This is a genomic window from Rhodoferax sp. GW822-FHT02D07 (genome assembly GCF_058802405.1).
The window spans coordinates 221546-276195 of the sequence record NZ_JBXAOD010000006.1; the positions used below are offsets into that span (position 1 = coordinate 221546).

53 protein-coding genes (2 of these 53 running past the window's edge) are annotated in these 54650 nt (G+C 64.2%); 26 read left to right on the top strand and 27 right to left on the bottom strand.

Annotated elements, in window-relative coordinates:
- Positions 1–378: the 3' portion of a class I fructose-bisphosphate aldolase gene (locus AC1RNN_RS15050; protein ID WP_493089841.1), read on the top strand. 456 nt of this gene lie to the left of the window's left edge; the window shows 378 of its 834 coding nt (coding positions 457–834); the start codon falls outside the window, past its left edge; its stop codon occupies positions 376–378.
- Between the two features lie 163 nt (positions 379–541).
- Here AC1RNN_RS15050 and AC1RNN_RS15055 read toward each other — a convergent pair whose 3' ends face one another.
- Both AC1RNN_RS15055 and uraD read right to left on the bottom strand, forming a co-directional pair.
- Entirely contained in the window at positions 542–1519 is a 978-nt protein-coding gene (locus AC1RNN_RS15055; RefSeq protein WP_493089840.1) for a Bug family tripartite tricarboxylate transporter substrate binding protein, read from the bottom strand.
- 27 nt (positions 1520–1546) lie between these two features.
- Positions 1547–2104, bottom strand: coding sequence for a 2-oxo-4-hydroxy-4-carboxy-5-ureidoimidazoline decarboxylase (uraD, locus tag AC1RNN_RS15060; RefSeq protein ID WP_493089839.1), 558 nt, complete (start codon positions 2102–2104; stop codon positions 1547–1549).
- Between the two features lie 103 nt (positions 2105–2207).
- Here uraD and AC1RNN_RS15065 point away from each other — a divergent pair, with 103 nt between their 5' ends.
- A complete protein-coding gene (locus tag AC1RNN_RS15065) occupies positions 2208–3161 on the top strand; it encodes a LysR family transcriptional regulator (RefSeq protein WP_493089838.1) in 954 nt (317 codons plus the stop codon).
- Between the two features lie 28 nt (positions 3162–3189).
- Here the strand turns inward: AC1RNN_RS15065 and AC1RNN_RS15070 are convergent, their stop codons facing one another.
- Positions 3190–4122: a LysR family transcriptional regulator gene (locus AC1RNN_RS15070; protein WP_493089837.1), complete on the bottom strand. Its 933-nt coding sequence runs from the start codon at positions 4120–4122 to the stop codon at positions 3190–3192.
- Between the two features lie 134 nt (positions 4123–4256).
- Here AC1RNN_RS15070 and AC1RNN_RS15075 point away from each other — a divergent pair, with 134 nt between their 5' ends.
- Together AC1RNN_RS15075 and AC1RNN_RS15080 are read left to right on the top strand one after the other, a co-directional pair.
- Positions 4257–5234, top strand: a complete 978-nt coding sequence (locus tag AC1RNN_RS15075) for a hypothetical protein (RefSeq protein ID WP_493089836.1) — start codon at positions 4257–4259, stop codon at positions 5232–5234.
- Between the two features lie 21 nt (positions 5235–5255).
- On the top strand, positions 5256–5945 hold the full coding sequence (locus tag AC1RNN_RS15080; RefSeq protein WP_493089835.1) for a glutathione S-transferase family protein: 690 nt from the start codon (positions 5256–5258) through the stop codon (positions 5943–5945).
- Between the two features lie 74 nt (positions 5946–6019).
- On the opposite strand, the gene AC1RNN_RS15085 is transcribed toward AC1RNN_RS15080, so the two are convergent.
- Entirely contained in the window at positions 6020–6871 is an 852-nt protein-coding gene (locus AC1RNN_RS15085) for a DUF1444 family protein (protein WP_493089834.1), read from the bottom strand.
- Between the two features lie 145 nt (positions 6872–7016).
- Here AC1RNN_RS15085 and AC1RNN_RS15090 point away from each other — a divergent pair, with 145 nt between their 5' ends.
- The gene (locus AC1RNN_RS15090; protein ID WP_493089833.1) at positions 7017–7427 is read left to right on the top strand and encodes a DUF4259 domain-containing protein; all 411 of its coding nucleotides are present in this window, start codon (positions 7017–7019) and stop codon (positions 7425–7427) included.
- Between the two features lie 6 nt (positions 7428–7433).
- Positions 7434–7874, top strand: coding sequence for a tetratricopeptide repeat protein (locus tag AC1RNN_RS15095; RefSeq protein ID WP_493089832.1), 441 nt, complete (start codon positions 7434–7436; stop codon positions 7872–7874).
- Between the two features lie 148 nt (positions 7875–8022).
- Here the strand turns inward: AC1RNN_RS15095 and AC1RNN_RS15100 are convergent, their stop codons facing one another.
- From AC1RNN_RS15100 to AC1RNN_RS15110, 3 genes are read right to left on the bottom strand one after another with little or no spacing between them, the layout of a single operon-like run.
- The gene (locus tag AC1RNN_RS15100; RefSeq protein ID WP_493089831.1) at positions 8023–9462 is read right to left on the bottom strand and encodes an efflux transporter outer membrane subunit; all 1440 of its coding nucleotides are present in this window, start codon (positions 9460–9462) and stop codon (positions 8023–8025) included.
- On the bottom strand, positions 9455–12610 hold the full coding sequence (locus AC1RNN_RS15105) for an efflux RND transporter permease subunit (protein ID WP_493089830.1): 3156 nt from the start codon (positions 12608–12610) through the stop codon (positions 9455–9457). The genes AC1RNN_RS15100 and AC1RNN_RS15105 overlap by 8 nt, the downstream gene beginning before the upstream one ends.
- Before the next feature lie 18 nt (positions 12611–12628).
- Positions 12629–13888, bottom strand: a complete 1260-nt coding sequence (locus AC1RNN_RS15110; RefSeq protein WP_493089829.1) for an efflux RND transporter periplasmic adaptor subunit — start codon at positions 13886–13888, stop codon at positions 12629–12631.
- A 190-nt stretch (positions 13889–14078) separates the two neighbouring features.
- On the opposite strand from AC1RNN_RS15110, the gene AC1RNN_RS15115 reads away from it, so the two are divergent.
- On the top strand, positions 14079–14696 hold the full coding sequence (locus AC1RNN_RS15115) for a TetR family transcriptional regulator (protein WP_493089828.1): 618 nt from the start codon (positions 14079–14081) through the stop codon (positions 14694–14696).
- 51 nt (positions 14697–14747) lie between these two features.
- On the opposite strand, the gene AC1RNN_RS15120 is transcribed toward AC1RNN_RS15115, so the two are convergent.
- The gene (locus AC1RNN_RS15120) at positions 14748–15572 is read right to left on the bottom strand and encodes a helix-turn-helix domain-containing protein (protein WP_493089827.1); all 825 of its coding nucleotides are present in this window, start codon (positions 15570–15572) and stop codon (positions 14748–14750) included.
- A 119-nt stretch (positions 15573–15691) separates the two neighbouring features.
- Between AC1RNN_RS15120 and AC1RNN_RS15125 the strand changes: the two genes are divergently transcribed.
- Positions 15692–16081: a hypothetical protein gene (locus tag AC1RNN_RS15125; protein WP_493089826.1), complete on the top strand. Its 390-nt coding sequence runs from the start codon at positions 15692–15694 to the stop codon at positions 16079–16081.
- A 69-nt stretch (positions 16082–16150) separates the two neighbouring features.
- Here the strand turns inward: AC1RNN_RS15125 and AC1RNN_RS15130 are convergent, their stop codons facing one another.
- Positions 16151–16855, bottom strand: coding sequence for a hypothetical protein (locus tag AC1RNN_RS15130; RefSeq protein WP_493089825.1), 705 nt, complete (start codon positions 16853–16855; stop codon positions 16151–16153).
- Between the two features lie 46 nt (positions 16856–16901).
- Entirely contained in the window at positions 16902–19118 is a 2217-nt protein-coding gene (locus AC1RNN_RS15135; protein ID WP_493089824.1) for a molybdopterin-dependent oxidoreductase, read from the bottom strand.
- Between the two features lie 104 nt (positions 19119–19222).
- Between AC1RNN_RS15135 and AC1RNN_RS15140 the strand changes: the two genes are divergently transcribed.
- The 4 genes from AC1RNN_RS15140 (at position 19223) to AC1RNN_RS15155 (ending at position 26834) form a co-directional block, all read left to right on the top strand.
- The gene (locus AC1RNN_RS15140) at positions 19223–20551 is read left to right on the top strand and encodes an NAD(P)/FAD-dependent oxidoreductase (protein WP_493089823.1); all 1329 of its coding nucleotides are present in this window, start codon (positions 19223–19225) and stop codon (positions 20549–20551) included.
- Between the two features lie 493 nt (positions 20552–21044).
- A complete protein-coding gene (locus AC1RNN_RS15145) occupies positions 21045–23948 on the top strand; it encodes an aconitate hydratase (RefSeq protein WP_493089822.1) in 2904 nt (967 codons plus the stop codon).
- Between the two features lie 14 nt (positions 23949–23962).
- Positions 23963–24238 carry a DUF2277 domain-containing protein gene (locus tag AC1RNN_RS15150; RefSeq protein WP_493089821.1) on the top strand — a complete coding sequence of 92 codons (276 nt, stop codon included), beginning with the start codon at positions 23963–23965 and terminating at the stop codon, positions 24236–24238.
- A 106-nt stretch (positions 24239–24344) separates the two neighbouring features.
- Complete coding sequence (locus AC1RNN_RS15155; RefSeq protein ID WP_493089820.1) at positions 24345–26834, top strand: glycoside hydrolase family 3 C-terminal domain-containing protein; 2490 nt, start codon at positions 24345–24347, stop codon at positions 26832–26834.
- Positions 26835–26838: 4 nt separating this feature from the next.
- Here AC1RNN_RS15155 and AC1RNN_RS15160 read toward each other — a convergent pair whose 3' ends face one another.
- Entirely contained in the window at positions 26839–27738 is a 900-nt protein-coding gene (locus AC1RNN_RS15160) for a LysR family transcriptional regulator (protein WP_493089819.1), read from the bottom strand.
- Positions 27739–27852: 114 nt separating this feature from the next.
- Here AC1RNN_RS15160 and AC1RNN_RS15165 point away from each other — a divergent pair, with 114 nt between their 5' ends.
- Positions 27853–28497: an NAD(P)-dependent oxidoreductase gene (locus AC1RNN_RS15165; protein ID WP_493089818.1), complete on the top strand. Its 645-nt coding sequence runs from the start codon at positions 27853–27855 to the stop codon at positions 28495–28497.
- Positions 28498–28505: 8 nt separating this feature from the next.
- Here AC1RNN_RS15165 and AC1RNN_RS15170 read toward each other — a convergent pair whose 3' ends face one another.
- Positions 28506–29171: a cation efflux transmembrane domain-containing protein gene (locus AC1RNN_RS15170; RefSeq protein ID WP_493089817.1), complete on the bottom strand. Its 666-nt coding sequence runs from the start codon at positions 29169–29171 to the stop codon at positions 28506–28508.
- A 112-nt stretch (positions 29172–29283) separates the two neighbouring features.
- Between AC1RNN_RS15170 and cadR the strand changes: the two genes are divergently transcribed.
- Positions 29284–29745 (top strand): Cd(II)/Pb(II)-responsive transcriptional regulator, encoded by a 462-nt coding sequence (gene cadR / locus AC1RNN_RS15175; RefSeq protein WP_493089816.1) that lies wholly within the window; start codon positions 29284–29286, stop codon positions 29743–29745.
- Here the strand turns inward: cadR and AC1RNN_RS15180 are convergent.
- The gene (locus tag AC1RNN_RS15180; protein WP_493089815.1) at positions 29742–31199 is read right to left on the bottom strand and encodes a sensor domain-containing diguanylate cyclase; all 1458 of its coding nucleotides are present in this window, start codon (positions 31197–31199) and stop codon (positions 29742–29744) included. The two genes, cadR and AC1RNN_RS15180, sit on opposite strands and share 4 nt — an antisense overlap.
- 94 nt (positions 31200–31293) lie before the next feature.
- On the opposite strand from AC1RNN_RS15180, the gene AC1RNN_RS15185 reads away from it, so the two are divergent.
- Entirely contained in the window at positions 31294–32469 is a 1176-nt protein-coding gene (locus tag AC1RNN_RS15185; RefSeq protein ID WP_493089814.1) for an FAD-dependent monooxygenase, read from the top strand.
- Between the two features lie 62 nt (positions 32470–32531).
- The gene (locus AC1RNN_RS15190) at positions 32532–32846 is read left to right on the top strand and encodes a 4Fe-4S dicluster domain-containing protein (protein ID WP_493089813.1); all 315 of its coding nucleotides are present in this window, start codon (positions 32532–32534) and stop codon (positions 32844–32846) included.
- Here the strand turns inward: AC1RNN_RS15190 and AC1RNN_RS15195 are convergent.
- The gene (locus AC1RNN_RS15195) at positions 32824–33840 is read right to left on the bottom strand and encodes an alpha/beta hydrolase family protein (RefSeq protein ID WP_493089812.1); all 1017 of its coding nucleotides are present in this window, start codon (positions 33838–33840) and stop codon (positions 32824–32826) included. The two genes, AC1RNN_RS15190 and AC1RNN_RS15195, sit on opposite strands and share 23 nt — an antisense overlap.
- Before the next feature lie 66 nt (positions 33841–33906).
- On the opposite strand from AC1RNN_RS15195, the gene AC1RNN_RS15200 reads away from it, so the two are divergent.
- Positions 33907–34851, top strand: coding sequence for a LysR family transcriptional regulator (locus tag AC1RNN_RS15200; protein WP_493089811.1), 945 nt, complete (start codon positions 33907–33909; stop codon positions 34849–34851).
- Positions 34852–34911: 60 nt separating this feature from the next.
- On the opposite strand, the gene AC1RNN_RS15205 is transcribed toward AC1RNN_RS15200, so the two are convergent.
- The 5 genes from AC1RNN_RS15205 to hutC are packed head-to-tail and all read right to left on the bottom strand — an operon-like array spanning position 34912 to position 39593.
- Complete coding sequence (locus AC1RNN_RS15205; RefSeq protein WP_493089810.1) at positions 34912–36291, bottom strand: formimidoylglutamate deiminase; 1380 nt, start codon at positions 36289–36291, stop codon at positions 34912–34914.
- Positions 36288–37085, bottom strand: a complete 798-nt coding sequence (hutG, locus tag AC1RNN_RS15210) for an N-formylglutamate deformylase (protein WP_493089809.1) — start codon at positions 37083–37085, stop codon at positions 36288–36290. The genes AC1RNN_RS15205 and hutG overlap by 4 nt, the downstream gene beginning before the upstream one ends.
- The gene (hutI, locus tag AC1RNN_RS15215) at positions 37082–38299 is read right to left on the bottom strand and encodes an imidazolonepropionase (RefSeq protein ID WP_493089808.1); all 1218 of its coding nucleotides are present in this window, start codon (positions 38297–38299) and stop codon (positions 37082–37084) included. The genes hutG and hutI overlap by 4 nt, the downstream gene beginning before the upstream one ends.
- Positions 38296–38895 carry a HutD/Ves family protein gene (locus AC1RNN_RS15220; RefSeq protein WP_493089807.1) on the bottom strand — a complete coding sequence of 200 codons (600 nt, stop codon included), beginning with the start codon at positions 38893–38895 and terminating at the stop codon, positions 38296–38298. Before AC1RNN_RS15220 ends, hutI begins: the two co-directional genes overlap by 4 nt.
- Entirely contained in the window at positions 38892–39593 is a 702-nt protein-coding gene (gene hutC / locus AC1RNN_RS15225) for a histidine utilization transcriptional repressor HutC (RefSeq protein WP_493089806.1), read from the bottom strand. Before hutC ends, AC1RNN_RS15220 begins: the two co-directional genes overlap by 4 nt.
- Positions 39594–39671: 78 nt before the next feature.
- Between hutC and hutU the strand changes: the two genes are divergently transcribed.
- Positions 39672–41366, top strand: a complete 1695-nt coding sequence (hutU, locus tag AC1RNN_RS15230) for a urocanate hydratase (RefSeq protein ID WP_493089805.1) — start codon at positions 39672–39674, stop codon at positions 41364–41366.
- A 25-nt stretch (positions 41367–41391) separates the two neighbouring features.
- The gene (gene hutH, locus AC1RNN_RS15235; RefSeq protein ID WP_493089804.1) at positions 41392–42939 is read left to right on the top strand and encodes a histidine ammonia-lyase; all 1548 of its coding nucleotides are present in this window, start codon (positions 41392–41394) and stop codon (positions 42937–42939) included.
- A 15-nt stretch (positions 42940–42954) separates the two neighbouring features.
- Here hutH and AC1RNN_RS15240 read toward each other — a convergent pair whose 3' ends face one another.
- Both AC1RNN_RS15240 and AC1RNN_RS15245 read right to left on the bottom strand, forming a co-directional pair.
- Positions 42955–43485: a GNAT family N-acetyltransferase gene (locus tag AC1RNN_RS15240; protein ID WP_493089803.1), complete on the bottom strand. Its 531-nt coding sequence runs from the start codon at positions 43483–43485 to the stop codon at positions 42955–42957.
- Complete coding sequence (locus AC1RNN_RS15245; RefSeq protein WP_493089802.1) at positions 43482–44063, bottom strand: helix-turn-helix domain-containing protein; 582 nt, start codon at positions 44061–44063, stop codon at positions 43482–43484. Before AC1RNN_RS15245 ends, AC1RNN_RS15240 begins: the two co-directional genes overlap by 4 nt.
- Positions 44064–44174: 111 nt before the next feature.
- Here AC1RNN_RS15245 and AC1RNN_RS15250 point away from each other — a divergent pair, with 111 nt between their 5' ends.
- Complete coding sequence (locus AC1RNN_RS15250; RefSeq protein ID WP_493089801.1) at positions 44175–44450, top strand: ParD-like family protein; 276 nt, start codon at positions 44175–44177, stop codon at positions 44448–44450.
- Positions 44450–45241, top strand: a complete 792-nt coding sequence (gene map / locus AC1RNN_RS15255; RefSeq protein WP_493089800.1) for a type I methionyl aminopeptidase — start codon at positions 44450–44452, stop codon at positions 45239–45241. Before AC1RNN_RS15250 ends, map begins: the two co-directional genes overlap by 1 nt.
- A 158-nt stretch (positions 45242–45399) precedes the next feature.
- Here the strand turns inward: map and AC1RNN_RS15260 are convergent, their stop codons facing one another.
- From AC1RNN_RS15260 to AC1RNN_RS15270, 3 genes are all read right to left on the bottom strand, one after another.
- Positions 45400–47727: a tetratricopeptide repeat protein gene (locus AC1RNN_RS15260; protein WP_493089799.1), complete on the bottom strand. Its 2328-nt coding sequence runs from the start codon at positions 47725–47727 to the stop codon at positions 45400–45402.
- A gap of 4 nt (positions 47728–47731) precedes the next feature.
- Positions 47732–48028 (bottom strand): hypothetical protein, encoded by a 297-nt coding sequence (locus AC1RNN_RS15265; protein ID WP_493089798.1) that lies wholly within the window; start codon positions 48026–48028, stop codon positions 47732–47734.
- A gap of 808 nt (positions 48029–48836) precedes the next feature.
- Positions 48837–49685, bottom strand: coding sequence for an RNA polymerase sigma factor (locus tag AC1RNN_RS15270; RefSeq protein WP_493089797.1), 849 nt, complete (start codon positions 49683–49685; stop codon positions 48837–48839).
- Positions 49686–49786: 101 nt separating this feature from the next.
- Between AC1RNN_RS15270 and AC1RNN_RS15275 the strand changes: the two genes are divergently transcribed.
- From AC1RNN_RS15275 to AC1RNN_RS15285, 3 genes are read left to right on the top strand one after another with little or no spacing between them, the layout of a single operon-like run.
- The gene (locus tag AC1RNN_RS15275; protein WP_493089796.1) at positions 49787–50395 is read left to right on the top strand and encodes an ATP-dependent Clp protease proteolytic subunit; all 609 of its coding nucleotides are present in this window, start codon (positions 49787–49789) and stop codon (positions 50393–50395) included.
- A gap of 50 nt (positions 50396–50445) precedes the next feature.
- On the top strand, positions 50446–50916 hold the full coding sequence (locus AC1RNN_RS15280) for a MarR family winged helix-turn-helix transcriptional regulator (protein ID WP_493089795.1): 471 nt from the start codon (positions 50446–50448) through the stop codon (positions 50914–50916).
- 34 nt (positions 50917–50950) lie between these two features.
- Positions 50951–51346, top strand: a complete 396-nt coding sequence (locus AC1RNN_RS15285; protein WP_493089794.1) for a DUF1398 domain-containing protein — start codon at positions 50951–50953, stop codon at positions 51344–51346.
- Between the two features lie 43 nt (positions 51347–51389).
- Here the strand turns inward: AC1RNN_RS15285 and AC1RNN_RS15290 are convergent, their stop codons facing one another.
- Both AC1RNN_RS15290 and AC1RNN_RS15295 read right to left on the bottom strand, forming a co-directional pair.
- Positions 51390–51887: a hypothetical protein gene (locus AC1RNN_RS15290; RefSeq protein ID WP_493089793.1), complete on the bottom strand. Its 498-nt coding sequence runs from the start codon at positions 51885–51887 to the stop codon at positions 51390–51392.
- Between the two features lie 69 nt (positions 51888–51956).
- Positions 51957–52541, bottom strand: coding sequence for a TetR/AcrR family transcriptional regulator (locus AC1RNN_RS15295; RefSeq protein ID WP_493089792.1), 585 nt, complete (start codon positions 52539–52541; stop codon positions 51957–51959).
- An 86-nt stretch (positions 52542–52627) separates the two neighbouring features.
- Here AC1RNN_RS15295 and AC1RNN_RS15300 point away from each other — a divergent pair, with 86 nt between their 5' ends.
- Both AC1RNN_RS15300 and AC1RNN_RS15305 read left to right on the top strand, forming a co-directional pair.
- On the top strand, positions 52628–53380 hold the full coding sequence (locus tag AC1RNN_RS15300; RefSeq protein ID WP_493089791.1) for an SDR family oxidoreductase: 753 nt from the start codon (positions 52628–52630) through the stop codon (positions 53378–53380).
- Positions 53381–53465: 85 nt separating this feature from the next.
- Positions 53466–54389: a DMT family transporter gene (locus AC1RNN_RS15305; protein WP_493089790.1), complete on the top strand. Its 924-nt coding sequence runs from the start codon at positions 53466–53468 to the stop codon at positions 54387–54389.
- On the opposite strand, the gene AC1RNN_RS15310 is transcribed toward AC1RNN_RS15305, so the two are convergent.
- Positions 54390–54650, bottom strand: the 3' portion of a protein-coding gene (locus tag AC1RNN_RS15310; RefSeq protein WP_493089789.1) for a RidA family protein. The gene runs 135 nt beyond the window's last position; the window shows 261 of its 396 coding nt (coding positions 136–396); its start codon lies beyond the right edge, outside the window; its stop codon occupies positions 54390–54392.

Genomic DNA, 54650 nt, shown 5'->3' on the forward strand with positions numbered 1-54650 from the left:
CTGGTGATGCGTCCGCACAGCGAGAAGGGCGGCTATATGGTGGACGGCGACGCCGAGAAGATCGTTGCCCTGGTGCGCCTGGCGCGCGAGATGGGCGCCGACATCATCAAGGCTGACCCTACCGCAGAACCGACCGAGTTTCACCGCGTGGTCGAGGCCGCGCGCTGCCCAGTGCTGGTGCGCGGCGGCGGGCGCGAAGACCTGCGCCAGGTCTTTGCCCGCTCACGCATCCTGCTGGATCAGGGCGCGGTGGGCATGGTCTATGGCCGCAATGTGTACCAGCATCCAAGCCCGCAGGCGGTTGTGAAGGCTCTGATAGCCATGATCCATGACCGGGCCAGCGCCGAGCAGGCCTGGGCCCTGTACGAAGGAAAGTAGGCCAAGCCCGTGTCGCAGGCGCTCCTGAATCAGGAGCTGCTCGCGCATATTCCACGAGGGCTAGAGCCAATATTCTCTATGTTCTCCCGAGGGTTGCATTGAAAAATGCCTGCTGCCACAGCGTGCCGGGGCAACGCTGTGGCGCGGTTGGATGCTTTCGCCTTTATTGAGGCTGAAGGCCCGACGCCTTGACCAACTCGGCATGGAGTGCGATTTCCTGGGCAATGACTTGCTGGAACTGCTCGGGGGTGGTGGGCGCGGCATCCATGCCGATTTCGTGCAGTTGTTTGGACACTTCATCGCTTTGCAGGATGGTGCGCACCTGGCGGTTGAGCTGGTCCACCAGGGCACGCGGCGTGCCTGCCGGCGCCAGCAGGCCAATCCAGGTTTGCATGACCATGTTGGGGATGCCGGCTTCGCGCATGGTCGGTACGTCCGCAATGAGTTCCGAGCGCTTGTCGCTCATCAAGGCCAGGGCCGTCAGCTTGCCGGACTTGAGGTAGGGCAGGGCTTCGGGCAGGGGCGCAAACAGCAGGTCCACGCTGCCCGCCAGCAGGTCGGTGATGGCGAGCGCGCCGCCCTTGTAGGGCACATGGGTCATCTTGACCTGTGCGCGGGTTTCAAACACCAGCGCGGCCAAGTGCTGCGGGCTGCCGTCACCCGAGGTGGCGTAGTTCAGCGCACCGGGCTTGGCCTTGGCAGCGGCCAACACGGCGGCAGCGCTGGAGAACTTCTGCTTGTCCTTGACCACCAGCACCATGGACTGGTTGGCCAGCTTGGTGATGGGGGCAAAGTCGGCCTGCGGGTCGTAGGGCAGCTCTTTGAAGATGCTCTTGTTGGTCGTCAGAAAGGAAGCGGGCGACGCCATCAGCGTGTAGCCGTCGGGTGCGGCCTTGGCGACCACGGGCAGACCAATGCGGCCTGAGGCGCCTGCCCGGTTGTCCACCACAAAGGGCTGGCCGGTAACCGCTGCGAGTTTCTGGCCGACCATGCGCGCGATGATGTCCACGCCACCCCCAGCGGGCAGGGCCACCAGCAGTTTGACGGGGTGGTCGGGGTAGCTGCCCTGGGCGCTGGCCGGAAAGGCTGCCAGCAGGCCCAGTGCGCTGGCCAAGAGGGAGAGTTTGCGTCGAGTGTTCATGAAGAGCTCCGGTAGTAAATCAAAAAGTCAGTAAGGAATGGATGCGTTGTGCTCGGGCGCGCAAGCAGCATCGGACACCAGACGGTCCAGACGCAGGCGCGTAATGGCGGCAATTTCGTCGAGCGCAATGGCAAGCTCGGTGGCGCGGTCATGCGCAAGGCGGTGCGTGAAGGCTTGCAGTGCGGACGCACGCGTATGGCGGCGGATACACAGGATGAAGGGGAACTCAAAGCGCTCGCGGTAGGCGCGGTTGAGCGCGCTCCAGTGTTCGGCTTCGTCGGTGTCCAAGTGGGCCAGCGACAGCGTGCCCTGCTCGGCCACAGAGGCATCGGTCATGGTGCCGCGGCGGGCGTCTTCGCCGGCCAGCTCAGGGTGGCCGGCGTAAAAGGCCACGCGCGCGGATTCGTCCAGTTTCGCCACCACCGCGACCATGGCCGCATGCAAGGCGTCCACCGTGGCAAAGGGGCGCTGGGCGATCACACCTTGGGCCACCCACGGGGCGTGTTCCCAGATATCGGCCAGGGCCGCGCAGAAGTGCTCGGGGGCGCAGGTGTTGAGCTGTTCAAGGCTGGAGGGGCGTGTCATGAAAACGGATCGTACGGAGGCAATTCATTGCCGTCCATCACCGTTTTTGCTGTGCTGCATGCGCAAAATTAGTACACTGGGCGCCACACTTTTTCCTTTCCCCATGCGCCATTCGCTTGTTCCCGCCGGACTGCGCTACGCTGACCAGGTGGCGCGTTCGGGCTCCATCCAGAAGGCTGCACGCGAACTTCATGTTGCAGCCTCAGCCATCAACCGGCAGATCCTGCAACTCGAGGATGAGCTGGGCATTCCCCTGTTCGAGCGCCTGCCGCGTGGCATGCGGCTGACTCCCTCGGGCGACGCGCTGATCACACTGGCACGCCATTGGCGCCAGGATGAACGCGGTCTGGTCGCCGAGCTGCGGCGGATTCAGGGTGTCCACCAGGGCCATGTGTCGCTGGCGGCGATGGACAGCCATGCCACCAGCGTGATGCCCGCATTGGTGCGGGATATGGCGGCCCAGCATCCGCTGGTCAGCCTGTCCATCGCGCTGGCAACTCCCGATGATGCCGAGACCGCATTGCTGACCGGCCAGGCCGATCTGGCGGCCATCTTCAACCTGAAACCACGCCGGGAACTGCTGGTGCTTTGGAAGAGCGCACTGCCGCTGGGCTGCGTGGTGGCGCCTGCGCATCCGCTGGCGCAACGCGCTACGGTGAGTTTTCAGGAGGCAATGGCCCACCCCTTGGCGCTGCAGAGCAAGGCCTTGACGATCCGGCGCTATCTGGAAGCCCAGTACAACTGGTTGTTCAAGGAGCCGCGCCGCTATACCGAGACCAACTCCCTGCAATTGGCCAAGCAACTGGCCTTGGGTGGCAGCCATGTGGTCTTCACGTCCGAGCTGGATGTGGCGACGGAGCTGGCCACGGGGCAGTTGGTCTTCATCCCGATTCGCGATCGCGGAGCCGAACCTCAGGAAATCGCCGTGGCGGTCGATGCAACCAAGCCCCCGGGCCCTATCGTCAAGCTGGTGTCCGAGCGGCTTGTCGCAGCGCTGCAAAGCTGTCTGGAGGCTGCGCGCGGTTCACCCGTCACTTCTGGCGGTGCTCCTGAATAGATAGCTGCTCGCGCATATTCCATGAGGGCTAGACCCTGAAACCCTTCACAGCCTCATCCCACACCGCCGGCTCCCCAAAATCCCTTTTCAGGTGTGCAATGAACAGCTGCGCCTTGGTCGCGTGCGATCGGCCGGGCAGGCGAACGGCGTGGATGGCGGAGGGTGAGGGCACCGGGGGAGCCACGGCGTCGGGGAATAGCTGCACCAGCCTGCCGGCCACCAGCATGTCGCAGACCAGCCAGCTGGCCAGGTGGACGATGCCCAGTCCGTCCAGGGCGGCGCGTTGCAGGGCCTCGATGTCGTTGGTGCGCAGCGGGCCGCGCACCGCCAGCGGGCGGCCGCCCTGTATGCCGGCAAAGCTCCACATGCCCACGGGCGCGGGCGTGGTGGCCACGGTGAGGCAGCGGTGGTTTAGCAGGTCTAGCAGCTGAGCGGGCGTGCCGTGGCGTTTCAGGTAGTCGGGGCTGGCGCACACCAGCCGGTTCATGGGGGCCAGGCGCGTGGCCACCAGGTCGCTATCGGGCAGGGCGCCCACGCGCACTGCCACATCCACGCGCTGCGCGGCCAGGTCAATCTGTTGGTCGCTCAGGTGCAGCTCCAGCTCAATCTCGGGGTATTGGCGCAGAAAGCGCGTGGCCGCGGGTGTCACATAGCGTTGGCCGAACGCCGTGGGCGCGGTCACGGTCAGCAGGCCGCGCGGGCTGGCCTGGCCCTCCGCCAGGGCCTCTTTGGCGTCGTCCAGCTCGGCCACGATGCGGCGCGCGCTGATAGCGAACTGCTCGCCCGCATCGGTGAGCTGCAGCAGGCGTGAGCTGCGACGCAGCAGCTTCACGCCCAGTTCCGCCTCCAGCGCGTCGATCTTGCGCGTGACGGAGGAGACGGCCACCTCCTGCTTGCGGGCGACCTGGGAGAAATTGCCGGCCGCAGCGACGGCCAGAAAGGTGCGGAGTTCTTCAATCACGGGGCATTGGGCTTGGGTTGATTTTGCAAATATCAGAAAGATTGTTTGCGTTGATGCTGATTGTTGCGATTAGCGCAAATTTCCACAATACCTCCACCCCAACCAAGGGCCTACGGGCCAGAAAGCGAAACCCCATGACTTCCCTCTTCAACACAGTCTCCAAACCCTTCTCCATCCGCCGCGCCGCTTGGATGGTGGCCACGCCCCTGGCCCTAGCTGCCCAGATGGTGCTGGCCGCTGGCGACGTCAACTTCAGCGCCGACACGGTCTACCCCGAAGGCGTGGCCTGGTCCGCACAGCAGCAGGCCTTCCTGGTCAGCTCCGTGCGCCACGGCACCATCGGCAAGGTCAACCTGCGTGGCGAATACAGCCCCTTCATCACCGACAGCGCATTGGTCACCACCGCCGGCCTGGCGCTGGACGCCAAGCGCAACCTGCTGTGGGTGGCGATTGGCGACCTGGGTGCGGCCGAGCGCAGCGGCCCCACTACGCAGGGCAAGCTCGCCGCGGTGGCGGCCTTCAACGCCAAGACCGGCCAGCGCGTGGCCTACCACGACCTAGGCAGCCTGTTCGCCGGCGGCCACTTTGCCAACGACCTCGCGGTGGACGCCAAGGGCAATGTCTATGTGACCGACAGCTTCTCGCCCGTCATCTACCGCGTGGACACGGCCGGCAAGGCCACCGTGTTTGCGCAGAGCAATCTCTTCACGGGCGAGAACTTCAACCTCAACGGCATCGTGGCCCACCCGGGCGGTTACCTGCTGGTCAACAAGCACAACAGTGGCGAGCTGTTCCGTGTGAGCCTCAAGGACCCGACGCAGATCGACCGCGTGCAACTGCCTGAAGCGTTGAAGGGCGCGGACGGCATGGTGCTGCGTGACGCCGGCCGCCTGACCCTGGTGCAGAACAGCGGCGCCGACCGCACGCTGGATCTGGTGTCTACCGATGGCTGGAAGACCGCCACCGTCGCCCGCGTGCAAAAGAGTCTGCAGACCTTCCCGACCACCGCCGCCAAGTTGGGCAAGGACGTGTACGTCATGAACTCCCGTCTGGACACGCTGCTGACGCCGGACGCCCCCAAGGTCAGCGACTTCATCCTGCAAAAGTACTAAGCCAGAGACAAGGAGAACCCCATGCTCAAGTTCTATTACCACCCGTCCCCCAACCCCGCCAAGGTGGCGCTTTTTCTGGAAGAGTCCGGCCTGCCCTATGAGCTGGTACCGGTGGACACCGCGCGCGGCGAACAGCACAGCGCGGCCTACCGCGCCATCAACCCCAACGGCAAGACCCCCGCGCTGGTGGATGGTGATGCCACCGTGTTCGACAGCAACGCCATCCTGCTGTATCTGGCCGTGCGCCACGGCAAGTTCCTGCCCGAGAACCGACCCGAGGTGCGCAGCCAGATGTACTCGTGGCTCATGTTCATCGCCACCGGCATCGGCCCCTTCTCGGGCCAGGCGGTGCACTTCCGCCACTTCGCACCCGAGCCTCAGGCCTATGCGCTGAACCGCTACACCTTCGAGGCCCGACGCCACTGGCAGATCATCGACAACCATCTGGCCACACGCACCTTCATGGTCAACGAGGAATACACCATCGTCGACATGGCGCTATGGGGCTGGGTACGCGCCTTCCCCTATGTGTTTGGTGACGCGGGCTGGACGGACTACCCTAACGTCAAACACTTCTTCGACCGCATCAACGCCAGGCCCGCTGCGCAGCGCGCAGAGGCGCTGAAGGATGCGCATGCGTTCAAGACGGAGTACGACAAGGAAACGCTGGTCGCGCTGTATCCGCAGAATGTGGGGTTGACGGCGGAGTAGGGTAAAACGCAAGCCGATCCTGATGTGGGGGCGGCTTGCTGGGAGTCAAAGTGCGCCAAAGAAGAGCTTGGGGACTACTGGATGATTTCCCAACCAGTCTCAGTCCATTGCAGCATCAGGGATGACAAGGGGCGGCCGGATTTTCTTGCGACATCTGCGGCGAGCATGCGTAATGCATCTATGCCCGCAGATGTCGATCCATCACCAAAGAGCAAGATGTCTGGTGCTGGCAGTATGACCATGAGCTTGTTGTTGAGTTTTGTGTTCAAGGGGCGCCATTCCTCATGGAAAAGAATGCGGCTGGATGCATAGTCTTCGCCAGAGATATAGCCCAGTGAGTTTTGCTGGGGGACTTTGGCGACTTCATGAAACGGTTTTGTGCTGGCGCGCAGGTTCTGCTCGCCGAGCTTGAACAACTCTTCCTCTGTCAGGCTGAGCTTCGCTGCATCACTGTCAGTGACGAAGCGAACGGTTCGCGTAAAGTCCAATACCGGCAGTGCAACCAAGCCGGGAGCGATCAGCTTCGAGTACACCGTACCTCCATTTGAACCAAACTGGGCGCGGATCTGATCGGCGTACGCAGCCGGGCGAATCGCGATGCGAACCATGTTGCGTTCCAGGGGGCGATCCCGTTCTTTGATCGATTCGGCTATGCCCTTCGCGAACTGGTCCAGCGCCATACTGCAGTTTTGTGCGTTGCGAATGCAAAAAGCGTGTACGCGATTCAGGCCAATCTGGCCCGTTGACTCCCCATCCGAGCGCTTGCCTTCCAGCGCCAGTTTTCCGATGGATTGGATGTTGTAGCCTGGTAATTCCTTGTTGACGCGCTCGGCCGCGATCTTGCTGAAGTCTTCTTCGTTGGTAGGAATGTCTTGGGCCAAACATGCCTGGCTGGTCAAAGCTATGGCAATCAGTAAATAGCGCATGAACCCCTCCCTTTCTTTGTAATGCAGTTTTGGCCTGAGTTTAGCGGCGCAGCGGTGGTCGTATTGGCTCGGGCTATAGTGCAAATGCTAGGTAGGCAGTCTCACGAAGATTTGCATTTCTGGAAATTCACCGCAGGGAGTAGATATGGGAGCTTGGTCACACGAGCCATTTGGAAATGACACCGCCAACGATTGGGCATATGGTCTGGACGACGTGTCTGATCTTTCCTACATCGAGGAAACACTGAATCGCGTATTAGAGGAGGGTGCTGAGTACCTTGACGCATCAGATGCGGAAGAGGCCATTGCCGCGATCGAGGTTCTGGCGCATCTGTTGGGCAATGGGACGCAGAGCGATGCCTATACCGAGAAGGTGGAGCAATGGGCAAAGCGCGTCCATGTCACCCTGAGTCCAGGACTGCGGAACAAAGCCCGTCAGGTGTTGCAGCGTGTGGTTTCCGAGAACTCGGAGATCCAAGAGCTTTGGGCAGAAAGCGATGATGCTGAGGCGTGGATTGCAGGCATTCAAAAGTTGGATTTGGCACTTCGGACCTAGCCTTGTATGACAGTCGCAGAGGATGTTTTCTACGACGCTGAGCCCAGTGTGGCGCGCCATTTGTTACTTGAACTCGCTGCTCAGGGTGATCATGAGGCCGAGTTCTACCTCGGTCATCTTGCAGAGGAAGCTTCGCCGCCCGACGCTGTGAGTGCTTTGAATTGGTACAGAAAGGCGGCGGAGGGCGGTTTTCTCGAGGCGAAACACTGGGTTGCCAGTTTTCTGTATCACGGGATGGGTACGGAGCAGGACATCACTACTGCCATTTCGCTGTTTCGCCAGTGCGCAGATGAGGGACTGGACGCCTCGCGGTGGAAGCTTGGGCAGCATCTTTTGCAATTCACAGAGAGCCGTGCGGAGGGCTTGCTGTGGTTAAGACTTGCGGCATCTCAAGGGCATACAGGTGCCGTGGAATTGTTGGCTGAGGCGGGAGAGGGCGACGCCTAACCGATTCCACGATACAGGCAGTGCGCAGCGTTCTAGTCGCTCTCCTGCAGTTCTGCAGTGTGTGACTGTCCTTCCTCTCAAACGAAAACAGCTCCTAAATTAGGAGCTGTTCGCGCAATATCCACGGGGGCTAGGCCCCGATTTTCTATTACTTCTGCTCTGCAGCAGGCTCCGTCCAACCGCCACCCAGCACTTTGTACAGGTTCACCAGGTTTTGCAGTTGCTGGGTCTGTACCTGCACCACCGCCTGTTGGGCGGTGAACAGGGCGCGCTGGGCTTCCAGTACATCGAACGAGCTGGCCGCGCCGGCCTTGAAGCGCAGGTCGGTCAGTTGCATGGTGGTCTGGGTCGCGGCCAACTGGGCGGTCTGGGCTTGCAGCTGCTCGCCCAAGGTGGCGCGTCCGGCCAGTGCATCGGCCACTTCCTTGAAGCCGGTTTGAATGGCTTTTTCGTACTGCGCGATGGCGATGTCCTTGTTCACCTTGGCTGCTTCAAGGTTGGCCTTATTGCGGCCTGCATCGAAGATGGGCATCAGGATCTGCGGCACAAAGGTCCATGCCGTGGGCGTGCCGGGGTTGAACAGCGTGTCCAGGTCGCTGCTGGCCACACCGGCACTGGCGGTGAGCGTGATGCGCGGGAAGAAGGCGGCGCGGGCTGCACCGATGTTCGCGTTCAGGGCGAGCAGGTTTTGCTCGGCCTGGCGCACATCGGGGCGACGCACCAGCAGCTCGGACGGCACACCAGCCGGCAGGTCACTCAAAAAGCCTTGCTCGGTCAGACCCAGGCCCTGGGGCAGGTCCGCCGGCAGGGTTTGGCCCACCAGCAGCACCAGGGCGCTCTCGTCTGTGGCACGTTGGCGCGTCAGTTGGGCGAGAGACACCTTGGCGGCTTCGAGTTGGCTCTGGGCGGTGCTCAGGTCCAGTTTGGAGGCGGCGTCGTTGTCGTACTTGAGCTGCGTGAGGCGCAGGCTCTCTTGCCGGGTCTTGAGCGTTTCGCGGGTGACACGCAGCAGCTCATCGTCCGCCAGCAGCGTGAGGTAGGTGTTGGCGACCGATGCAATCAGGCTGATCTGGACGGTCTTGCGGGCCTCCTCGGTCGCCAGCACTTGGGCCTGGGCCGCTTGGCTCAGGGCGCGCACGCGGCCAAAGAAGTCCAGCTCATACGCTGTCACGCTCAGGCCAGCGCTGTAGCTGCTGGTGATGGCGCCGCTGGCAGCCGGGCCGCGGCTGCCGTTGAAGCCGGCGTTCACGGTGGGCAGTTGGTCGGCACGCGCGACTTGCAGCTTGGCGCGGGTGGCCTCGATGTTGAGCGCGGCCACGCGCAGGTCACGGTTGTTTTCCAAGGACATCTCAATCAGGCGCTTGAGGCGTGCGTCCTTGAAGAAGGCTTGCCACTCGGTCTCGGCCGCGGTGCGGGCGTTGGCTTCGGCCGTGGGCAGCGCAGGGGCGGCGGCCACGGTGGGGAAGCTGTCGGCCACCGGCGCCGCAGGGCGGCTGAAGGTGGGGATGAAGCTGCAACCGGCCAGCCACAGCGCTGCGGACAGCGTGGCCAGGCGCAGGGCAGGGCGCGTATAGGAATGCTTACTCATGGGATTCGGCTCCGATGTGGTGTCCGTGTTCAACGTCAAATTGGTGTTGGCGCTCGCTGCCCTTGAAGATGCTGCGCACCACGACAAAGAAGATGGGCACAAAGAACACCGCCAGGAAGGTACCCGCCACCATGCCGCCGATCACACCGGTGCCGATGGCGCGTTGGCTGGCCGAACCCGCACCGCTGGCAATGGCCAGGGGCAGCACACCCAGCATGAAAGCCAGCGAGGTCATCACGATGGGGCGGAAGCGCAGGTGCGCAGCGGCCAGGGCGGACTCGATCACGCTCTTGCCCTGGGCATGCAGGTCCTTGGCAAATTCGATGATCAGAATCGCGTTCTTGGCCGACAGGCCGATGATAGTGATGAGGCCCACCTGGAAGTACACATCGTTGGCGTAGCCGCGCAACAGCGTGGCCAACACCACACCGAACACACCCAAGGGCACCACCAGAATCACCGCCAGGGGGATGGACCAGCTTTCGTACAAAGCAGCCAGGCACAGGAACACGGCCAGGATCGCAAAAGCGTACAGCACGGTCGCTTGCGAGCCGGCCTTCTTCTCTTCGCGGGACTGGCCCGTCCATTCAAAGCCGAAGCCTTCGGGCAGCTTGGCCGCCAGTTGCTCCATCTCGGCCATGGCATCGCCGGTGCTGAAGCCTGGAGCGGCTGCACCGCTGATACGCACGGCGGAGTAGCCGTTGTAGCGCACGGTTTGCATGGCACCGGTCACCCACTGGGTCGTTGCAAACGCCGACAGGGGCACGGCCTTGCCGCTGCTGTTGATGGCGTTGAACTTCAGGATGTCATCAGGTTGCATGCGCGCCGTACCTTCAGCTTGCACCACCACCCGTTGCAGGCGACCTGCGTTCGGGAAGTCGTTCACATAGCTCGACCCCAGCGCCGTGGAGATGGTGCTGTTGATCGCGCTGAAGCTCACGCCCAGGGCGGCCGCCTTGTCGCGGTCGATGTCGATCTGCAGCTGCGGCGCATCTTCCAGGCCGTCGGGGCGCACTTGGGTGAGTACCTTGCTCTGGGACGCCATGCCCAGCAGCTGGTTGCGTGCACCGATGAGTGCCGCATGGCCCTTGCCGCCACGGTCTTGCAAGCGGAATGTAAAGCCGGTGGCGTTGCCCAGTTCCGGGATGGGGGGCGGTGCGAGCGGGAAGATGAACGCATCACGAATGCCCATCAATGCGCCGAAAGAGCGACCCGCCAAGGCCTGTGCCGAGTGCTCGGGACCATGGCGTTCCGACCAGTCTTTCAGTGTCACGAATGCCAGTGCAGCATTCTGGCCTTGACCCGAGAAGCTGAAGCCCAACACGCCGACCATGCTTTCCACTTCAGGCTGTTTGAGGATGAAGCCTTCGACTTGCTCCATCACCTTTTGCGTGCGTTCCTGGGTAGCACCCGGGGGCAACTGCACGTTCACGATGATGTTGCCCTGGTCTTCACCCGGCAAAAAGGACGTGGGCAAGCGCAGGTACACCACGGCCACACCAGCAATGATGGCCGCGTAAATGATGAGGTAGCGCCCGGCTTTTTTCAGCAAGCGGGCGACCACGCCTTCGTAGCCTTTGGCCGTGGCGTCAAAGCGGCGGTTGAACCAGCCGAAGAAGCCGGTCTTGGCATGCGCGTGGCCGGCCTCCACGGGCTTGAGCAGCGTGGCGCACAGCGCAGGGGTCAGCGACAGGGCCAGGAAAGCGGAGAACGCAATCGAGCTCACCATCACTGCGGAGAACTGGCGGTAGATATTGCCCACCGAACCGGCAAAGAAGGCCAGCGGCACGAACACGGCGATCAGCACCACGGTCACGCCGATGATGGCGCCCGAGATCTGGCCCATGGCCTTCTTGGTGGCTTGCAGCGGCGGCAAGCCCTCTTCGCTCATGATGCGTTCGACGTTTTCCACCACCACGATGGCGTCGTCCACCACGATACCGATCACCAGCACCATGCCGAACATGGTCAGCACGTTGATCGAGAAGCCCAGCGCCAGTAGCGTGGCAAAGGTACCCAGCAGTGCCACTGGCACCACGATGGTCGGGATGATGGTGTAGCGCCAGTTCTGCAGGAACAGGAACATCACCAGGAACACCAGCACCACGGCTTCGACCAGGGTCTCGGCTACTTGCTTGATGGAGATGTTCACGAAGCGCGAGCTGTCGTAAGGAATGCTCCAGCTCATGCCTTTGGGGAAGTAGGTCTGCAGCTCAGTCATGCGGGCACGCACGGCCTTGGCGGCGGCCATGGCGTTGCCGCTGGGAGCCAGCTGCACGCCGATACCGATGGCGGGCTTGCCGTTCAGGCGGGCGGAGGTGGCATAGGCCTGGGCACCGAGTTCAATGCGGGCCACGTCTTTCAGCCGCACGGACGAGCCGTCGGCATTGCTGCGCAGCGCGATGTTGCCGAACTGCGCCACGCTGCCGAGCTGTCCCTTGACCACCACGGTGGCGGCAATGCTCTGGCCCGTGATGTTGGGCAGGTCGCCGATGGCGCCGGCAGACACCTGCGCGTTTTGGGCGCTGATGGCGGCGTTGACTTCGGCGGTCGACAGGTTGAACGAGGCCAGCTTGGCCGGGTCCAGCCAGATGCGCATGGCGCGCTCGGTACCGAAGAGCTGGGCCTGGCCGATGCCGGGCAGGCGTTGCAGCTCGGGCACGATGTTGCGCGAGGCGTAGTCCCCCAACTCAATCGTGCTGGTTTCCGGGTTGTCGGAAGACAGCATGGTGAACAGCAGGAAGTTGGAGCGGGACTTGTCCACGCGCACGCCTTGCTGCGTGACCGCCGCAGGCAGGCGCGGGGTGGCGCGCGAGAGGCGGTTTTGCACATCCACCTGCGCGAGGTCGGCATTCGTGCCGGTCTCGAAAGTCAGGGTGATGCTGCCGGAGCCGTCGGCCTGGGCCACGGACTCCATGTAGATCAGGCCGGGGGAGCCGTTCATTTCGCGTTCGATGACGGACAGCACGCTGTCTTCCAGCGTCTGGGCCGAGGCACCGGGGTACGCGGTGTTGACGACGATGGACGGAGGGGCCACCGGCGGGTACTGCGATATCGGCAACTGGGTGATGGCCACGCCGCCCATCACCAGGATGAACAGCGAGATCACCCACGCGAAGATGGGGCGGTTGATAAAAAACTGAGCCATGGAATGTGCCTCTAGCGATTACTTGGCGGCTGCAGACGCAGCGGCAGCGGGGGCGGCGGCACCGGGCGCACCGGCCGGGGCTGCGCCGGGGTTCCACGGCACGGGTTTCACCGGGGCGCCGGGCACCATCATTTTCTGGAAGCCGTCCACGATGACCTGGTCGCCTTCTTTCAGACCGTCCAGGATCACCCACTGGTTGTTGATGGCGTTGCCACCCAGCTTTACCGGGCGCGGGCCGGGCTTGCCGCCTTCGCCCACCACCAGCACTGAGTCGCCCTGGTTGGTGCGGGTGACGGCTTGCTGCGGCACCATGATGCCGGAGGGCAACTCGGCCTGCGACAGGCGCACGCGCACGTACTGGCCGGGCAGCAACAGGCCCTCGGCATTGGGCACTTCTGCGCGCAGGGTGATCTGGCCGCTGGTGGCGTCCACCGTCAGGTCGCTGAAGAGCAGTTTGCCGGCCTTGGGCAGTTCGCTGCCGTCTTCCAGCACGATGCGCACGGGCACCGAGCCATCGCCCGAAGCGCGCAATTGCTTGGAGGCAATGGCCTTGCGCAGGCGCAGCACTTCGGTGCTGGACTGGGTGAAGTTCACGTACACCGAGCCCGTTTGCTGGATGGTGGCCAGGGCAGTCGCGTCTGCAGCGCCCACCAAGGCGCCTTCGGTCACCGAGGACTGACCGATGCGGCCGGAGATCGGGGCGGTGATGGTGGCATAGGCAAGGTTGATGCGCGCGGTCTCTACGGCGGCCTTGGCCACGCCCAGGTCGGCTTCGGCCTGGCGCTGGGCAGTTTGCAAGGTAGTGAAGTCCTGCTTGCTGATGGCATTGGCTTCCACCAGGGGCTTGTTGCGCTCCACCTGTGCAGTGGCTTGGGCCAGTGTGGCCTGGGCTTTCACCACGGTGGCCTGGGCGCTTTCATAGGCGGCGCGGTAGGGGGCAGAGTCGAGTTGGTACAGCACCTGGCCGGCCTTGACCTCGCTGCCTTCGCGGAACATGCGTTGCAGTACCACGCCGCTCACGCGGGCACGTACCTGGGCCACGCGCAGGGCGTTCACGCGGCCCGGCAGCTCGGACTGCAATGCCACGGCCTGGCTGGACACCGTCACAACACCGACTTCGGCAGGGGGCATGCCGCCGCCACCGCCGCCAGCGCCAGGGGCGCCGTCTTTCGCGCCGCAGGCGACCAGGGCCACAGCCACCGGAATGGACAGAAGGGCCCAGCGGCCCAAGGGGTGTTTGGCGGGGGCAAAGCCCACGGTTGGCTGGTGCGCAGACATAGAAATCCCTTTGTGTCGAAAAATGGAATCGGGTAGCGGAAACGGGGGCTGTCACATTGTGTTGACCTAGGGCAAACCCTCTGTAAAAGGATTTTGCAAATGTGACGAGTTGGATTAGTATACATACATGCTTGAATGTATGTGTGAATTTTTAGTGAATGCCCTTGGGCCCGTGAAGGGTCTTTGAATCATGGCTCGCAAGACCAAAGAAGACGCCTTGGCCACCCGCGAACAGCTCCTGGATGCGGCCGAGCGCGTGTTTCATCGCCGTGGCGTTTCGCGCACCACGCTGCAAGAGATTGCGCAGGACGCGGGCCTGACCCGTGGCGCCATCTACTGGCACTTTGAGAACAAGGGCGAACTCTTCCACGCCATGATGGAGCGGGTGACCCTGCCCATGATGGCGCGCATGACCTCGCTGACCCCGGCGGACGAAGAAAGTCCGCTGGACAAGATACGCCGCAACACGGCCACCGCCTTGCACCAGATTGCCCACGAGGACCAGGTGCGCCGCGTGTTCGAGATTGCCACCCAGAAGGTGGAGTACGTGGATGAGATGCAAAGCATGCGCGAGCGACACATCGCCGGACGCAATGAGTGCATTGACGACATGCACAAGCTCTTCCAGATGGCGCGCGACAAGGGGCAATTGCGCGGCGACATGGATTTGCGTACCGCCACGCTGGGCCTGTTCGCGCTGATTGGCGGGCTCAAGTACAACTGGCTGCTGGACCCCGCCGGCTTCGACCTGGAAGCCGTGGGCATGGCCACGCTGGACGCTTATCTGCGCGGTCTGCAGGCCCCCTGATTTTTCCGTTTGCTACGATTTTGCTAGCTGCTAGCGCACTATTTGCAAGGGCTAAGGGCTGATTTGACTCTGAAACTTTGCCAGCACCGCGCTGGTGTGGGCATCGGCCGGCAAAAAGGTTTCCAGCGCCAGCTCCTGCAGTGTGATGTCCACCGGCGAGCCAAAAATCGTCACCGTGCTGATGAAGTTGAGCTGGCCGTGTGCCGTGTCCAACTGAAAGGGCATGACCACGCCACGCGTTTCGCCCTGCAGGTGCGCGCGGTCCGGGCCGTGGCTGCTGTCAAAGCCCCGTAACTCTTCCAATAGTTCGTGTAGCGCAGGGTCTCCCGTGTTCTGGATTTGCTGCTGCAAGCGTTCGAACAGATGGTGCTTCCACTGGCCCAGGTTGGCAATCTGCGGCGCCAGACCCTGCGGGTGCAGGCTTAGGCGCAGGATGTTCACCGGCGGCTGTAGTAGGGCGGGGTCTATCCCTGCCAGGAACACCGGCACCATGCGGTTGGCCGCCACCATGTGCCAGTGCCTGTCCATGGCCAGCGCGGGGTAGGGCTCGTGGCAGCGCAGGATCAGATCTACCGCGGCGCGCGCCTCGGCCATGTCCGGGTGGTCCAGCGGTCGCTCGCGGTACATGGCGGCGTAGCCCGCGCTGGTGAGCAGCTGGTTGCGCTCGCGCAGCGGTAGCTGCAGGCGCTCGGCCAGGCGCAGCACCATCTCGCGACTGGGCACCGAGCGGTCTGTTTCCAGAAAACTCACATGCCGCGTGGAAATCTCCGCCTGGTGCGACAGCTCCTGCTGGCTCAGGCGGCGGTGCTGGCGCCAGTGGCGCAGGCGCTGGCCAAAACTGTTGGGGGCTGCGGTGTGGGCGGTGGGCGTGTGCATGACGGCATGGTAGCGCCGGCATTGCCGGTGCGGGCGGCCGGGGCATGACCTCCCAGGTAATGGCTTTGCCGCGCCGCGCGCCGCACCATGCAGGCTCTTTCAACCCCAAGGAGTCTGTCATGTCTGCTGTTCTTGCTTCCGCTTCCTCCGTCGGTATCCGTCGCGTGCTCTGGCTGGACGCCATCACCGGTGCTGGCTCGGCCACGTTGTCGCTGGCTGCGCCGGGTCTGGTGTCGGCCACGCTGGGCATGCCGCCATTGTTGGTGCAGGGCTCGGCCTGGGTGGTGCTGGCTTTTGTGGCTTTTGTCGGCTGGCTGCTGGCGCAGCCCGTGCTGCCTCTGCGCGGCGTGCGCGTGCTGGCGCTGGGCAATGCGGCCTGGGTGCTGGCCAGCGTGGAGCTGGTGCTGTCAGGTGTGGGGCTCACGGCGCTGGGCGTGGCCTATGTGCTGGCGCAGGCGGGGCTGGTGGCGGTGTTTGCGACCCTGCAGTGGCGCGCATCGCGCCGCTAGGCGCTATCTAAAGAGGAGCTGTTTGCGCACATTCCATGCCGCACATTCCATGCGGGCTGGCAGCTCTTTTTATTTGAAAAGTCCCTTGATGGCGTTGCCCGCCCGCTCCAGCGCGCCAGTCACGGAGCGCGCGAGCTTGTCAAAGTTGATCACGCCCATCAGCCGCTTTTCCACTGCGTTGGTGATCTCCAGTCCCAGTTCTCCCGGCGTGAGGCCGCCCTTGGCCTTGCCCAGATCGCGCAGCACGATGTCGGGCACGGCCACGGTCATCGTCTGGCCGTTCATGAAGGCCGCACTGGCCTGCGCTTTGGCGCCACGGATGGTGAACTCCTGCACGATCAGCTTCTTGCCCGGGCCGCTGCCGGAGCTCGGGCCCAGGTAGGCCGCGATATTGGCCTGGATGGCGTCGAAGTTGGTCATGCTGTCGCCCTTCTCGTAAATCACCTCGGGCGCCAGCACCACGATCTTCTTGACCAGCACCACATCTTTGGTGAGCGAGGCCACATCCACCTCCAGCTCGATGCTGCCGGCCTTGACCGCATAGGGCGTCTTGAAGCCCGCAGGATTGCCCACCACCAGGCCCTTGACCACGCCATGCCCGTTGAGCGCCGTGATCTTTACGGACTCCACCTTCACCGTGGCCTTGGTCATCGCACTGCCGTACTTGCCAATGGCCGCCTGCACCAGCCCATCCAGATTGCCATGCAACCAATAGGCCCCGCCGGCAATCAGCGCGACGAGCAGGACGGCGAGAGCGAGCAGGAGTTTTTTCATGGCTTTGCTACGGGTACAGACAAGGACCGTACTGTAGCCAAACCCGTTACGCCGCCTCCATCGTGATCGCCACGCCGCCCAGCACCGCGTTGCCCGACAGCGGGTCGCGCAGTTGGTCGTCCAGCAGGGCGTTGATGTTGGCGCCGGGACGCTCGGCGGCCACACGCAGTTGGGCACCGGGCAGGTTGTGGCCCCAGCCGTGCGGCAGGCTGACCACGCCGGGCATCATCTGGTCGCTGATGTGCACCTGGGCCTGAACGCTGCGTGGTCCGTTGCGCAGGGTGGCCAGGGCGCCGTCGGTCACGCCGTGGCGTTTGGCGTCGTCGGGGTGGATGAGGGCGGTGCAACGGAAGGGGCCCTTGGCCAGCGTGGGAAGGTTGTGCATCCAGCTGTTGTTGGTGCGCACGTCGCGCCGGCCGATGATGACCAGATCGGGCGCTGGCCGCCGCAGATCCTGCGCAGCGCGCTGCAAATCTTGTAGCAACAAGGGCGGTGCCAGCTCCACCTTGCCGCTGGGGGTGCGCAGCATTTCAGGGATGCGGGGTTGCAGTTCGCCCAGGTCGATGCCACCGGCAGGGTTGGCCTCCATCACCTTGCGCAGGTTGAGTCCGTCTGGCTTGGTGCCGAAGCCGTCGCCGTAAGGCCCGGTGCGCAGGGCCACGTCGAGGTTGCGCTGCGGGCCGCGCAGGCCGCGGGTGGCGGCGATCACGGCCGCTGCGTGAGTTCCGAACAGGCGCTCTGCATCACTTTCAAACTGGGCATCGTCCAGCGCATCGGCGTCGCACTGCGCACCTTGACCCTGCACGATGGCGGCCAGCTTGAGCAGGGTCTGCCATTCCTCGGGCTGGCCTTCAGGCCGCGGCAGCACCGGCGGGCTGTAGCGCGCGTGGTTGCGCCATGAGAGCTGGGGAAAGGCCACGTCGTAGTGCATGTCCTCCAGCGGCGAGAGGCCGGGCAGGATCACGTCCGCATGGCGCGTGGTTTCGTTCAGGTAAATGTCCAGGCTGACCATGAAGTCCAGCTGCTCCAGCGCGGCCGAGAGGCGCGGGCCATTAGGGCTGGAGAGCACGGGGTTGGTGGCCACAGTGATCAGCGCGCGGACCTGGCCCTCGCCGGGCGTCTCCATCTCTTCGGCCAGGCAGGTGATGGGCAGCTCGCCGTACACCTCGGGCGCGCCGCTCACGCGGGCATGGTGGCGGCCGGTGCTCACGCCTTTGCCTACACCCGGTTTGCCCACGGTGTTGCTGGCAAAGGCGGCGGACTTGGCAAACAGCATGCCGCCCTCCATGTCCAGGTGGCCGGTCAGCGTGTTGAGCACGTCCACCAGCCAGCTGGCCAGTGTGCCGTATTCCTGCGTGCAGGTGCCGATGCGGGCGTACACGGCTGCGCGCGGTGTGCGGGCCAGCTGGCGTGCCAGTGCGCGGATGGTGCCCGCCTCCATGCCACAGCGCGTGGCCACCGCTTCGGGCGTGAAGGTGGTGATGACGGTACGCACCTCTTCAACGCCCGTGACCCATTCTGCCACGCGGCCCAGCGTGACCAGGTTTTCGTCAAACAGGGTGTGCACCATGGCCGCCAGCAGAAACACATCGGCCCCGGGTCGGATGAAGTGGTGCGCGTCCGCAATCGCAGCGGTCTCTGTGCGGCGTGGGTCGATCACGATGAGCTGGCCGCCGTGGGCCTGCAAGGCCTTGGCCTTGCCCTTGAAGTCGGGCACGGTCCACATGCTGCCGTTGCTGGCCAGCGGGTTGGCGCCGATGACCAGCAGCAGCTCGGTGCGGCTGATGTCGGGCAGGGCGGTGGAGAGCCAGTGGCCGAACATCAGGCCACTGGCCAGCTGCTTGGGCATCTGGTCCAGCGTGGAGGCGGAAAACACATTCTTGCTACCCAAGGTGCGTGCCAGCTTGCCGAAGTAGGTGAGCAGACCAATCTTGTGGGCTGACGGGTTGCCCACGGCGATGGCGGTGGCATTGCGCCCATGCGCGGCGATGAGCGGCGGCAGACGTCGCTCGATTTCGGCAAAGGCCTCGTCCCAGCTAGCAGGCTCGTGTTTGCCGTTGCGCCTGATCAGCGGCGTGCGCAAACGGTCGGGGTCTTCATGCAGGTCCTTGAGGGCCACTGCCTTTGGGCAGATGTAGCCGCGGCTCAGCACATCGGCCTCGTGGCCGCGGATGCTCACAACCTGCTGGTCGCGCACCTTGATTTCCAGGCCGCAGCAGGCTTCGCACAGGGGGCAGATGCGGTGGTGGATGGTTTCTGTCATGGCGTGTCTCTCGGGTCATGTTTTGGGGCGCATTTACGCATGGCGCGCAGGGCTTGTCGATAACACAGGCGACAGGGTTTTGAGCGCGCTGCTAGGATGGGCCCATGACGATCCAGACCCCTGCCGCGCGGGCGCGCGTAGTCATCATCGGTTGTGGTTTCGGCGGACTGGAGGCCACCAAGGCCTTGCGCCAAGCCGATGTCGACATCACCGTGGTGGACAAGCACAACCACCATCTCTTCCAACCCTTGCTTTACCAGGTGGCCACCGCCGGGCTCACGGCACCGGCCATAGCAGAGCCCATACGCCGCATCTTCCGCAAGCAGCGCAATGTGACCGTGCTGATGGCCGAGGTGACCGGGGTGGATGCCCAGGCCCGGTGTGTGTTTCTCAACGATGGGCAGGTGCTGCCCTATGACCATCTGATCGTCGCGGCAGGCGCCACCCACAGCTACTTTGGCCATGACGACTGGGCCGCCCATGCGCCCGGGCTCAAGACGCTGGAGGACGCCTTTGTCATCCGCTACCGCCTGCTCATGGCCTATGAAGCCGCCGAGCGCCTGCCGCCGCAGGCGCCTGCGGAGCAACGTGATGCCTTGCTCACGTCGGTGGTGATCGGTGCTGGCCCTACCGGCGTGGAAATGGCGGGAACCATGGTGGAGATTGCGCGCCATACGCTCAAGGGCGAGTTTCGCCGCTTCCAGTCGCAAAAGGCCCGCGTGCTGCTGATTGAAGGCGGTGCGCGCGTGCTGGGCAACTACCCGCAGGCGTTGAGCGAGAGTGCCAAACAGCAGTTGGAGAAAATTGGTGTCGAGGTGCGCATCGGTGCGCGCGTGACACAGATCGACGAAGAAGGCGTGACGCTGGAGGAGGGCGGGCAGACCCAGCGCATTGCCGCCGCTACGGTAGTCTGGGCCGCAGGGGTCGCGGCGTCTCCGCTGGGCAAGGTAGTGGCTGCTGCCACCGGCGCTGAGCTGGACCGCGCGGGCCGCGTACAAGTGTTACCCGACCTGAGCCTGCCGGGCCACCCGGAGATCAGCGTAGTGGGCGACCTGGCCGCCGCCAAGAGCCATGTGCCGGGGCAAGAACCGACGCCGGTGCCCGGTGTGTCACCGGGTGCCAAGCAGATGGGCCGCACGGCGGCGGCCAACATCCTGCGCCGCCTGCGGGGTGAGGCTGGCCTGCCATTCCGCTACATCAACTATGGGGACTTGGCGACCATCGGGCGCAAGGCTGCGGTGGCCGATGTGGGTGTGCCGTTGCTGGGGCAACTGCGCTTCACGGGTTTTCCGGCCTGGTTGTTCTGGCTGTTCATCCACGTCTTCTTCCTGATTGGTTTTCGCAACCGGCTGGTGGTGATGATTGACTGGGCCTGGTCGTACTGGACCTTTGAGCGACATGCGCGGATTGTGGTGGGCAAGGACGAGACGTGACCTATTTCTTTATTTAACACCCACTCCCCCAACCCCTCGCCCCGTCGGCGAGGGGAGCTTTTAACAGCCATATTTTGTTGTGTCGCGCCGGCTACGGGGCCTATTGGAGTGAGGTTGCCCCCGCTACTTCACTCCACGGCCCGTGCCTGTGGTTGTGGAGACCTCGGAGATGTCTGTATGCCAACGCTGGCGGCTGCGCCCGCCAGTGGCTTCGCGCCTAGATGTCTTCATTCACCACAACCGCTGGCGAGGGCCGTGGCGCGCCCATTTGGTGGCAGCGTTGCTTGTGTAGCACCCTGGCCGGCGCGAGGTCCCCAAATCGGCTGTTCAAAGGCTCCCCTCGCCGACGGGGCGAGGGGTTGGGGGAGTGGGTGTTAAAAAAACCGACCTATCCCACCCCCCCTGCGGTCAGGTTAACCCGGCCCAATTCGTGCATCCGTCACGCCATCGCGCCACAATGGCAACAGTGCCCCAACCCCAACAGGAGAGCCCCATGCCCCACGCCTTTGCCTCGACCCTCAAGAAATTCAAGACCGCCTCCGGCAAGACCGCCCAGTTCCATTCCCTGCCGGCCCTGGCCAAGCAGTTTCCCAATGTCAGCCGCCTCCCAGTGTCGCTGCGCATCGTGCTGGAGAGTGTGCTGCGCAACTGCGATGGCAAGAAGGTCACCGCAGACCACGTCGCCCAACTCGCCAATTGGAAGCCCCAAGCAGAGCGCACCGATGAAATCCCTTTTGTGGTGAGCCGCGTGGTGCTGCAAGACTTCACCGGTGTGCCGCTGCTGGCCGACCTGGCCGCCATGCGCAGCACGGCCCAGCGTCTGGGCAAGAACCCCAAGAAGATCGAGCCGCTGGTGCCCGTGGACCTGGTGGTGGACCACTCGGTGATGGTGGACCACTACGGCAAGAAGAATTCGCTGGACCTGAACATGCGCCTGGAATTCCAGCGCAACCGTGAGCGCTACGAGTTCATGAAGTGGGGCATGCAGGCCTTTGACACTTTTGGCGTGGTGCCCCCCGGCTTTGGCATCGTGCACCAGGTGAACCTGGAGTACCTGGCGCGCGGTGTGCACAAGACTGCCAAGGACCTGTACTACCCCGACTCACTGGTCGGTACCGACAGCCACACCACCATGATCAACGGCATTGGCGTGGTGGCCTGGGGCTGCGGCGGCATCGAGGCTGAGGCGGCCATGCTGGGCCAACCGGTCTACTTCCTCACCCCTGATGTGGTGGGCTTTGAACTGACCGGCCGCCTGCGCGAAGGTGTGACGGCGACCGACCTGGTACTCACCGTGACCGAGATCTTGCGCAAGCACAAAGTGGTGGGCAAGTTTGTGGAGTTTTTTGGCGAAGGCACGCGCACGCTGGCGTTGCCCGACCGCGCCACCATTGCCAATATGGCGCCCGAGTACGGTGCCACCATGGGTTTCTTCCCGGTGGACGAGAAGACCATCGATTACTTTGAAGGCACCGGCCGCACCAAGGCCGAGATCGAGGCCTTCGAGGCCTACTTCAAGGCGCAAGGCCTGTTTGGAGTGCCGGCCAAGGGCGAGCTGGACTACACCAGCGTGGTGACGTTGGACCTGGGCGACGTGACACCCAGCCTGGCCGGCCCCAAGCGCCCGCAAGACCGTATCGAGCTGGGCAAGGTGGCCTCCACCTTCAGCAGCCTGTTCAGCAAGCCGGCTGCCGAAAATGGTTTCAACCAGCCCGCCGCCGTGTTCCACACCCGGCATCTGGCGCGCACCTGGGACGCCCCATTGAACGTCAAGGTGCCTGCATCGCCGCCCACGCCGTTGGGCGCACCGCGCCAGGTGGTGGAGATGGAGAGCAGCAAACCCACGCTCGCCGCGCACCATGCGCCCAACACCGCTGCGACCGTCGTCGCCCCGGGCAGTGGCTCGGACCTCACCATCGGTAATGGCGACGTGCTGATTGCTGCGATCACCAGTTGCACCAACACGTCAAACCCTAGCGTGCTGCTGGCTGCAGGGCTGCTGGCCAAGAAGGCGGTGGAGGCGGGCCTCAAGGTCAAGCCGCACATCAAGACCTCGCTGGCCCCCGGTTCCCGCATCGTCACCGAATACCTGACCGAAACCGGCCTGCTGCCGTACCTGGAAAAACTGGGCTTCGCGCTGGCGGGCTATGGCTGCACGACCTGTATCGGCAACGCGGGCGACCTGACACCCGAGCTCAACGAGGTCATCACCACCAACGACCTGGTCTGCGCCGCCGTGTTGTCGGGCAACCGCAACTTTGAGGCGCGCATTCACCCCAACCTGAAAGCCAACTTCCTGGCCAGCCCACCGCTGGTCGTGGCCTACGCCATTGCCGGCACGGTGACGCGTGACCTGATGACCGAGCCCGTGGGCCAGGGCAAGGGTGGCAAGGACGTGTACCTGGGCGACATCTGGCCCAGCAGCGAAGAGATCTACAAACTGCTCAAGTTCGCGATGAAAGGCAAGGCCTTCCGCGCGAACTACGCCAAGGTCAAGACCGAGCCCGGCGCGCTGTGGGACAAGGTCAAGGGCGTGAGCGGCACGGCCTACACCTGGCCGGCTAGCACCTACATCGCCCAGCCGCCGTTCTTCGATGCATTTGCTATGGATTCAGGAGCTGCTCGCGCAGATTCCACGGGGGCCAAGGGGCAAAAAATATCTGAAGCGGTGCGGGGTGCCTGCATCATGGCCCTGTTTGGTGATTCCATCACCACTGACCACATCTCCCCGGCCGGCAGCATCAAGGAAAACTCACCCGCCGGCCAGTGGCTCATCGCCAACGGTGTCCAGAAGGCCGATTTCAACAGCTACGGTGCACGCCGCGGCAATCACGAGGTGATGGTGCGTGGCACTTTTGCCAACGTGCGCATCAAAAACCTGATGATTCCTGCCAAGGCCGACGGTGCGCGCGAGGAGGGCGGCGTCACGCTCTACCAAGGCACGCAGGGCAGGGGCGACAAGCTCGCCATCTTCGATGCTGCCACCCGCTACATGGCAGAGGGCACGCCCACGGTGGTGTTTGCCGGCGAGGAGTACGGCACCGGGTCGAGCCGCGATTGGGCGGCAAAGGGCACGCAGCTGCTGGGTATCAGGGCCGTGGTGGCGCAGAGCTTTGAGCGCATTCACCGCAGCAACCTGGTGGGCATGGGCGTGCTGCCCCTGCAGTTCAAGCCGGGCACCAGCTGGAGCAGCCTGGGACTGACCGGCAGCGAAACCATCGACATCATTCCCGATGCCAACCTCACGCCGCAAAGCGAGGCGCAGTTGGTGGTGACGCGTGCCGATGGCTCGCAAACCAAGCACACCTTGCTCTTGCGCATCGACACGCCCATCGAGGTGGACTACTACCGCGCTGGCGGCATCCTGCCCTTTGTGCTGCGCCAGTTGCTGGCCTGAAGGGGCAAGGCGCCATGTGCCGCAATATCAAGACCCTGTTCAACTTCGAGCCTCCGGCCACGGAGCTGGAGATCCGCGATGCTTCGCTGCAGTTTGTGCGCAAGCTCAGCGGCTTTGCGGTGCCGTCCAAGGCCAATGAGGCCGCCTTTGACCGCGCGGTGGAGGAGGTGGCGGCCAGCGCCCGGGCGCTGATGGCCCAACTGGTGACCACGGCCGAACCGCGCAACCGCGAGGTGGAGGCGGCCAAGGCCCGGGCGCGCTCGGCGCTGCGCTTCGGCAGCGCGCCGTAACTGCCACGGCGCTGGGCTAAGATGGTGCAAACCACACAGAGGAGGCGCCCGCGCCGGAGCTGAACCGGTCGCGGCAGGGTATCTCCCACACGAGAGAGGACACCGCATGAGCCCCGCACTCCCGCCCCAGAAAGACCAGACGCACATTCAGGCGCTGTTGGACCAGCTCACGCTGGCCGAGCAGGTCAGCCTTCTCACCGGCGCCGATTTCTGGAGCACCCAGCCGGTGCCGCGGCTCAATATTGGCGCCATCAAGGTCAGCGACGGCCCCAACGGCGCGCGCGGCGGCATGTTCAAGGACGGCCCCACCACGGCCTGCTTCCCGGTGGGTATTGCGCTGGCGGCCACCTGGAACCCCCGACTGGTGCAGCAAACCGGCGCAGCCCTGGGCATGGAGGCCACACTCAAGGGCGCACAGGTGCTACTGGCGCCCACGGTGAACCTGCACCGCACCGTGCTCAATGGGCGCAACTTCGAGTGCTATTCCGAAGACCCCTGGCTCGCCTCCGAGATCGGGGTGGCTTACATCCGCGGGGTGCAGAGCGTGGGCGTGGCCGCCACCATCAAGCACTTTGTGGGCAACGAGAGCGAATACCAGCGCATGAGCATCAGCTCCGACATCCCGGAGCGCGCGTTGCGAGAGCTGTACCTGCTGCCCTTTGAGCGCGCCGTGAAGGAGGCGGGTGTGATGGCCGTGATGACGGCCTACAACCGGCTGGACGCCACTTTTGCGGCCAACCACCGCCGTCTGGTGCGCGAGCTGCTGCGTGAGGAATGGGGCTTTGACGGCATCGTCATGTCCGACTGGTTTGCCAGCATGGACACGGTGGAGTCGGCCGAGGCCGGTTGCGATCTGGAAATGCCCGGCCCCACGCGGGTGCGGGGCGCAGCCCTGGTAAAGGCGGTGGAGGATGGGCGGGTGAGCGCGCAGGCTGTGCGCGACTGCGCGGGCCGCATCCTGCGCCTTATCGACCGGTTGGGCCGCCTCAACACCCGACAACTGGCGCCCGAGCGGGCCGACGACGTACCGGCCCACCGCACCCTGATCCGCAGCTTGGGGGCGGACGCTGCGGTCTTGCTGAAGAACGCGTCCAGCCTGCTGCCACTGGCGCCCCAGCCTGGGCAGACGGTGGCGTTGGTGGGGCGTGCGGCGGTGGTGCCGCAGATCATGGGTGGGGGCAGCGCCACCGTGAATGCGCACTACCGTATTGCGCCCCTGGCTGCATTGCAGGCGCAGTGCCCCGGGGTGCGCTTCACCCACCACGTGGGGGCCGATATCCACCGTTTCGTTCCGGTGGTGTTCAAACCCATGCAGTTGGAGTTCTTCAACAGCACGGACTTCAGCGGCCCGGTGGTCTATACGCAGACGGTGCCCAACACCGAGCAGCTCTGGATCGACACGGTGCATCCTTCGGTCACACGCGGCGCGTTTTCTGCACGGGCCACGCTGCAGTTTGTGGCCGACCGGGCGGGGGGCTACCAGTTCTCCCTCATCAGCGCAGGCCTGAGCCGGGCCTTCATCAACGGCGAACTGGCGGTGGATGCCTGGAGCCGCTGGACGCGGGGCGACACCTATTTCACCTTTGGCTGCAACGAGGTCGTGCACACCCGGGCCCTGCAGGCGGGGGAGGTCTGCAAGATCACGGTGGAATTCAGCACCGCTGCGCCCGAGAAGCTGGACATGAATGCGTTGCGCTTTGGTGCCAGCCGTGTGCTGGATGACGCCGATATTGAAGAAGCGGTGGCTGCCGCTGCTGCGGCAGATGTGGCGGTGGTGTTTGCAGGCCTGAATGCGGAATGGGACAACGAGGGACTGGACCGCACCAGCATGGACTTGCCGCATGGCCAGAATGAATTGATTGCTCGCGTGGCGGCGGCCAACCCACGCACAGTGGTGGTCTTGCAGACGGGCTCACCGGTGGAGCTGCCGTGGATTGGCCAGGCAGGCGCAGTGCTGCAGGCCTGGTACCCCGGCCAGGAGTGCGGCAACGCGATTGCCGATGTTTTGTTGGGGCGTGTGGAGCCCGGCGGTCGTCTGCCGCAGACCTGGCCGACGCGCTTGCAGGATACGCCTGCCCAAACCGGCCCTTTGCAATACCCGGGCATCGATGGCCACGTGCACTACGACGAGGGCGTATTCATTGGCTACCGTCACTATGAACACCATGGCATTGCGCCGCTGTTCCCCTTCGGCCACGGCTTGTCCTACACGCGTTTCGAGGTGCTGGGCATGCGCCTGTCGACCACCGCCGTGGCGCCTGGCGGCAGGGTGACTGTGGAAGTGGACGTTCGCAACACGGGCAAGCGTGCGGGGCAGGCAGTGGTGCAGTTGTATGTGGCCGATGCGCAGGCCAGCGTGCCGCGTCCGGTGCGCGAACTCAAGGGCTTTGCCAAGGAGTTGCTGGAGCCCGGTGTTACTACCACCATAACGCTGGAGCTCACGATGCGCTCCTTGGCCTTCTTTGACGAGTCCCGCTCAGCCTGGGTAGCAGAGGCCGGAGAGTTCACCCTTTCAGCGGGCTTTTCCAGTGCCGATTTACGCGCCCATGCGACCCTGGTATTGGAGTCGGACTGGCAGGAGGCCTGTAGCGGTTAAACCACTAGCGTGGCAGTGGCTGCAGAGTCTGGAAGTAACTATCGAGCAGGGCCAGGGTGTGGCGCACCTTGGCGGGCTGGTCACCGCGCCGCGCGGTAATCGCAAACACTTCGTAGTCCGGCGGGCTCCAGTCGGGCAACACGGGCACCAGGCGCCCATCGGCCAGTGCGCGGCGGTCGTCGTCGCTCAGCACAATGCTGATTCCCCAGCCGGCCACACACAGCGAATGCAGCGCAGTCACCTGTGTGGCGGAAGCGCGGGAAGTGACCGGCACCTGCACCACCTGGTTGCCGCTGTGCAGTTGCAGCAACTCATGGGACGGACCGTGCGGGCGCCCCCCCAGCCAGTCGTGGTGGGCCAGGTCTTGGGGGTGCTGAGGCCAGCCACGCGCGGCGAGGTAGGCGGGTGAGGCACACAGCTGCGCGCGCAAGGTACCCAGCTTGCGCGCCACTAGGCTGGAGTCTGGTTGCGTACCGACGCGTACCGCAATATCCACCCGCTCGGCAATCACATCCACCAGCGCGTCGTCCATCAACAGGCGCAGGGTGAGCTTGGGGTAGTTGCGCAGTGGTGCGAGGACGGACGCCAGCAGCCCGCCGAATCCGATGGGGGCTGCAATCCGCAACTCGCCCTCGGGCTCGTCGCGGTGCCGTTCTAGCGCCTGGTCCGCAGACCGGGCGGCTGCCACCATGGCGGCGCACCCCTCCACATAGCGCTCTCCCGCCTCCGTCAGCGTGAGTTTGCGCGTGGAGCGGTGGACCAAGGCCAGGCCCAGGGCCGCTTCGAGCTGGCGCAGGTGCTGGCTCACCGCAGAGGGTGTCATGCCCAACTGGCGGGCAGCACCGCTCAGGCTGCCAGCTGCAGCCACCTCGGCAAAGACGGCCATGCGTTTGAGTTGATCCATGCTTGATTGTTTAGTTTTACTTCAAAGTAATAGCGAAATTTACCGTCTTTTCAAGGATAGGTGAAGCAATCACACTAGAGGCTTGTTTTATTCGATGGAAACAGGAGTCTTGTTATGAAAATCGCACTGATTGGCGCCACAGGTTTTGTGGGCACTCCCTTGCTGGCTGAATTGCTGAGCCGTGGCCATCTGGTCACTGTGCTTGCCCGTAACCCCGGCAAGCTCGCAGCCCAGCCCGGCCTGACCGTGGTGGCCGCAGACGCGCTGGATGCCGCCCAGGTCGCCAAGGCTGCTGCCGGCCATGACGCCGTGGTCAGCGCCTACAACCCCGGTTGGACCGAGCCCAAGATCGGTGAAATCTTTCTGCAAGCCACGCACAGCATCTTCGCTGGCGTGAAGCAGTCTGGCGTCAAGCGCTTCCTCATGGTGGGTGGTGCGGGCAGCCTGTTTGTGGCACCCGGCGTGCAGTTGGTGGATACACCCGAGTTCCCCGCCGAATACAAGGTGGCCGCCGCAGCCGCGCGTGATGCGCTCAACCTGATCCAGAAGGAAACCACTCTGGACTGGACCTTCCTGTCCCCCGCCATGCTGCTCAACCCCGGTGTGCGCACTGGCAAATACCGCCTCGGTGCGGACGCGCCACTGTGGGCCGAAGGCGGTGGCCCCGGCAGCATCTCGGTGCAAGACATGGCCGTGGCCATCGTGGATGAGCTGGAGACGCCCCAGCACATCCAGAAGCGCTTCACCGTCGCGAACTAAGGCGTCCCTCAGTGGGCATGGCCTTCGTGGCCATGCCCATGGTCCGCATGTGCGGTGCCACGGAGCTCGCTGCGCGCCTGGCGCCAAACCTGCCAGCCGCCCTGCAGTGCCAGCGTGGCCATGCCGGCGGCCACGGCCAGATCGGGCCAACGACTTCCGGTGTACAGCACACCTGCGCCAGCGAGCATCACGGCAATATTGCCAATCGCATCATTGCGCGAGCACAGCCACACGCTGCGCATATTGGCGTCGCCTTCACGGAAGGCGTACAGCATCCAGGCCACGGCCACATTGGCCGCCAGGGCCACCAGTCCGATGATGCCCATGGTGGCGCCGTCAGGCACCTCGCCCTGCCACACGCTCCATGCGGTGCGGCCCAGTACCAGCAGGCCAAAGCCCCCCATGCACAGTGCCTTCACGATGGCCGCACGCGCACGCCAGGTCAGCGCGGCCGAGAGTACGGCAATTGACACCCCGTAATTCAGTGCATCGCCTGCAAAGTCAATCGCATCTGCCAGCAAGGAGAGTGAGCCCGAGGTCATGCCACCCACAATTTCCACACCGAACATGGCGGCGTTGATGAGCAAGGCAATCCAGAGAATGCGTCGGTAGCGTGCAGGGTTTTGCAGGGTTTCGACGGCCGGGGTTTCGTGTTCGCAGCAATGTTGGCTCATGGGGTTTCCTTTCGATGCCTGCATTGGAAACCCTGTAGCCACTTCAGGGTCAAGTCCTATACTGCAGCAGGGCCTTTGCCATGCCGGCACAGTCCTGTGCAGGAGCAGACGCATGAAAATCGGTGAACTCGCCAGTGCATCGGGAACCCCGGTGGAGACCATTCGCTACTACGAGCGCGAGGGCCTGCTGCCTGCAGCCGCGCGCACCGACGGCAATTACCGCGTGTACGGCCCGGAACATGCGCAGCGCCTGCAGTTTGTGCGCCACTGCCGCAGCCTGGACATGACCTTGCAGGAAATCCGGGCCTTGCTGGCGTTCAAGGATGCACCCGAAGAGAATTGTGCGGAAGTGAATGCGCTGCTGGACGAGCACATCGGTCACGTGGCGCAGCGCATCAGCGAGCTGCGCCAGCTCGAAAAGCAATTGAAGCTGTTGCGCGCACAGTGCCAGGGCGTGCAGGATGCAGCGCATTGCGGCATCCTGCAAGGGTTGTCTGCCGAGTCCCCGCTCCCCGCCTCAGCTACTGGTGGCCATGTGCATGGCAGCCACGGTGGGCGAGGGCACACGCACTAGACGCGTCGGCGCTCGATCTGCGCTTCCTCGTAGTAGCGCGTCTTGGCTTCGAACATGGCGCGGTCGGCCGCATGGATGCCGGCTTCAACTTCGGCCGCACTGTTGCAGCTTGCAATGCCCATGGCCAGGCTGAGTTTCTGGCCGGGGTAGAACTGGTTGTTGAGTTCGAGCATGGAATCGATCCGCTCCTTGAGACCCAACGCGGCGCGCTCATCGGCGCCAGGCATGAGCGCGATGAACTCGTCGCCGCCAATGCGCGCAATGCAAATGGACTGCTGCTCGCCTGCAGCCTTGGAGAGCACCTCGCCCGCGCGGCGCAGGATCGCATCGCCCGCGGCATGGCCCTGGTTGTCATTGACTTGCTTGAGGCCGTTGAGGTCCATGGCCAGAATGCTCAGCGGCCAGGGGCCCTTGCGCGAGATGCGGTTGAGTTCTTCCACATAGAAGGCACGGTTGCGCAGGCGCGTGAGCGCGTCGTGCTTGCCCAGGTATTCCAGATAGGCCTCGGCCTTTTTGCGCGCGGTGATGTCCACGAGCGACACCAGCACCAGGTCCCAGTCCTGCTCATGGCCTGGCAGCACCGAGAACTGCATGTGGATATTGATGAGCTCGCCATTGAGCGAGTAGTTCACCACCTCGCGTGTTTGCACCAGCTTGCCGTTCCACAGGTCCACCAGCTGTTCGGCAAACGAGGTACGCATTTCGTCGCGGAAAATCAGCTCCAGCTTGCCGAGCAGGTCTTCGCGGCTGGTAGAGGAGAACATGGTCAGCGTTTGCTGGTTCACGTCCAGCACGCGGATCTTTTCCATGCAGCGGTTCACAAACTCGGGGTGAACGCTGATGAATACCCGGAAATCCTGGATGCCCGTGTGGCGGGCTTCGTCCATGAGTTGCTTGACGCCGCTGAAGTCCTCGACCCAGAGAGACACGGGCGAGAACTCGAACAGGTTGCGCGCATAGCGCTCGCTGTGCACCAGGCGCTGGCTGGACTGGGTTTGCGCAGTCACGTCCTGCAGCGACACCATCACACGGTCCCATCGGTCTTCGTGGCCCGGCAGCACACGGATATGGATCTGCACGTCGATGCGCCGCCCGTCCAGCCCGTAGTTGACCGACACATTGCTGAATTCCAGTACACCGTTCCAGAGCTGGGTGAGCTCGCGGACCATGGGCTCGAACATGTCGCCGCGGAAGACCTCGCCCAGGCGCGAAATCAGCTCTTCCTGGCTGCCAGCGCCAAACAGGTCCAGCGTCTGCTGGTTCACGCGCAGCACTTGGTAGCACTGCGAACACTGGGCTGCGCGGCTGGGGTCGGCGCGCAAATGGGCCTCCAGGTCGGTCACACCCTGCGCACGCCACTGTTCAAACAGCGTTTTCAGCGAGCTGTAGTCCTCCAGCCAGAGAGAGATGGGTGCGGCGTCAAACAGGAGTTCGAAATCGGTGCTCAGGGTCATGGTCGGCGGCGAGAAATGCGTAAATGGCGTTTGGAGTCCAGTGTAGCTGTGCCAGATCAAGCCATGGGGTTTCTACCCGGGTGACAATGCGGGCATGCGAGAAGCAACAGTCATTGTGGGTGGGGGGATTGGCGGTCTGGCGGCATCGCTGGCCTTGTCCCGCACAGGGATGCCAGTGCAACTGCTGGAGCAGGCCTTGGCCTTTGGCGAGGTGGGGGCTGGTATCCAGCTCGGGCCCAATGTGGTGCATGTGTTGCAGGGCTGGGGCCTGGGTGATGCGCTGCAGCGTGCGGCAGCTTTTCCCGCACAGCTGGAAGTGCGCAACGCACTGAGCGCGCGCACTGTGGGTGTGCTGCCGCTGGGCGAGCGGGCCAAGGCCTTGTATGGCGCGCCCTACGCCACCATTGCCCGTGCAGACCTGCACGGCATCTTGCTGCAGGCAGCACAACGCGAGGGTGTGACCTGCCAGCTGGGCGCTTCCGTGTCCCAGATACGGCAACATGGCGAGGTGATGCAGGTGGAAACTGCGGGCGGCGACATCCTCCGCACGCCGCTGGTGGTGGGCGCAGATGGCCTGTGGAGCCATGTGCGCCAGCACCTGCTGCCGCGCAGCAAACCGCGCAGCACGGGCCACCTGGCCTTCCGCGCCATGGTGCGGCAGGCAGATTTGCCCGTCGCGTTGCGCAGCCACGTGGTCACGGCCTGGCTGGGGCCCCGCTTCCACGCGGTGCAGTACCCGGTGCGCGGTGGGGAATGGCTCAATCTGGTGGTCATCGTGCAGGGCCGCGTGGCGGGTGACCCCCAGTCCTGGGACCACAGTGCCAACGCCTCCGAACTGCGCGCCCGCCTGGCCAACGCCCAGGCGCCTTTGCTGGACCTGATCCATGCCATCGACGACTGGCGTCTGTGGCCGCTGTACGATCGCCCCCCCATGCGCGACCCGGCTGAGCAGGCCCAGGGCCGTATTGCGCTCTTGGGGGATGCTGCCCACCCCATGCGGCCTTATCTGGCGCAGGGTGCGGGCATGGCGATCGAGGATGCCCAGCAGCTTGTTCTTTCCTTGCAGCTGCAGAAAGGCAATGTGCCTGCTGCGCTGCTGCATTACGCAGAGGCCCGCTGGGAGCGCAACGCGCGCGTGCAGGCGCGGGCCATCCGTAACGGGCGCATCTTCCATATGCGCTGGCCGATGCGGATGGGGCGCGATTGGGCCTTGCGCGCGCTGGGTGTGCGCTTGCTGGATTTGCCCTGGCTGTACGGTTACCGGACATAAACCGAAACAAACCGATACCTGCCTGCTACCCGGTGCCCGGGTCGTCCCGGCACCATGGGCGCATGAGATCACGCACCCCCCACCCACGCGGCAACGCAAGCCATTTCAAACATCCGGCCGGTTTTCTGGTGCCCAAGGTCGACCCGAACCGCTGCGAGGGCAAAGGCCCCTGCGTGGATGTCTGCCCGGTGGACGTGTTTGCCATGGGCGTGCTGCCCAAGGATCAGCGCAAGACGCTCACCCTGCCGGGCAAGATCAGGGGCTTTGTGCACGGCTGGAAACAGGTGAAGGTAGTGGAGCCCGAAGCCTGCCGGGCTTGCGGCCTGTGCGTGACCGCCTGCCCTGAAAAAGCCATCACCCTGCGGCGCGGCCCCTGAGCTGGGGTACGGCGGCCTCGATCTCGTCGAGCAGCCGCGGCCACAGCCGTTCGCCTATGGCGCGGCGAAATGGCCCAAAGTGCCCGATCTGGGCCACGCCCAAGTCCTTTGGCGCGATATGGCGCAACTCGGCCACGCCCGGAGCGTCGGCAAAGGCCAGGCGCAGCGCGTCCACCGCCTTGGGCGGGCCAAACACCTTGTCGTCGCTGATGGCCCACAGGTGTGCCGTTCCGGTCCAGCGGTGGGCGGTCAGCACCACCGTGGGATCGCTGGTGAAGTAACCGGGCATCAGGCCCCAGCGGCTCCAGTCGCGTGCGGCCGCTGCGGGCAAGTCTTCGCCCCCGCCAATGGCCCAACCCGGCAGGCCGCCAAACAAGCGTACGCACAGTGGCAGCCAGAAACCAAAAAATAGCAGGGCGCCCAGGCGCTGGTGCCAGCGCGGCCAGAGCTTCCAGAACGGCAGCTGCGCCGCCACACCAATGGCCGCGTCCAGACTTTCCAGCCCTTGGCATTGGGCCAGCGCGTGACCGCCCAGCGAATGGCCCACCCACAGCGTGGGCAGTGCCTCGCCGGGCCCCGCTTGCGCGCGCCGGTGTACGGCGGCCAGTGCGGCTTGCAGGTCCAGCTGCATCCAGTCCCGCATGCTGATGCTGCGCGCGGCCTGCTTGCTCAGGCGCGAATCGCCAATGCCACGGTAGTCCAGCGTGATGACGGCGTAGCCACGCGCGCTGAGCCAGCGGGCAAAGGCCCGGTAGTAGTGGCGCGGCACGGCGGTGGCTGGCGCCATCAGGGCCACGGCGCGGGCAGGTGTTGCGGGCTCGAACACGGTGGCCCAGAGCTGGGCGCCGTCCTGTGCGGTGAGGCACAGGTCCAGCTCGGAGTGGGGCTGTTCCGGTGCTGCCTCAAAAGCCTGGGTCAGGTGCGACATGGCGGGCGTCATGTTGGCTCCATCGATCCAGCGTGCGGCAATGTCTTGGGTGTTGGTGGTGGTCATGGCGCCATGGTTCCCGCTTTCGGGGTGCTTGACTAGACTGCACGCCGCATGCACTCTGTCAACGTTATGGAAACAAAAAGACCGTCCACCCGCAATGAAACCCTGACACCTGCGCTCGATGCCGATGCCCTGGAACTGTTTGCCCGCGTGGCCAAAGCAGGCAGTTTTTCATTGGCGGCCAAGCACGCGGGACAGACCCGAGCCGCGGTAAGCCGGCGCATTGCCTATATGGAGCAGCGTACCGGCCAGGCCCTGTTTCTGCGGACCACGCGTTCACTCACGTTGACAGCGACAGGCCGGCGCCTGTTGCCGCACGCGCTGGCGGTGCTGGACGCGGCCGAGCAGGCGCGCGGCACGTTGACCTCGGTGCACGCGGGTTTGGCGGGGAGTTTGCGCATCACCTCTCTGCCCAGCTTTGGCACCACGGTGCTGCCGCCTTTGCTCCTGAAATTCCGGGCGCTGCACCCGGGGGTGAACTACGACCTGCTGCTGTCCGACCGGCGCGTGGATCTGCTGCGCGAGGGCGTGGATATTGCCTTCCGTGTCACGCGCCGCCCGCCGCCTGACTGGGTGGCCAGGCCCTACCTGCAATTCCATGTGGGCGCCTATGGCGCGCCAGGGCACTGGGCGCCCATGCAGCACCCGGAGGAGCTGACGCCAGCCCCGCTGTTGCTGTTGGGTCCGGTGTCCATGAACCCGGAAATGCGCTGGGTGCGCCGCGATGGTGAAGATTCCGTCATCTGCGCCCGTGCGCCTGCAGCGGTGCAGAGTGATGACCTGACCGTGTTGGTGCGTCTGGCCGAAGGCGGTTTGGGCGTAGTGCTGGCGCCCAGCTACTGCGTGCAGGACGCGGTGGCTGCGGGGCGGCTGGTGGAGCTTCTGCCCGACTGGGACCTGGACATCCGCCAGGGCAACACGGTACAGCTGCTGACCCTGCCCAGGCCCCAACTCAGCGCCGTGGCGCGAGCGTTTGCCAAGTTTGTGCAGGACAGTGCGCCTGAAGCCTCCTGATTTGCTATTGAATCAGTAGCTGCTTGCGCACTATCCACGGGGGCTGGGTGCTAATTTGGCTTAAATTGTCCAGAGCGCGTACATGGCGGCCTCAAAGTCTTGGGCAATGCGATCCTGGGCGACATGCCGGCCCTCCTGCACCACGCGGCGGCCCGCGACCCAGACCTCGTTGAAGGTGGCGCCGTGGGTGGTGAACACCAGGGCATCCAGCGCATGGCTGGCAGGCACACCCCGCAGGCCGCTGGCCTGGGTGTCCAGCACCAGCAGGTCGGCGCGCGCGCCGCGCCTCAGTCCCCATAGCGCCTGGCCTGCGGCCGGGCCACCGGCCTGCACTGCGGCGTCGAACAGGCGTGCGGCCGTGGCCGGTTGCTGGGCGGGGGCAGCCGCCACATTGCGTTGTTGCAGGCGCAGGCGCTGGCCGTATTCCAGCCAGCGCAGTTCTTCCGCCCACTGGCGGCCCACATGGCTGTCCGAGCCCAGCGCCATGGGCACGCCCGCGGCCAGCCAGGCGGGCAGGTCCGCAAAGCCGTCGCCCAGGTTGCCTTCGGTACTGGGGCAGATGACGATGCCGGCGCCGCTGCGCGCCACGGCTTCAATCTCTTCGGGCACCGAGTGCGTGGCGTGCACCAGCTGCCAGCGTGCGTCCAGCGCGTGGCGCTGCGCCAGCCAGGCCATGGGGCGCTGGCCGGTGTGGGTCAGGCAGTCGCGCACCTCCTGCATCTGCTCAGCCACATGGATATGGATGGGCAGGTCCGCATCGCCCACCTGGCCCAGCAGTGCTTCTATGGATGGGCCGGACGCTGCGCGCAGCGAGTGGATGGCCACGCCGGCGTTCAGCAGCGGGCGCCGTGCGGCCTGCACCGTGGTTTGCAAGCGGGCGATGAAATCTGGCGTGCCGGCAAAGCGGCGTTGGTCTGGCCGCAGCGCGGGCTGGGCCAGGCCGGCGCGCTCGTACAGTACGGGCAGCAGCGTGAGGCCCGTGCCTGCGTCGGCCGCCGCATCGGCCAGGGCCCAGGCCAGCGTGGCTTCGTCGGCATAGGGCTGGCCGTCGGGCTGGTGGTGCAGGTAGTGGAATTCGCAGACCTGCGTGTAGCCGCCCTGCAGCAACTCCAGATAGAGCTGGGCCGCCACGGCGCGCAGCTGCGCGGGTGTGATGCGCAGCGCCACACCGTACATGCGGTCGCGCCAGGACCAGAAGTCATCCGCATCCGTATCGCGCCGCTCGGCCAGGCCGGCAAAGGCACGCTGGAAGGCGTGGCTGTGGGCGTTGACCATACCCGGCAGCACCGGGCCGGGCAGCACGGTGGCGTGCGCGGGCGGGGTAGGTGTGTTGGGCGTGATGTCGGCCCAGTGGCCTTGGGCATCCACTGCCAGGCACACATTGGCCTCCCAGCGTCCGTTGATCCAGGCTTGTGGCGCCCACAGCAGGGTCTGGCTCATGCAGGCCTCCAGTCCAGCATCGCTTGCACCAGCGCGCGCAACACGGGCAGCACCTCCGCCGCGCGGGCGGGGTCTATCGCGTAGGGCGGTTCCTCCGTCATGTAGCAGCGCCAGCACATCTCCAGCTGGATGGCGTGGATGTTGTCGGCCGGCCGGCCGTAGTGGCGCGTGATGTAGCCGCCCTTGAAGCGGCCGTCCACCACCTGGCTGAAACGACTTTGGCCTTGCAATACTTTTGATAGCGCCTCGCGCAATGCGGGTGAGGCGCTGCTGCCATTCACGGTGCCAAGGTTCAGGTCAGGCAACTGCCCGTCAAACAACCAGGGCAGCACGGAGCGGATGCTGTGCGCGTCAAACAGCACGGCGTGGCCGTGCACGCTGCGCAGGCGTTGCAGTTCCGCATTCAAGGCGTCCTGGTAGGGCTGCCAGTAGGTCTGGCGGCGCTGGTCCACCTCGGCGTCCGTGGGGGCCTGGCCGTCGCGGTACAGCGGCTCGCCGCTGAAGAAGCGCGTGGGGCAAAGCTCGGTGTTGTTCACACCGGGGTACATGGGCGCATTCTCGGGCGGGCGGTTCAGGTCGATCACATAGCGCGCATGGCGCGGAACGATGGTGCCCGCGCCCATGGCGCGCACAAAGGCGTAGAGCGGCTCCAGGTGCCAGTCGGTGTCTTCGGTGGCCAGTGCGCGCGGCAGCATGCGGGCTTGCAGGTCCGGCGGAATCTCGGTGCCCACATGGGGAAAGCTCACCAAGAGCGGCGTGCCGCCGGGCGTGAGGGTGTAGATGGGGGTACTCATGCAGTGCGCTCCACGCCGCCCACCACGGTGCGGCGGCAAGGGTTGTGGCCAAACCAGTAGGCCAGTTCGTTCGGGTGTTCCAGGTCCCACACGCAGAAGTCCGCGCGCTGGCCCGCTGCCAGCGTGCCGCGGTCGCGCAGGCCCAGGGCGCGCGCGCCGTGCACCGTGGCGCCACGCAGCGCCTCTTCGGGCGTGAGGCGGAACAGGGTGCAGGCCATGTTGAGCATCAGCGGCAACGATAGGCCGGGCGAGGTGCCGGGGTTGTGGTCCGTGGCCACGGCCATGGGCACGCCGTGGGCGCGCAGGGCGTCTATGGGTGGCAGCTGGGTGTCGCGCAAGAAGTAGTACGCACCGGGCAACAACACGGCCACGGTGCCGGCGGCTTGCATGGCGCGTATGCCGTCCACGCTGAGGTGCTCCAGGTGGTCGCAAGACAGCGCGCCAAACTCCGCCGCCAGCGCTGCACCACCCTGGTCGCTGAGCTGTTCGGCGTGCAGCTTCACTGGCAGACCCAGGCGCTGCGCGGTCTCGAACACGCGGCGCGTTTGCGCGGGCGTGAAACCGATGTTTTCGCAAAAGGCGTCCACCGCATCCACCAGGCCTTGCGCGTGCAGCGCGGGCATCCAGCCGCAGACGGCGTCCACGTAGTCGTCGGGTCGGCCCGCGTATTCGGGCGGCAATGCGTGCGCGCCCAGGTAGGTGGTGCGTACGCTCAAGGGCAGCGTCTCGCCCAACGTGCGCGCCACGCGCAGACAGCGCGCTTCGTCCTGCGCGCTCAGGCCGTAGCCGGATTTGATTTCGATGGTGGTCACGCCGCTGGCCATCAGGCTTTGGGCACGGTGGGTGGCACTGGCCAGCAGTTCTTCATCGCTCGCGGCGCGCGTGGCGGCCACGGTGGACCGGATGCCGCCACCCGCGCGGGCAATGTCTTCGTAGGTCGCGCCTTGCAGGCGCATCTCGAACTCGGCCGCGCGCTGGCCACCGTAGACCAGATGCGTGTGGCAGTCCACCAGGCCGGGCGTGAGCAGGGCGCCGCCCAGGTCGTATTCGTCTTCCACCTGTTTGGCCTGTGCAGCGGGCAAGTCCGCAGTTTCGCCGACCCAAACGATGCGGTCGCCCTGAGAAAGCAGCGCACCGTCTTCTATCCATCCCCACGGGGTACTGCCATGTAATGTGGCCAGTTTGGCGTTGCGCCAGAGGGTGAGGGGGGTCATACCAAGCCTCCAGTGGTGGCGCTTTGGGGGGAGAAGCCCAGCCAGTAGGCGCACAGGGCCTGCGCGCCGTCGTCCGCCACAAACTGCCAGCTGGCGCTGCGCGGGCGGGGGTGCCAGAGCAGGGTGTGGGCGTCCAGGTGCAGGGTTTGCGTGCCATCGGTCCAGCTACCTGCGTGGCAGGTGTAGAGGCCGCAGGCCGTCAGGCTGGCGCACCAGGCCTGGCCAGCTTGCACCGCCTGCATCAGGCCTTTGCCGCCGCGGGCCATGAGGTTCAGATCCTGTGTGGGGCCATCCAGCAGGCGGCAGCCGGGGGCGGCCGCGCCGTCAAAGCACAGCGGGGCGTCGCCCGCGTGCAGCCGCTGTTCACTGCCCAGCTGCAAGGCCACGCCCGCGCCCTCCAGCACCGCAAACCAGCGCTGTACGCCCGGGAAGGCGGAGAAGGGGCCGTCTTGGTCAATGTCGGCCCGGCTGATGCGCAGCTGCCAGGGATCTGCGGGGTCCGCGGGTGGCCAAGTAAGCAGCTCGCGCGTCCGCCCGCCGCCATTGCGCCAGGGCTGGGGGGCGCAGTCTTGGGCGCGTATGAGTTCGGGTGTCATGGCTTGAACTGCCCTTGCAGCTGGTAGCGCGCGCCGGGGTGCACCAGCCGCGCCAGGGTGATGGGCACATCGCGGTTCATGGTGCGGCGCACGACGATGAGGCAAGGGTCTGACGGGTCTATGCCCAGCAGCGCGGCTTCCTGCACGCTGGGGCGGCCGGCTTCGATGGAGTACTGCGCCTCCCACAGCGGCGCCACCTCCAGCAAGTAGTGGGTGGGTGTGGTCTGGGTGAAATCGACACCCAGGTAGTCCGGCGCGCAGGCGGGGTTCACATAGCGGTCTTCGCACTGCAGGGGCACGCCGTTTTCAAAATGCACGATGAGCGTGTGGAACACCGGTGCGCCCAGCGGCAGGCCCAGCTGCTGGGCCAGGCCATCGGCCGTGGCTTCTTCGCGCGAGAGCACTACGCGGGCCTGATGCTGGTGGCCGCGCGCCAAGATTTCTTCGTGCAAATCCTGGATGGTGAGCGTAGAGGCCACGCGCTGCAGATGGGCCGCAAAGGTGCCCACGCCTTGCACACGGGTGACAAAGCCCTCGGCCTGCAGCTCGCGGATGGCACGGCCCACTGTCATGCGGCTGACCTGGAACTGGTTCACCAGCTCGGACTCGGAGGGCATCAGCGTGCCCGGCGTCCAGCGGCCATCGGCCAGACCTTGCTTGAGGAACTCTTTGACGCGGGTATAGGGTGCTTGGGCCATGGTGCAAATTCTAGTTGCATAGACATGTCTAGACAAGTAGACTTCGCCGCATTCTTCGTTGTTTGTGAGAGAAAACCCATGGCACCCACCCCCACACCCGCACAGGCCCGCCCCGTACGCGCACCGCGCGGCACCGAACTGCATTGCAAGAACTGGATTACCGAAGCGGCCTACCGCATGCTGCAAAACAACCTGGACCCCGAGGTGGCCGAAAACCCCGACGCGCTGGTGGTCTATGGCGGCATTGGCAAGGCGGCGCGCAACTGGGAATGCTTTGACGCCATCCTGTCCTCCCTGCGCACGCTGGAAGACAACGAAACCCTGCTGGTGCAAAGCGGCAAGCCCGTGGGCGTGTTCCGCAGCCATGCGGATGCCCCGCGCGTGCTGATTGCCAATTCCAACCTGGTGCCCAAGTGGGCGACCTGGGAGCACTTTCACGAGCTGGATAAAAAGGGCCTGATGATGTACGGCCAGATGACGGCCGGCAGCTGGATCTACATCGGCAGCCAGGGCATCGTGCAGGGCACCTATGAAACCTTTGTCGAGGCTGGCAAGCAGCACTTTGGTGGCAGCCTGGCCGGTCGCTGGATTCTGACCGCGGGCCTGGGCGGCATGGGTGGTGCGCAGCCGCTGGCGGCGAGCTTTGCCGGTGCGTCTTCGCTGACCATCGAATGCCAGCAAAGCCGCATCGATTTCCGCCTCAAGACCCGCTATGTGGACGAACAGGCCAAAGACCTGGACGACGCGCTGGCCCGTTTGGCCCACTACACCGCCGAGAAGAAAGCCGTCTCCATTGCGCTGTTGGGCAATGCAGCGGATGTGTTGCCCGAACTGGTGAAGCGCGCCAAGGCGGGCGGACTGCGCCCCGATATCGTGACCGACCAGACTTCTGCGCATGACCTGGTCAATGGCTACCTGCCCAGCGGCTGGACCGTGGAGCAATGGCGCGCTGCGCAGGCCGATGACACGCAACACGCCGCGCTGCGCCAGGCTGCAGCGCAAGGCTGCGCCGTGCATGTGCAGGCCATGCTGGACTTCCAGGCCATGGGCATTCCCACCGTGGACTACGGCAACAACATCCGCCAGGTGGCGCTGGACCAGGGCGTGAAGAACGCGTTTGACTTCCCCGGCTTTGTGCCCGCCTATGTGCGCCCACTGTTCTGCCGCGGCAAGGGCCCGTTCCGCTGGGTGGCGCTGAGTGGCGACCCGGAGGACATCCGCAAGACCGACGCGAAGATGAAGGAACTGTTCCCCGAAGACAAGCACCTGCACCGCTGGCTGGACATGGCGGGCGAGCGCATCGCCTTTCAGGGTCTGCCCGCGCGCATCTGCTGGATCGGTCTGGGCGAGCGCCACCGCGCGGGCCTGGCCTTCAACGAGATGGTGAAGAACGGCGAGCTCAAGGCCCCCATCGTCATCGGTCGTGACCACCTGGACAGCGGCAGTGTGGCCTCGCCCAACCGCGAAACCGAGAGCATGCAAGACGGATCGGACGCGGTGAGCGACTGGCCTTTGCTCAATGCATTGCTTAACACTGCGGGCGGCGCCAGCTGGGTGAGCCTGCACCACGGCGGTGGCGTGGGTATGGGCTACAGCCAGCACAGCGGCGTGGTCATCGTGGCCGATGGCACAGACGCAGCAGCCAAGCGCCTGGAGCGTGTGCTCTGGAATGACCCCGGTACCGGCGTGATGCGCCATGCGGATGCGGGCTATGACATCGCTGTGCAATGTGCCAAGGAGCAGGGCATGAAACTGCCCATGATCACCAAATAATCACAACAACAAGAAAGAAACCCGCATGACTTCTCTCGTTCTCAACCCCGGCAAGATCACGCTCGACGAGCTGGGCCTCATCCACGCTGGCGTGTGCCAGCTGAGCCTGCCCGCATCGGCCCGTGTGGCCATGCGTGCCTCGCATGCGCTGGTCAAGGCCGCGGCCGATGGCGATGCGCCGGTGTATGGCGTGAACACCGGCTTTGGCAAGCTGGCCAACAAGCGCATCGACAAGGACCAACTGGCCACCCTGCAGCGCAACCTGATCCGCAGCCACAGCGTGGGCGTGGGCGAGCCGCTGGCCGCGCCCATCATGCGGCTGATGATGGCCACCAAGGCCGCCAGCCTGGCGCGTGGTTACTCCGGTTGCCGCGAGCGGGTGGTGGATACGCTGCTGGCCGTGCACAACGCGGGCCTGGTGCCCTGCGTGCCCTCGCAGGGTTCTGTCGGCGCGTCGGGTGACCTGGCACCGCTCTCGCACATGACACTGGCGCTGATGGGCGAGGGCGACATGCTGGTGAATGGCGAACGCGTGCCCGCGTTGCAGGCCCTCAAGGCGGTCGGCATCACCCCGCTGGAGCTAGAGGCCAAGGAAGGCTTGGCTCTCATCAACGGCACGCAGACTTCGACCGCGCTGGCGCTGCATGGTCTGCTGGCGTTTGAGCCCGTGCTGGAGGCTGCACTGCTGATCGGTGCGCTGACGCTGGACGCCGCGCGCGGCAGCGACGGCCCGTTTGACCCGCGCATCCACGCGGTGCGCGGCCAGCCCGGTCAGATCGACGTGGCGCAGTACTACCGCGAAGTGCTCAAGGGCAGCCCCATCCGCGCCAGCCATGCCGAGAACGACGACCGCGTGCAAGACCCGTACTGCCTGCGCTGCCAGCCGCAGGTGGTGGGCGCGGCACTGGACCAGTTGCGCCACGCCGCGCGCGTGCTGCTGATCGAGGCCAATGCCGTTACCGACAACCCCTTGGTGTTCCCCGACGACGGCGCCATGATTTCCGGCGGCAACTTCCACGCCGAGCCCGTGGCCCTGGCGGCCGATGGCATGGCCCTGGCCATTGCCGAAGTGGGCGCCATTGCCGAGCGCCGCATTGCCATGCTGATCGACAGCGGCGTCTCGCGCCTGCCGCCGTTCCTCACGGCCGATGCGGGTCTGAACAGTGGTTTCATGATCGCGCACGTCACCGCCGCCGCGCTGGCGTCGGAGAACAAGTCCATGGCCCACCCGGCCAGCGTGGACAGCCTGCCCACCAGCGCCAACCAAGAAGACCATGTCTCCATGGCCACCTTTGCTGCGCGCCGTCTGCAGGGCATGATCCAGAACACCGCGCACATCCTCGGCATCGAGTTGTTGGCCGCCGCGCAGGGCATCGAGTTTTTGCGCCCGCTCAAGAGTTCACCCGTGCTGGAAGAGGTGCACGCGCTCCTGCGCAAGGACGTGCCCGCCCACCATGTGGACCGCTACCTGGCGCCCGACATTGCCCACGCGACAGCGCTGGTGCAGGGCGGTGCGGTGGCCCGGCTGCTCAAGCCCCTGGGCGGTCTGCCCAAGCTCTGGATTCCGGGCTAAGACGGCGACCTAGGCTCAGCCGTCCACCGGCTGGGCGGGCGTGTCCAGCAGCAACTGGTAGAAGGCCAGATCCAGCCAGCGCCCGAACTTGAAGCCCACCTGCGGCAGCGTGCCCACATGCTGGAAGCCCAGCTTCTGGTGCAGGGCAATGCTGCCGGCGTTGGTGGCGTCAATCGCGCCCATCAGCGCATGCAGGTTGTTCTGGCGCGCTGTTGCAATCAGGGCCTGCATCACCGTGTGGCCCAGGCCTTTGCCGCGGTGGTCCTTGTGCACATAGACCGAGTGCTCGACCGTGTACTTGTAGGCCGTGAAGGCGCGGAACGTCCCATAGCTGCCAAAGGCCATGAGCTGGCCGGCGGCGTCTTCCACCCCCAGCACCGGAAAGCCGCCCTTGCGCTTGGCCTCGAACCAGGGGCCCATGCTCTCGCGTGTGCGGGGCTGGTAGTCGTACAGCGCGGTGGAGTTGACGATGGCGTCGTTGAAGATGTCCAGGATGGCATCCCCATGGCGCTCCAGGGTGCAGGGAATGAGAGGGGCGGTGGTCATGGGTTTCTCCTGGGGGTGGCAGTGCTCAGCGCCAGCACATAGCGAGCGTCGGCGGGGCCGGGGTTGTGAAAGACGATGTGCTGGCCCAGCTCCATGGCCAGGCAGTCGCCCGCCTGCAGCGTCCAGAGCTGGTCGCCCACCGTGATGCGCATGGCGCCCTGCAGCACCCAGACCTGCTGGTGCGTGGTCTGGCTGCGGCTGGCGGTGTCAAAGGCCACGGTCTTGCCGGGCGGAAACTGCACCTCCACCAGCTCCAGCGGCGAGGGGTGGGCTGGGGGCGACAACTGCCGCCGTACATAGCCAGACTCCGGGTCCGTCCAGACCGCCTGGCTGTCATGGCGCGCCACCGGTTGCGGCGCGACCGCGTCGTTGGCGGGCTGGAAGAGGGACTGCAGCGTCACCCCCAGCGCATTGGCCAGCTTGTCCAGCACCGTGGCGGTCGGGCTGGTTTCCTGGCGCTCGATCAAAGAGATCATGGAGCGGCTGACCCCGCTTTGGGTGCTCAACTGCTCCAGCGTCAGGCCGGAGGCCTTGCGCAGGTCGCGCACGCGTTGGGAAATGAGGGCGTCGATATCCATAAATCCACTATATTAGATTTTATTTCCATAATTCTCTGAATCTGTGTGCTGGGTGTGCAGGAAAAATATGAAATATATATAATTCGTATACGTTTCATATGGAGGTTGCCTATGGGCATCGTCAAAATTTCGGACCAGATGCACGAGAACCTGCGGGTGGCAGGCAATGCGCTGTCGCGGTCCATCAACGCGCAGGCCGAGCACTGGATGCGCGTGGGCATGCTCACCGAGATGTACCCCGAGCTGGACCATCGCGAGATCTGCCAGCTGCTGATCCGCGCGGAACTGGCAGGGGGACTGGACATCCTCGGGGCCGTCAGCGCCCGGCTGGGCAAGCCGCCGTTGGGCGGGCCTGCCGTGGCGCCCCTTGCGGCAGGGCAGCACTGATGGCGCACCGCGTTCCCATCAAGTCCGCCCAGGGCATGGCCATGTCACGCCGGGCGGCCCAGCTTGCCGCCGAGGTGCTGGCCATGATCGAGCCCCACGTGGTGCCCGGCGTCACGACGGAAGCGCTGGACCGCATCTGCCACGACTACATCGTCAAGGTGCAGGGCGCCATCCCGGCCAACGTGGGCTACATGGACTACCCCAAGACCATCCTCACTTCGGTCAACCAGGTGGTGTGCCACGGCATTCCCTCGGCCAAGCAGACACTCAAGGCGGGTGACATCGTCAACATCGACGTCGCTGTGAAGAAAGACGGCTGGTTTGGTGACACCAGCCGCATGTACTTTGTGGGCGAGCCCAGCCCACTGGCGCGCCGCTTGGTGGAGACAACGTATGAGGCCCTGCGCACCGCCATCCAGCAGGTCAAACCCGGCGCCACGCTGGGCGATGTGGGCCACGCCATCCAGACCGTCGCACACCGCGAGGGTTTCAGCGTGGTGCGCGAGTACTGCGGCCACGGCATCGGCCAGATTTACCACGATGAACCGCAGGTGCTGCACTACGGCCAGCGCGGCCAAGGCCTCAAGCTGGAGCCTGGCATGGTCTTCACCATCGAACCCATGCTCAACGCCGGCAAACGCGACACCCAACAACTCGCCGACGGCTGGACCGTGGTGACCAAGGATCGCTCTCTTTCCGCCCAGTGGGAGCACATGGTGGCGGTGATGGAAACGGGGTACGAGGTGTTGACGGCGTGGCCTGGGGGGACGGGGGCTTATCCGGCGATGTGAGGCGGACTAGATCTGAAGATCTAGTTCCTTTGGGTTTCGTTAATGTCAAGCGAGAAGAGCGGTATCTCCTGTTTTTCATTGGTGCGTTTCGCACTTGAAGCCGAGATTTTTTACCATTACGCAAGATTTATTTGTGCTGGCCGTTATGGTTTTTTATATTAACCCTGCTTGATTCGCCACATCGCGAGCAAGGCGTCCTCCCAGTTCTTGGCGAACAACGGAGCATCAAACAGTGGAGACGCCAAGGCTCGTTCGCGTAGCGACAACCGCAGAGTGTTCAATGCCTTTATATCGGCGGCATGGGCCTGAGCCTTGGCGACATAGTCCTCTTCGCTCTCGGCAATCCAGTCGTTCAGGCCCACGCAGCCAAGCATGCTCACACCCTGGCGGCCAACCATGCTGTTGCCGCGCAGCGTCAAGGTCGGTACACCCATCCACAAAGCCTCGCAAGTGGTGGTGCCGCCGGTATAGGGAAAGGTGTCCAAGATAATGTCGACCTGCGCATAGCTCGCTAAGTACTGTTCCCGCGGTAGTGGGCCGGCCAGAGTGACCCGGGACGGGTCAATGCCTGAAGCTTGCAACTTGCTGTTGAAGGATTGCTGAAAGGCTTCGTCGCTGACCTGGTGGCTTGTCAGATATAGCCTGGATTTGGGCACGGCTTCTAGCACACTGCCCCATACGGCCAGAACGCCAGCATGGATTTTGACCAGCGACTGGTAGCTGCCGAAAGTAACAAAGTTATTATGCAGAGCTGGCGTCGAACTGGGCTGCAAGGCGCTTAAAGGTGGGGTAAAGCAATGCCGGGAGTCCGGCATGTAATACACGTCTTCAGTGAATTGGTCCTTGTGGGCGGGCGGAACGCTGGCGGTGTCTGCCAGTACGAAGTCCATACTCGGCAAACCTGTGCTGGCCCAATAACCCAGCCAGCTGACTTGCACAGGGGCCGGCTTCAGTGCGAATACGGGCAGACTGTTGCCCTCCGCATGACCGTTGAGGTCAATCAAGAGCTGTATGCGATCCGAATGAATTTGCTGCGCGACATCCTGCGCGCGCTTGCCAACCACTTGGTGCCATGCTGCAAAAAAAGGCCTCATGCGGTCGCTAAGGGAATCAGTTTTTGCACCACTGTCGTAGGCAACCAGTTGTATGCGCTGTGGATTAGTGTGGGCGACTACGGCCTCCAGAAAGTACCCAACGGCACCATTGCAGAGGTCCGCAGAGATAAGCCCCACCCGTAGAGGACGTTTTTTGGCACAGTCCGTAGCGGCTGGCCATTCGGTATACGCGGTGTTTGCAAGGGCACACAAACGCTCCCCGAAAGAGCGCGCCTCAACCACATATTGGGCTGCCGATGTGTTGGGGTCGGCGCTCAGGGCTAGCATCAGGTTATTGCCGCCTTGCACATGGTGTGGATCCAGCTGTTGGACTTGGCGAAAGTAGGCTATGGCGGCAGACAGGCGGCCTTGGCGCACTAGACAGCCGCCCAAATTACTGAGGAATACCGGGTTGGAAGGCTGCAAGTTGCAGGCTGTTTGAAAACTTTCCTCGGCTTCAAGGAAGCGGCCCAGCGACGCTTGCACTGCTCCTAGGTTGCTGTACGCATTGGCATCATTTGGGTTCAGCGTCAGGGCCTTGCGGCTGTGCTGCTCAGACTCGGACTGGCGGCCTAACTGCATGTACAGAAAGCCGAGGTTCTGGTGTATCTCTGCTGAGTCCGGGCTGATTGCAAGCGCACTCAGTAGGCCCTGCAGGGCAGCTTCAACCTTTCCTAGCTTGAACAAGCAGGTGACGCGGCCGGTATGGAAGCTGGCTTCGCGACCTTCGAGTCCGATGGCTTTGTCGAAATAAGCCAGAGCTTCCTTCCACTGCTCTCGCTTTTGCAGCATCATGGCTAGATTGCCATAGGCCTGTGACAGCTGTGGATCCAGTCGCAGCGCTTGGCTATAGGCAGTGCAGGCAACGTTCCAATCTTCGCGGTGGAAGTGCAGATTACCCGAGAACAGGTGAAACGACGCGTTGTGCGGAAAGCGCTCTAGACCCCGGTCTATGGTGCTGCGTGCGCGCTCCAGCTCCCCGGCTTCGAATAAGGCCTGGCAAAGCTCTCCGTACAGCGGCTCGAATTCAGGCTGCAGGGCCAGTGCCTGCTCGAAGTACGCTGCTGCTTGGGTGCTTTGTTTGAGGCTGGCGCAGACCTGGCCGGATAAATAAAGTGCGTCGAAGCTCACTGGCTGCAGTCGTCGTGCCTGGGCTAAGGCGGTTAAGGCAGCATGGACTTGGCCGGCCTGCTGTAGCGCAAAGCCCAGGCTTATGTGCGCGTCTGCAGAGCTGGGTTCCAAGGCGACCGCGCGTTGGTAGCAGTTGATAGCGGCCTGCAGATGGCCTTGGTCCAAGTAAGCATTACCCTGCCGGCGCTCCTCCTTGCTGCTGCTAGTTGGCTCGATGGGAGCGGGGGTGGGGGAGAAAATCTTTTGGAGCCAGTTTTTCATGCACTCACAGGCGTTGCAGCAGCCACTCGGTCAGCTCTTCCAAGTAAGCTTCGTCGTAACCAGCATCTTTCAGCGTCCATTTGAACTGGTTACCCAGGCGAGCTCGAGTGTAGATATTGAGTTTGTGGTCGGCTTTGAATTGCTGCACGCGCCGGTCCATTTGGACCAGAAGATTCTGAGTCTTATTGGCGAACTTCTTGTCCTTGGTCGGCCGGTTTAGTGGCATTTGCTCGACGAAAAACTGTGCCAGCTCGCCGCCAAACTGGTGGGCATCCTTAGCGTTAAACCAGTTCAGTAACATGTATCTCTAAGTTGGCTTGAAGTTGCCCCGAATTGTAACGGTCGCATGGTGGGGCCTGCTCGGGTGTTTCGCTGATAGTGGCTCATGCCCGGCGTGTCTGATCTACCGTACCTGTTCTGCGGGGCTGGCTGTTTTGTCTGTTTCGATGCGACTTGGTTGGAGGTGTATGCATATCTAATTACATATTTGGTAGTGTCCGGGCAGCGGAACTGCTCGGGGATATCTGGGAAGCCCAAACTCGTTTGACTTAGTCGTCGCTCAAACGGCGTGTTGCTCGGGTAGCAATAGATACAGATACGAGCAGTTACGATGGTCATTGTGTAGCTCAGGGATTGTTGTTTGGCCAAGCCATAGGCGTCGGTAAAGTTGCGTTGGATTGCAACGAGAGTTGCTGTGAGTTTCATGTGCCCCCATGCTTCGGACTTACAGTCGTCATATAGCGACACAATGATCTGGAAGTCTGTAGTTCATATGGAAGCAATGCTTGAAGTTTGTGGATCAGCAGTGGGTTAAAGGCTTGCCGGAGTACGGTCACTCTACGGAATCGATCATCATCCATTCCCAGTTCTGGATGTGAAGAAGGGGTGAGCTTTGCTCTGGGCCAACTTCGATCTCCGGGAGCGCCTTGATGGCTTGGGCAGCTTGGATGTCCCGCCGCTCTTGAATCTGTGCTTTAGTTTCTGTTGGCGTATGTCGTAGGCGCTGGGTGTTATCGCAATACGCCCAGAAAGAACTGGAATCCCTCAGGACTTGAACTTTTGGGGCTTGCGAAGGAAGGTAAACATGGCTTTGAGAGTTGTGTGAATTGCTATATAAAACTGATAGCGCCTATTCCACAAGGGGGCAGAGGCCAATTTGACTGGTAAAGCAGAGCGGCGTCAGCTTCGTACTCCGCCCGTGCCCCCAGCGGCACCACGCACAGGCGGATGCCGTCCAGCGTGAGCACCAGGCCCAGCTGTCCGCCTATTTGCACCACGCCGCTGGCAAGCACATGGGGCGCTGAAGCAGTCTCCGCACCTAAAGCAAACGCCTCCGCCATCGCACTGATAGGCGGATGGCGGAGTATGGCCCACAGGACTTGCGGGTCGCGCAGTTGCAGGGACTGCAGGTAGACGCGGAACGTGGCCTCTTCGTTGGGTTCGCGCTCAGAAGATTTGGCGTCATCCACCGTACCCCGCACCTGCCGCAGCCCCAGCAGTGCGCGGCGCAGTTGTTGGCGGCTGGCGGCTTCGGATCGGCCGCTGGCCTTGGCGATTTCGGCGTGGCTGGCTTCAAAGACTTCGTGCAGCAGCAGGGCGGCGCCGTCTTCGGGCGCAAGGTGGGTGGCCAGCAGACGCAGGGCGTGGGTGGCTTCCTGGGTCAAGGCTGCGTCCGCCTCGGCGGAGGGGGATGCGGGCTCTGCCTCCGGCACGCCCGTGGCTTCCAGCCACTGCCGCATCCAGCTGCGGCGGCGCAGGCGGTCTATGGCCAGGTTGCGTACCACGGTCAGCAGCCAGGCCTGGGTGGAGTTGAGTTCGCCCTGCCTGCCTTCCAGCACGCGTACATAGGCGTCCTGCACCGCATCTTCCGCCTCGGTCGGGCCCAGCAGGCGGGTGGCGGCGCGCAGCAGTTGGCGGTGGTCGATGTCGGGCAGGGGGAGGGGGCGTGCGTCGTACATGGGCGCATGGTGCCATAGCGGGCTGGCCCGCGCCGGGGCAAGCCCATGTCACGAAAACTGCGCCCCGTTCGTCATGGCAGTTCCAACACAAGGAACCCACCATGGAAACCCCAGACAAGACCGATACCCCCAGCGCCAACCCCGAGCCGCGCACCTCCTACCTGGAGGAAAAAACCTTCAAGTCCCGCACGCTGCTGATCTACGGCAGTGTGACCGACACCATGGCCGCCGACGTGACGCGCCGCCTCATCGCACTGGACGCGGACAGCGATCAGCCCATCGACGTGTTGGTCAGCTCGCCCGGCGGGCATCTGGAGTCGGGCGATGCGATTCACGACATCCTGCGCTTCATCGCCGCGCCGGTGAACATGATCGGCACCGGCTGGGTGGGCAGCGCGGCCACGCATCTGTACCTGTCCGCCCCCAAAGAGCGGCGCTTCTGCACGCCCAACACGCGCTTTCTCATCCACCAACCCAGCGGTGGCTCCGGCGGGCCGGCCAGCGACATTGCCATCCAGGCGCGCGAGATCGTAAAGGCGCGTGAGCGCATTGCCCGCACCATCGCCCGCGAAACCGGCAAACCGCTGGAGAGCGTACTGCTCGATATCGAGCGCGACTACTGGATGTCCGCCGAAGAGGCGGTGGAATACGGCCTGGTGTCACGCATCATCGAGCGCAAGACCGAGCTGGCCACCCCTCGAGGTGCTTGACATAGGTTTCTGTGGAAACTAAACTTCAATAAGTTTCCAAGGAAACCACAATGAGCACACGCAAAAAACCAGCCTCACCATCACCGCTGGAGGCCCATCTGGGCTTCTGGCTGCGCTTTGTATCCAACCATGTGTCTCTGCGCTTTGCGCAACTGCTGGAAGAGCAGGGCGTTACGGTTACCGAATGGGTGGCACTGCGCACGCTTTGGTCGCAAGACGAAACCACGCATGCGGAGTTGATCGATGCCCTGGGCATGACCAAAGGTGCGGCGTCCAAGGTGGTATCTCGCTTGGAAGAGAAGGGCCTGGCCGGGCGGCAACTGGTGGATGGCCGCGCCCGCGAGCAAAGCCTGGGCCTGACCGCGGCAGGCAAAGCGCTGGTGCCACAGCTGGCCGCGCTGGCTGACGCCAATGACGATCACTTCTTTGGCCACTTGCCTGCCGCAGAGCGCCAGGCACTGGCCCGCGCCATGCAGGCGCTGGCGCAGCACCACCAGCTCAAAGACCTTCCCACTGCCTGATACGCCAGGCATTTCCTTCCACAGAAAGCGCACCATGAACGACAGCACGCTATCGACCATTCGATCCACCTTTGAGGCTTCCAACCAGGGCAGCATCCATTTTGGCCAGGTCATTGGCCAACTGGTCGGTGCCGGGGTGGAGTCTTATCACGTGGACTACCGCAGTGGCCGCAGCAGCTACTACCTGCCCGACGGCAGCACGGCTGATTTCAGCTTCGAGCGCCCGCAGCACGGCATTGCCGACGCCTTCGACGGCGACGCCGTACGCGCCGCCATCAAGGGCGCCCAGCAGGGCAGGGTGATGTACCCGGAGTTCAAGAAACTCACCCAAGCTGCGGGATGCGTGGGCTACACGGTCTGGAGTGCAGGCCGCCATGTGGTCTATCTGGGCCGCCGTGGCGAGACCCATGTGGAGCAGTTTCCGAACTGATTTGCTATCAAAACAGAAGCTGCTTGCGAACATTCCACAGGGGCTAGACGCTGACTTTGCGTTGAACGCGGATCGTCCAGGCCTGAATCGCAAAGCCCACCAGAAAGATCACCACCCACGCCAGCAAGGTGCTCTGCACCAGCGGGTGCTCCGGCCCGGTGGCCAGCGGTTGTGATGCGGGCAGGCGGGTCAGCGTTTCGTTGATGCCGGGCACCAACGTCAGGAAGAAGCTGAACGACAGGCCGAAGGTGGCCAGGTAGGGCCGCGCCCAGCCCAGGAAGGACAGGCGCGGGATGAGCAGCGCGCCACTGACGGCCAGCAGCGCCAGGATGCCCAGCGCGTGCCCGGGGTTGAAGCCGCCGGTGCTGGAGAGGCCGAAGGCGGTGAGCACCGCCACCAACAGCCCGCCCAGGTAGACCTTGCCCGAGCGCGTGGCCGGCTGGATGCCGCGGTACTTGGCAAAGCTGTAGATACCGGCCACCACGGGCACCAGGCTGATGGCGGTGTGGGCGATGCCGAGGAGGGAAAGCGGATTGGGCATGGTGTGTTTCCTATCTATTAGTTGGTAGATTGATCGGGCAAAAAAAGGGAAGGGCGGTGGGTTGGACAGTTATTGCGTCGTCAGCCGACGCACCAGCGGCTGCACGATGCGGGGGAACATTTCCGGGTCTCCATAGGCGCGGGCCGACAGCATGGCGCCGTGCACCGTGGCCATGAAGGTTCGGGCTTCTTCCTCGGCCGTGGCCTGCAAAAAGAAAGCCTTTTGTGCCGCGCCCCGCGTCAACACGGCGGTCAGCCAGGCGCTCAATTCAGAAAAATGGCCGCGCACCTCGTCCGCTACCTCGGCGGGAATGGCTGGCAACTCCGCCGCCAGCATGGCGCAGACGCAAAAGGGCAGGCTGCCTTCGCGGATGCAGGCAGACCAGTAGTCCGTGTAGGCCCGCAGCTGCGCCACCGGGTCGCTGATCTGCTGCTCCATCGCAGCAATGCCGGCCACCGTCTCAGCGCGGTAGCGCACCAGCACCACGCGCACCAGCTCCGCCTTGCTGGCAAAGTGGTGGTGGATGCTGGGCTTGCTGATGTTCACCGCGGCAGAAATGTCCGCGTAGCTGAACCCGTTGTACCCCCCGGCCGCCAGCAGCGCACGTGCGCAGGCAACGATTTCGGTGGCTTTGGGGGAGAGTTCGGTGTCCATGGGATAGAGTCTACCAACTAGTAGGTTTATGTGTCAAGTGCCCCGTCTGCTACAAAGCAAAGGTTCTACTTTTGGAAGGCCTTCTCATGAACTCCAAGTCCCCCGTCGCTTTGGTTACCGGCGCTGGCACCGGCATCGGTCGGGCCGTCGCCCTTACGTTGTTGAAGGCGGGCTACCGCGTTGTGCTGGCCGGGCGGCGGATCGGCCCGCTGACCGAAGTGGCCCAGGCCAGCGGTACGGCGAATGCCTTTCCGTTTTGTGTGGATGTGGGCCAGCCCGAATCGGTGGACGCGCTGTTTGCCATGATCAAGGACACCTTTGGCCGGCTGGATGTGTTGTTCAACAATGCCGGCGTGGGCGCGCCCAAAGTCAACTTCGAAGACATCAGCTTTGCGCAATGGCAGACCGTGGTGGACGCCAACCTCACCGGCTCCTTCCTCTGCGCGCAAGGCGCCTTCCGCCTGATGAAGAACCAGACGCCCCAAGGCGGGCGCATCATCAACAACGGCTCCATCTCCGCTCACGCGCCGCGCCCCAACTCCGCCCCCTACACCTCCACCAAACACGCCATCACCGGCCTCACCAAATCCATCTCTCTGGACGGCCGCAAGTACAACATTGCCTGCGGCCAGATCGACATTGGCAACGCGCTGACCGAGCTGTCCGCCCGCATGTCCACCGGCGTGCTGCAGGCCCATGGCGAGATTGCCGTGGAGCCGATGATGGATGTGCAGCAGGTGGCTGACGCCGTGCTGCACATGGCCCAGCTCCCGCTGTCCACCAACGTGCAGTTCATGACCATCATGGCCACCAACATGCCATTTGTGGGCCGAGGCTAGTTGCTATTAAAAGAGAAGCTGCTCGCGCAGATTCCACGGGGGCTAGAGCCCGATTCTTCTTGTAATCCAGAAACCCATTGCTGCCATGTCCTCCGTCCCGCTTCAATCCCACCACACGCCCAACGCAGCCCGCCTGGGCCTGCTGGCCGCCTGTGGCGCGGGCTTTCTGTGGGGCACGGGCGCGCTGGTCGTGAACGTGCTCATCGCCCGCCACGGCTTCACGCCCGAGAACATTTCTTTCTGGCGGTTTCTGGTCGGGGCCGTCGTGTTGATGGCTATGTTTGCGCGCCGCAGCTTGTGGGCCACGGTGCGGCCGCGGCTGGGCATGGTGCTGGTCGCTGGCACCTGCATGGCCATGTATGTGCTGTGCTGGTTTTTGGGCATTGAGCGCATAGGCGCCGCCATCCCCACGCTCATTGCCCTGTGTTTGCCCCCGGTGCTGGTCACGCTATGGGCGCTGATGAAGGGGCGCGAAAGGCTGGACGTCACCCTGGTGCTGGCGCTCGTGGCCGCTCTGGGCGGCACGGCGCTGCTGGTGTTGCGCCATGGCGGTGCGTCTGGTGGCAGCGGTGCTGTGCTGGCGGGTGTGGCGTTCTCGGTGGCGTCGGCCGTGCTCTATGCCGGGTTCACCTTGGTGAGCGGGCGCCTGTCGCAAGACCTGGGGGCAGGGCAGGCGGCGGCCTGCCTCACGCTGGTGGCTGCGGTGGTGATGGGCCTGACCGGGTTCTTCCGTCCGCTGGTGTGGCCTGCCGATGTGCCGCCGCAGGCCTGGTTTCTGTACCTGGGCATCGTCACCGCGGCGCTGGCCCTGCTGGCATTCAGCTGGGGCGCTGCGCGCCTGAGCCCAACCGCACTCACCGTGGCCACGCTCGTGGAGCCACTCACCGCCGTGGTACTGGCGGCCCTGCTCTTGGGCGAAGCGCTGGCGCCACTGCAATGGCTGGGCGGCGCGTTGCTGATCAGCAGCATCTGGGCGCTCGGCAAGCGCGGCGCCAGTGCGCATGGGTAGTCATGGCGCTGGCAGCTTGGCAATCACCTTGATCTCGAACTGAAAGCCGTAGAGCCAGGTCACGCCCACACCCGTCAGCGTCGGGTGTGGGGCCTCGCCCCAAAACTCATGGATTACGGGCCAGATGGTCTCCAGATGTTTCTCCGGCTCCACGATGAACACCGTAACGTCAATCACGTCATCGAAGGTGCAACCCGCAGCCGCCAGGATGGCATTGAGGTTCTCAAACGCCAGGCGCACCTGCTTCGTCAAATCAGGTTC

Excerpts from the sequence above, each read along its gene's own strand:
- AC1RNN_RS15105 (WP_493089830.1), bottom strand. The coding sequence starts at position 12,610 with ATGGCTCAGTTTTTTATCAACCGCCCCATCTTCGCGTGGGTGATCTCG.
- AC1RNN_RS15095 (WP_493089832.1), top strand. The coding sequence starts at position 7,434 with ATGACAGTCGCAGAGGATGTTTTCTACGACGCTGAGCCCAGTGTGGCG.
- AC1RNN_RS15130 (WP_493089825.1), bottom strand. The coding sequence starts at position 16,855 with ATGAAAAAACTCCTGCTCGCTCTCGCCGTCCTGCTCGTCGCGCTGATT.
- AC1RNN_RS15140 (WP_493089823.1), top strand. The coding sequence starts at position 19,223 with ATGACGATCCAGACCCCTGCCGCGCGGGCGCGCGTAGTCATCATCGGT.
- AC1RNN_RS15165 (WP_493089818.1), top strand. The coding sequence starts at position 27,853 with ATGAAAATCGCACTGATTGGCGCCACAGGTTTTGTGGGCACTCCCTTG.
- AC1RNN_RS15090 (WP_493089833.1), top strand. The coding sequence starts at position 7,017 with ATGGGAGCTTGGTCACACGAGCCATTTGGAAATGACACCGCCAACGAT.
- AC1RNN_RS15250 (WP_493089801.1), top strand. The coding sequence starts at position 44,175 with ATGGGCATCGTCAAAATTTCGGACCAGATGCACGAGAACCTGCGGGTG.
- AC1RNN_RS15055 (WP_493089840.1), bottom strand. The coding sequence starts at position 1,519 with ATGAACACTCGACGCAAACTCTCCCTCTTGGCCAGCGCACTGGGCCTG.
- AC1RNN_RS15170 (WP_493089817.1), bottom strand. The coding sequence starts at position 29,171 with ATGAGCCAACATTGCTGCGAACACGAAACCCCGGCCGTCGAAACCCTG.
- AC1RNN_RS15100 (WP_493089831.1), bottom strand. The coding sequence starts at position 9,462 with ATGAGTAAGCATTCCTATACGCGCCCTGCCCTGCGCCTGGCCACGCTG.
- AC1RNN_RS15150 (WP_493089821.1), top strand. The coding sequence starts at position 23,963 with ATGTGCCGCAATATCAAGACCCTGTTCAACTTCGAGCCTCCGGCCACG.
- AC1RNN_RS15220 (WP_493089807.1), bottom strand. The coding sequence starts at position 38,895 with ATGACACCCGAACTCATACGCGCCCAAGACTGCGCCCCCCAGCCCTGG.
- cadR (WP_493089816.1), top strand. The coding sequence starts at position 29,284 with ATGAAAATCGGTGAACTCGCCAGTGCATCGGGAACCCCGGTGGAGACC.
- AC1RNN_RS15190 (WP_493089813.1), top strand. The coding sequence starts at position 32,532 with ATGAGATCACGCACCCCCCACCCACGCGGCAACGCAAGCCATTTCAAA.
- hutI (WP_493089808.1), bottom strand. The coding sequence starts at position 38,299 with ATGACCCCCCTCACCCTCTGGCGCAACGCCAAACTGGCCACATTACAT.
- hutH (WP_493089804.1), top strand. The coding sequence starts at position 41,392 with ATGACTTCTCTCGTTCTCAACCCCGGCAAGATCACGCTCGACGAGCTG.
- AC1RNN_RS15125 (WP_493089826.1), top strand. The coding sequence starts at position 15,692 with ATGTCTGCTGTTCTTGCTTCCGCTTCCTCCGTCGGTATCCGTCGCGTG.
- hutC (WP_493089806.1), bottom strand. The coding sequence starts at position 39,593 with ATGGCCCAAGCACCCTATACCCGCGTCAAAGAGTTCCTCAAGCAAGGT.
- AC1RNN_RS15085 (WP_493089834.1), bottom strand. The coding sequence starts at position 6,871 with ATGCGCTATTTACTGATTGCCATAGCTTTGACCAGCCAGGCATGTTTG.
- AC1RNN_RS15120 (WP_493089827.1), bottom strand. The coding sequence starts at position 15,572 with ATGCACACGCCCACCGCCCACACCGCAGCCCCCAACAGTTTTGGCCAG.
- AC1RNN_RS15145 (WP_493089822.1), top strand. The coding sequence starts at position 21,045 with ATGCCCCACGCCTTTGCCTCGACCCTCAAGAAATTCAAGACCGCCTCC.
- AC1RNN_RS15065 (WP_493089838.1), top strand. The coding sequence starts at position 2,208 with ATGCGCCATTCGCTTGTTCCCGCCGGACTGCGCTACGCTGACCAGGTG.
- AC1RNN_RS15240 (WP_493089803.1), bottom strand. The coding sequence starts at position 43,485 with ATGACCACCGCCCCTCTCATTCCCTGCACCCTGGAGCGCCATGGGGAT.
- map (WP_493089800.1), top strand. The coding sequence starts at position 44,450 with ATGGCGCACCGCGTTCCCATCAAGTCCGCCCAGGGCATGGCCATGTCA.
- hutG (WP_493089809.1), bottom strand. The coding sequence starts at position 37,085 with ATGAGTACCCCCATCTACACCCTCACGCCCGGCGGCACGCCGCTCTTG.
- AC1RNN_RS15265 (WP_493089798.1), bottom strand. The coding sequence starts at position 48,028 with ATGTTACTGAACTGGTTTAACGCTAAGGATGCCCACCAGTTTGGCGGC.
- uraD (WP_493089839.1), bottom strand. The coding sequence starts at position 2,104 with ATGACACGCCCCTCCAGCCTTGAACAGCTCAACACCTGCGCCCCCGAG.
- AC1RNN_RS15195 (WP_493089812.1), bottom strand. The coding sequence starts at position 33,840 with ATGACCACCACCAACACCCAAGACATTGCCGCACGCTGGATCGATGGA.
- AC1RNN_RS15115 (WP_493089828.1), top strand. The coding sequence starts at position 14,079 with ATGGCTCGCAAGACCAAAGAAGACGCCTTGGCCACCCGCGAACAGCTC.
- AC1RNN_RS15275 (WP_493089796.1), top strand. The coding sequence starts at position 49,787 with ATGGAAACCCCAGACAAGACCGATACCCCCAGCGCCAACCCCGAGCCG.
- AC1RNN_RS15075 (WP_493089836.1), top strand. The coding sequence starts at position 4,257 with ATGACTTCCCTCTTCAACACAGTCTCCAAACCCTTCTCCATCCGCCGC.
- AC1RNN_RS15305 (WP_493089790.1), top strand. The coding sequence starts at position 53,466 with ATGTCCTCCGTCCCGCTTCAATCCCACCACACGCCCAACGCAGCCCGC.
- AC1RNN_RS15300 (WP_493089791.1), top strand. The coding sequence starts at position 52,628 with ATGAACTCCAAGTCCCCCGTCGCTTTGGTTACCGGCGCTGGCACCGGC.
- AC1RNN_RS15205 (WP_493089810.1), bottom strand. The coding sequence starts at position 36,291 with ATGAGCCAGACCCTGCTGTGGGCGCCACAAGCCTGGATCAACGGACGC.
- AC1RNN_RS15080 (WP_493089835.1), top strand. The coding sequence starts at position 5,256 with ATGCTCAAGTTCTATTACCACCCGTCCCCCAACCCCGCCAAGGTGGCG.
- AC1RNN_RS15135 (WP_493089824.1), bottom strand. The coding sequence starts at position 19,118 with ATGACAGAAACCATCCACCACCGCATCTGCCCCCTGTGCGAAGCCTGC.
- AC1RNN_RS15245 (WP_493089802.1), bottom strand. The coding sequence starts at position 44,063 with ATGGATATCGACGCCCTCATTTCCCAACGCGTGCGCGACCTGCGCAAG.
- AC1RNN_RS15155 (WP_493089820.1), top strand. The coding sequence starts at position 24,345 with ATGAGCCCCGCACTCCCGCCCCAGAAAGACCAGACGCACATTCAGGCG.
- AC1RNN_RS15110 (WP_493089829.1), bottom strand. The coding sequence starts at position 13,888 with ATGTCTGCGCACCAGCCAACCGTGGGCTTTGCCCCCGCCAAACACCCC.
- AC1RNN_RS15285 (WP_493089794.1), top strand. The coding sequence starts at position 50,951 with ATGAACGACAGCACGCTATCGACCATTCGATCCACCTTTGAGGCTTCC.
- AC1RNN_RS15180 (WP_493089815.1), bottom strand. The coding sequence starts at position 31,199 with ATGACCCTGAGCACCGATTTCGAACTCCTGTTTGACGCCGCACCCATC.
- AC1RNN_RS15260 (WP_493089799.1), bottom strand. The coding sequence starts at position 47,727 with ATGAAAAACTGGCTCCAAAAGATTTTCTCCCCCACCCCCGCTCCCATC.
- AC1RNN_RS15270 (WP_493089797.1), bottom strand. The coding sequence starts at position 49,685 with ATGTACGACGCACGCCCCCTCCCCCTGCCCGACATCGACCACCGCCAA.
- AC1RNN_RS15200 (WP_493089811.1), top strand. The coding sequence starts at position 33,907 with ATGGAAACAAAAAGACCGTCCACCCGCAATGAAACCCTGACACCTGCG.
- AC1RNN_RS15280 (WP_493089795.1), top strand. The coding sequence starts at position 50,446 with ATGAGCACACGCAAAAAACCAGCCTCACCATCACCGCTGGAGGCCCAT.
- hutU (WP_493089805.1), top strand. The coding sequence starts at position 39,672 with ATGGCACCCACCCCCACACCCGCACAGGCCCGCCCCGTACGCGCACCG.
- AC1RNN_RS15290 (WP_493089793.1), bottom strand. The coding sequence starts at position 51,887 with ATGCCCAATCCGCTTTCCCTCCTCGGCATCGCCCACACCGCCATCAGC.
- AC1RNN_RS15160 (WP_493089819.1), bottom strand. The coding sequence starts at position 27,738 with ATGGATCAACTCAAACGCATGGCCGTCTTTGCCGAGGTGGCTGCAGCT.
- AC1RNN_RS15295 (WP_493089792.1), bottom strand. The coding sequence starts at position 52,541 with ATGGACACCGAACTCTCCCCCAAAGCCACCGAAATCGTTGCCTGCGCA.
- AC1RNN_RS15185 (WP_493089814.1), top strand. The coding sequence starts at position 31,294 with ATGCGAGAAGCAACAGTCATTGTGGGTGGGGGGATTGGCGGTCTGGCG.